The sequence below is a fragment of the Micromonospora sp. S-DT3-3-22 genome (assembly GCF_015354745.1).
GTDB classification, from domain to species: Bacteria; Actinomycetota; Actinomycetes; order Mycobacteriales; family Micromonosporaceae; genus Micromonospora; species Micromonospora wenchangensis.
This window is the reverse complement of the sequence record NZ_JACGMO010000031.1, coordinates 1-57,442: the sequence shown is the minus strand read 5'-3', so window position 1 is coordinate 57,442 and position 57,442 is coordinate 1. Positions and strand designations below refer to the sequence as shown.

General features: G+C 74.1%; 53 protein-coding genes (1 of these 53 cut by a window edge). 33 read left to right on the top strand and 20 right to left on the bottom strand.

All coding sequences use genetic code 11. From position 1 onward, the window contains the following. The 5 genes from H1A17_RS12085 to H1A17_RS12065 form a co-directional block, all read left to right on the top strand. Positions 1-638: the final stretch of a vitamin B12-dependent ribonucleotide reductase gene (locus tag H1A17_RS12085; RefSeq protein WP_145918493.1), read on the top strand. Its footprint begins 2,251 nt before the window's first position; the window shows 638 of its 2,889 coding nt (coding positions 2,252-2,889); its start codon lies beyond the left edge, outside the window; it ends in the stop codon at positions 636-638. Between the two features lie 144 nt (positions 639-782). Then, the gene (locus H1A17_RS12080) at positions 783-1,718 is read left to right on the top strand and encodes a DUF2332 domain-containing protein (RefSeq protein WP_194821896.1); all 936 of its coding nucleotides are present in this window, start codon (positions 783-785) and stop codon (positions 1,716-1,718) included. Between the two features lie 369 nt (positions 1,719-2,087). Beyond that, positions 2,088-3,221, top strand: a complete 1,134-nt coding sequence (locus H1A17_RS12075; RefSeq protein WP_228543372.1) for an alpha/beta fold hydrolase — start codon at positions 2,088-2,090, stop codon at positions 3,219-3,221. Positions 3,222-3,248: 27 nt separating this feature from the next. Next, positions 3,249-3,491, top strand: a complete 243-nt coding sequence (locus H1A17_RS12070; protein WP_194821895.1) for a DUF5522 domain-containing protein — start codon at positions 3,249-3,251, stop codon at positions 3,489-3,491. Between the two features lie 173 nt (positions 3,492-3,664). Further along, a complete protein-coding gene (locus H1A17_RS12065) occupies positions 3,665-4,216 on the top strand; it encodes a hypothetical protein (protein WP_194821894.1) in 552 nt (183 codons plus the stop codon). A gap of 72 nt (positions 4,217-4,288) precedes the next feature. On the opposite strand, the gene H1A17_RS12060 is transcribed toward H1A17_RS12065, so the two are convergent. Next, positions 4,289-4,975, bottom strand: coding sequence for a metal-dependent transcriptional regulator (locus H1A17_RS12060; protein ID WP_145918498.1), 687 nt, complete (start codon positions 4,973-4,975; stop codon positions 4,289-4,291). 97 nt (positions 4,976-5,072) lie between these two features. Here H1A17_RS12060 and H1A17_RS12055 point away from each other — a divergent pair, with 97 nt between their 5' ends. The 3 genes from H1A17_RS12055 to H1A17_RS12045 are packed head-to-tail and all read left to right on the top strand — an operon-like array spanning position 5,073 to position 9,726. After that, positions 5,073-5,930, top strand: coding sequence for a sulfurtransferase (locus tag H1A17_RS12055; RefSeq protein ID WP_194821893.1), 858 nt, complete (start codon positions 5,073-5,075; stop codon positions 5,928-5,930). 48 nt (positions 5,931-5,978) lie between these two features. Continuing rightward, entirely contained in the window at positions 5,979-7,160 is a 1,182-nt protein-coding gene (locus tag H1A17_RS12050; protein WP_145918500.1) for an acetoin utilization protein AcuC, read from the top strand. A gap of 22 nt (positions 7,161-7,182) precedes the next feature. Then, positions 7,183-9,726 carry a bifunctional GNAT family N-acetyltransferase/acetate--CoA ligase family protein gene (locus H1A17_RS12045; protein ID WP_194821892.1) on the top strand — a complete coding sequence of 848 codons (2,544 nt, stop codon included), beginning with the start codon at positions 7,183-7,185 and terminating at the stop codon, positions 9,724-9,726. An 88-nt stretch (positions 9,727-9,814) separates the two neighbouring features. Here the strand turns inward: H1A17_RS12045 and sigB are convergent, their stop codons facing one another. After that, positions 9,815-10,831, bottom strand: coding sequence for an RNA polymerase sigma factor SigB (sigB, locus tag H1A17_RS12040; protein ID WP_370517017.1), 1,017 nt, complete (start codon positions 10,829-10,831; stop codon positions 9,815-9,817). Between the two features lie 220 nt (positions 10,832-11,051). Here sigB and H1A17_RS12035 point away from each other — a divergent pair, with 220 nt between their 5' ends. Then, positions 11,052-11,840, top strand: coding sequence for a sporulation protein (locus H1A17_RS12035; RefSeq protein WP_145922638.1), 789 nt, complete (start codon positions 11,052-11,054; stop codon positions 11,838-11,840). 226 nt (positions 11,841-12,066) lie between these two features. Here H1A17_RS12035 and dtd read toward each other — a convergent pair whose 3' ends face one another. Both dtd and H1A17_RS12025 read right to left on the bottom strand, forming a co-directional pair. Next, positions 12,067-12,489, bottom strand: coding sequence for a D-aminoacyl-tRNA deacylase (gene dtd / locus H1A17_RS12030; RefSeq protein ID WP_145918502.1), 423 nt, complete (start codon positions 12,487-12,489; stop codon positions 12,067-12,069). Then, positions 12,489-13,973, bottom strand: coding sequence for a methyltransferase (locus tag H1A17_RS12025; RefSeq protein WP_194821891.1), 1,485 nt, complete (start codon positions 13,971-13,973; stop codon positions 12,489-12,491). Before H1A17_RS12025 ends, dtd begins: the two co-directional genes overlap by 1 nt. Before the next feature lie 190 nt (positions 13,974-14,163). Here H1A17_RS12025 and H1A17_RS12020 point away from each other — a divergent pair, with 190 nt between their 5' ends. From H1A17_RS12020 to H1A17_RS12010, 3 genes are all read left to right on the top strand, one after another. Beyond that, a complete protein-coding gene (locus H1A17_RS12020) occupies positions 14,164-15,387 on the top strand; it encodes a S8 family peptidase (protein ID WP_145918503.1) in 1,224 nt (407 codons plus the stop codon). Positions 15,388-15,516: 129 nt separating this feature from the next. Then, entirely contained in the window at positions 15,517-16,092 is a 576-nt protein-coding gene (locus H1A17_RS12015; RefSeq protein ID WP_194821890.1) for an HhH-GPD-type base excision DNA repair protein, read from the top strand. A gap of 56 nt (positions 16,093-16,148) precedes the next feature. Continuing rightward, entirely contained in the window at positions 16,149-17,348 is a 1,200-nt protein-coding gene (locus tag H1A17_RS12010; RefSeq protein ID WP_145918505.1) for a low temperature requirement protein A, read from the top strand. Between the two features lie 10 nt (positions 17,349-17,358). Here H1A17_RS12010 and H1A17_RS12005 read toward each other — a convergent pair whose 3' ends face one another. Together H1A17_RS12005 and H1A17_RS12000 are read right to left on the bottom strand one after the other, a co-directional pair. Beyond that, a complete protein-coding gene (locus H1A17_RS12005) occupies positions 17,359-17,670 on the bottom strand; it encodes a hypothetical protein (RefSeq protein ID WP_145918506.1) in 312 nt (103 codons plus the stop codon). A 13-nt stretch (positions 17,671-17,683) separates the two neighbouring features. Continuing rightward, positions 17,684-17,971: a hypothetical protein gene (locus H1A17_RS12000; RefSeq protein WP_309236760.1), complete on the bottom strand. Its 288-nt coding sequence runs from the start codon at positions 17,969-17,971 to the stop codon at positions 17,684-17,686. Positions 17,972-18,074: 103 nt separating this feature from the next. Here H1A17_RS12000 and H1A17_RS11995 point away from each other — a divergent pair, with 103 nt between their 5' ends. Further along, on the top strand, positions 18,075-18,434 hold the full coding sequence (locus H1A17_RS11995) for a DUF3099 domain-containing protein (RefSeq protein WP_194821888.1): 360 nt from the start codon (positions 18,075-18,077) through the stop codon (positions 18,432-18,434). A 33-nt stretch (positions 18,435-18,467) separates the two neighbouring features. Here H1A17_RS11995 and H1A17_RS11990 read toward each other — a convergent pair whose 3' ends face one another. Next, the gene (locus H1A17_RS11990) at positions 18,468-19,376 is read right to left on the bottom strand and encodes a carbohydrate kinase family protein (RefSeq protein ID WP_145918508.1); all 909 of its coding nucleotides are present in this window, start codon (positions 19,374-19,376) and stop codon (positions 18,468-18,470) included. After that, entirely contained in the window at positions 19,373-20,299 is a 927-nt protein-coding gene (locus H1A17_RS11985; protein ID WP_194821887.1) for a pseudouridine-5'-phosphate glycosidase, read from the bottom strand. Before H1A17_RS11985 ends, H1A17_RS11990 begins: the two co-directional genes overlap by 4 nt. A gap of 84 nt (positions 20,300-20,383) precedes the next feature. Between H1A17_RS11985 and H1A17_RS11980 the strand changes: the two genes are divergently transcribed. The 3 genes from H1A17_RS11980 to H1A17_RS11970 all read left to right on the top strand — a co-directional run bounded on the left by H1A17_RS11980 (position 20,384) and on the right by H1A17_RS11970 (position 23,198). Further along, positions 20,384-20,608, top strand: coding sequence for a DUF3039 domain-containing protein (locus H1A17_RS11980; RefSeq protein ID WP_194821886.1), 225 nt, complete (start codon positions 20,384-20,386; stop codon positions 20,606-20,608). A 41-nt stretch (positions 20,609-20,649) separates the two neighbouring features. Continuing rightward, the gene (locus H1A17_RS11975) at positions 20,650-21,300 is read left to right on the top strand and encodes a trimeric intracellular cation channel family protein (RefSeq protein WP_088646451.1); all 651 of its coding nucleotides are present in this window, start codon (positions 20,650-20,652) and stop codon (positions 21,298-21,300) included. A 164-nt stretch (positions 21,301-21,464) separates the two neighbouring features. Beyond that, positions 21,465-23,198, top strand: coding sequence for a DEAD/DEAH box helicase (locus H1A17_RS11970; protein WP_194821885.1), 1,734 nt, complete (start codon positions 21,465-21,467; stop codon positions 23,196-23,198). Positions 23,199-23,439: 241 nt separating this feature from the next. Here the strand turns inward: H1A17_RS11970 and H1A17_RS11965 are convergent, their stop codons facing one another. Beyond that, complete coding sequence (locus H1A17_RS11965) at positions 23,440-23,673, bottom strand: hypothetical protein (RefSeq protein WP_088646450.1); 234 nt, start codon at positions 23,671-23,673, stop codon at positions 23,440-23,442. Between the two features lie 248 nt (positions 23,674-23,921). After that, complete coding sequence (locus H1A17_RS11960) at positions 23,922-25,529, bottom strand: RNA polymerase sigma factor (RefSeq protein ID WP_145918511.1); 1,608 nt, start codon at positions 25,527-25,529, stop codon at positions 23,922-23,924. Between the two features lie 448 nt (positions 25,530-25,977). Here H1A17_RS11960 and H1A17_RS11955 point away from each other — a divergent pair, with 448 nt between their 5' ends. Then, a complete protein-coding gene (locus tag H1A17_RS11955) occupies positions 25,978-26,790 on the top strand; it encodes an inositol monophosphatase family protein (protein WP_145918512.1) in 813 nt (270 codons plus the stop codon). A 106-nt stretch (positions 26,791-26,896) separates the two neighbouring features. Here H1A17_RS11955 and H1A17_RS11950 read toward each other — a convergent pair whose 3' ends face one another. Beyond that, positions 26,897-27,412 carry a LytR C-terminal domain-containing protein gene (locus tag H1A17_RS11950; RefSeq protein WP_194821898.1) on the bottom strand — a complete coding sequence of 172 codons (516 nt, stop codon included), beginning with the start codon at positions 27,410-27,412 and terminating at the stop codon, positions 26,897-26,899. A 433-nt stretch (positions 27,413-27,845) separates the two neighbouring features. Here H1A17_RS11950 and H1A17_RS11945 point away from each other — a divergent pair, with 433 nt between their 5' ends. Together H1A17_RS11945 and H1A17_RS11940 are read left to right on the top strand one after the other, a co-directional pair. Continuing rightward, the gene (locus tag H1A17_RS11945; protein ID WP_067315205.1) at positions 27,846-28,142 is read left to right on the top strand and encodes a DUF4193 domain-containing protein; all 297 of its coding nucleotides are present in this window, start codon (positions 27,846-27,848) and stop codon (positions 28,140-28,142) included. A 134-nt stretch (positions 28,143-28,276) separates the two neighbouring features. After that, positions 28,277-29,134: a hypothetical protein gene (locus H1A17_RS11940; protein ID WP_228543369.1), complete on the top strand. Its 858-nt coding sequence runs from the start codon at positions 28,277-28,279 to the stop codon at positions 29,132-29,134. Positions 29,135-29,199: 65 nt separating this feature from the next. Here H1A17_RS11940 and H1A17_RS11935 read toward each other — a convergent pair whose 3' ends face one another. After that, positions 29,200-29,700: a DUF3093 domain-containing protein gene (locus H1A17_RS11935; protein WP_145918513.1), complete on the bottom strand. Its 501-nt coding sequence runs from the start codon at positions 29,698-29,700 to the stop codon at positions 29,200-29,202. Between the two features lie 84 nt (positions 29,701-29,784). Between H1A17_RS11935 and dut the strand changes: the two genes are divergently transcribed. The 4 genes from dut (at position 29,785) to H1A17_RS11915 (ending at position 32,321) form a co-directional block, all read left to right on the top strand. After that, on the top strand, positions 29,785-30,315 hold the full coding sequence (dut, locus tag H1A17_RS11930) for a dUTP diphosphatase (protein ID WP_240762694.1): 531 nt from the start codon (positions 29,785-29,787) through the stop codon (positions 30,313-30,315). Between the two features lie 25 nt (positions 30,316-30,340). Continuing rightward, on the top strand, positions 30,341-30,994 hold the full coding sequence (locus tag H1A17_RS11925) for a DUF3710 domain-containing protein (protein ID WP_145918514.1): 654 nt from the start codon (positions 30,341-30,343) through the stop codon (positions 30,992-30,994). Positions 30,995-31,260: 266 nt separating this feature from the next. Beyond that, positions 31,261-31,641, top strand: a complete 381-nt coding sequence (locus H1A17_RS11920) for an OB-fold nucleic acid binding domain-containing protein (protein ID WP_088646422.1) — start codon at positions 31,261-31,263, stop codon at positions 31,639-31,641. Beyond that, a complete protein-coding gene (locus H1A17_RS11915) occupies positions 31,638-32,321 on the top strand; it encodes a DUF3159 domain-containing protein (protein ID WP_145918515.1) in 684 nt (227 codons plus the stop codon). Before H1A17_RS11920 ends, H1A17_RS11915 begins: the two co-directional genes overlap by 4 nt. Positions 32,322-32,424: 103 nt before the next feature. Here the strand turns inward: H1A17_RS11915 and H1A17_RS11910 are convergent, their stop codons facing one another. Then, complete coding sequence (locus H1A17_RS11910; protein WP_145918516.1) at positions 32,425-33,114, bottom strand: TrkA family potassium uptake protein; 690 nt, start codon at positions 33,112-33,114, stop codon at positions 32,425-32,427. Between the two features lie 3 nt (positions 33,115-33,117). Continuing rightward, positions 33,118-33,783: a TrkA family potassium uptake protein gene (locus H1A17_RS11905; RefSeq protein WP_088646419.1), complete on the bottom strand. Its 666-nt coding sequence runs from the start codon at positions 33,781-33,783 to the stop codon at positions 33,118-33,120. A gap of 161 nt (positions 33,784-33,944) precedes the next feature. Between H1A17_RS11905 and H1A17_RS11900 the strand changes: the two genes are divergently transcribed. The 4 genes from H1A17_RS11900 to dxs all read left to right on the top strand — a co-directional run bounded on the left by H1A17_RS11900 (position 33,945) and on the right by dxs (position 40,702). Beyond that, positions 33,945-36,014: an APC family permease gene (locus H1A17_RS11900; RefSeq protein ID WP_145918517.1), complete on the top strand. Its 2,070-nt coding sequence runs from the start codon at positions 33,945-33,947 to the stop codon at positions 36,012-36,014. 80 nt (positions 36,015-36,094) lie between these two features. After that, a complete protein-coding gene (locus H1A17_RS11895; RefSeq protein ID WP_375372810.1) occupies positions 36,095-37,423 on the top strand; it encodes a class I SAM-dependent RNA methyltransferase in 1,329 nt (442 codons plus the stop codon). A 13-nt stretch (positions 37,424-37,436) separates the two neighbouring features. Next, positions 37,437-38,627 carry an anhydro-N-acetylmuramic acid kinase gene (locus tag H1A17_RS11890; RefSeq protein ID WP_194821884.1) on the top strand — a complete coding sequence of 397 codons (1,191 nt, stop codon included), beginning with the start codon at positions 37,437-37,439 and terminating at the stop codon, positions 38,625-38,627. 119 nt (positions 38,628-38,746) lie between these two features. Next, positions 38,747-40,702, top strand: a complete 1,956-nt coding sequence (gene dxs, locus H1A17_RS11885; protein WP_145918519.1) for a 1-deoxy-D-xylulose-5-phosphate synthase — start codon at positions 38,747-38,749, stop codon at positions 40,700-40,702. Between the two features lie 205 nt (positions 40,703-40,907). Here dxs and H1A17_RS11880 read toward each other — a convergent pair whose 3' ends face one another. After that, positions 40,908-42,104 carry a hypothetical protein gene (locus tag H1A17_RS11880; protein ID WP_145918520.1) on the bottom strand — a complete coding sequence of 399 codons (1,197 nt, stop codon included), beginning with the start codon at positions 42,102-42,104 and terminating at the stop codon, positions 40,908-40,910. 392 nt (positions 42,105-42,496) lie between these two features. On the opposite strand from H1A17_RS11880, the gene H1A17_RS11875 reads away from it, so the two are divergent. Beyond that, the gene (locus H1A17_RS11875) at positions 42,497-44,311 is read left to right on the top strand and encodes a hypothetical protein (RefSeq protein ID WP_370517068.1); all 1,815 of its coding nucleotides are present in this window, start codon (positions 42,497-42,499) and stop codon (positions 44,309-44,311) included. Between the two features lie 63 nt (positions 44,312-44,374). On the opposite strand, the gene H1A17_RS11870 is transcribed toward H1A17_RS11875, so the two are convergent. Continuing rightward, on the bottom strand, positions 44,375-46,222 hold the full coding sequence (locus H1A17_RS11870; RefSeq protein WP_370517069.1) for a hypothetical protein: 1,848 nt from the start codon (positions 46,220-46,222) through the stop codon (positions 44,375-44,377). A 136-nt stretch (positions 46,223-46,358) separates the two neighbouring features. On the opposite strand from H1A17_RS11870, the gene H1A17_RS11865 reads away from it, so the two are divergent. From H1A17_RS11865 to H1A17_RS11845, 5 genes are all read left to right on the top strand, one after another. Further along, the gene (locus H1A17_RS11865; protein WP_168222399.1) at positions 46,359-47,648 is read left to right on the top strand and encodes a PQQ-binding-like beta-propeller repeat protein; all 1,290 of its coding nucleotides are present in this window, start codon (positions 46,359-46,361) and stop codon (positions 47,646-47,648) included. Further along, positions 47,645-48,919, top strand: coding sequence for a PQQ-binding-like beta-propeller repeat protein (locus H1A17_RS11860; RefSeq protein ID WP_194821883.1), 1,275 nt, complete (start codon positions 47,645-47,647; stop codon positions 48,917-48,919). The genes H1A17_RS11865 and H1A17_RS11860 overlap by 4 nt, the downstream gene beginning before the upstream one ends. 79 nt (positions 48,920-48,998) lie before the next feature. After that, positions 48,999-49,661 carry a response regulator transcription factor gene (locus tag H1A17_RS11855; protein ID WP_145918525.1) on the top strand — a complete coding sequence of 221 codons (663 nt, stop codon included), beginning with the start codon at positions 48,999-49,001 and terminating at the stop codon, positions 49,659-49,661. A 55-nt stretch (positions 49,662-49,716) separates the two neighbouring features. Beyond that, positions 49,717-50,868, top strand: a complete 1,152-nt coding sequence (locus tag H1A17_RS11850; RefSeq protein ID WP_194821882.1) for a cell wall metabolism sensor histidine kinase WalK — start codon at positions 49,717-49,719, stop codon at positions 50,866-50,868. Between the two features lie 165 nt (positions 50,869-51,033). Continuing rightward, positions 51,034-51,420, top strand: coding sequence for a VOC family protein (locus H1A17_RS11845; RefSeq protein ID WP_194821881.1), 387 nt, complete (start codon positions 51,034-51,036; stop codon positions 51,418-51,420). 105 nt (positions 51,421-51,525) lie between these two features. On the opposite strand, the gene H1A17_RS11840 is transcribed toward H1A17_RS11845, so the two are convergent. From H1A17_RS11840 to H1A17_RS11825, 4 genes are all read right to left on the bottom strand, one after another. Next, on the bottom strand, positions 51,526-52,257 hold the full coding sequence (locus H1A17_RS11840) for a hypothetical protein (protein WP_194821880.1): 732 nt from the start codon (positions 52,255-52,257) through the stop codon (positions 51,526-51,528). A gap of 224 nt (positions 52,258-52,481) precedes the next feature. Beyond that, positions 52,482-53,747 carry a hypothetical protein gene (locus H1A17_RS11835; protein ID WP_194821879.1) on the bottom strand — a complete coding sequence of 422 codons (1,266 nt, stop codon included), beginning with the start codon at positions 53,745-53,747 and terminating at the stop codon, positions 52,482-52,484. Between the two features lie 168 nt (positions 53,748-53,915). After that, positions 53,916-55,982, bottom strand: coding sequence for a 3-hydroxyacyl-CoA dehydrogenase NAD-binding domain-containing protein (locus H1A17_RS11830; RefSeq protein ID WP_145918527.1), 2,067 nt, complete (start codon positions 55,980-55,982; stop codon positions 53,916-53,918). Beyond that, positions 55,979-57,175 carry a thiolase family protein gene (locus tag H1A17_RS11825; RefSeq protein WP_194821878.1) on the bottom strand — a complete coding sequence of 399 codons (1,197 nt, stop codon included), beginning with the start codon at positions 57,173-57,175 and terminating at the stop codon, positions 55,979-55,981. Before H1A17_RS11825 ends, H1A17_RS11830 begins: the two co-directional genes overlap by 4 nt. Positions 57,176-57,442 lie beyond the last annotated feature (267 nt).

Sequence of the window (57,442 nt, the reverse complement as noted above, 5' to 3'; positions counted from 1 at the left end):
TCGGCGGCGCGGAGGGCTACCTCACCGCCTCGTCCTACCCGGACGACGGCCTCGGCGAGGTCTTCCTCAAGATGTCCAAGCAGGGCTCCACCCTGGCCGGGGTGATGGACGCCTTCTCGGTGGCGATCTCCATCGGCCTCCAGTACGGCGTCCCGCTGGAGACGTACGTCAGCAAGTTCACCAACATGCGCTTCGAGCCGGCGGGCATGACCGACGACCCGGACGTGCGGATGGCCGCCTCGGTGATGGACTACATCTTCCGTCGCCTGGCGCTGGACTTCCTGCCCTACGAGCGCCGCGCCGAGCTGGGCATCTTCACCGCCAAGGAGCGGGCCGCGCAGTTGCGGGCCGAGGCCGAGGCGGAGGCCAGCGGCGCGGACCTGACGGCGATGGCGTCCTCCGCCCCGGTCGAGGCGACCGAGCCGAAGACCGGCCCGGTGGCCCAGCCGGCCCAGGAGTTGGCCGAGGTGGCCGCCGCCAAGCCGGCGCCCGCCGTGGGTTCCTCCACCGAGCTGCTGGAGGCCGTGATCGGCAAGGCCGCCGACGCGCCGCTCTGCTTCACCTGCGGTACGAAGATGCGTCCGGCCGGTAGCTGCTACGTCTGCGAGGGCTGCGGCTCCACCAGCGGTTGCAGCTGACGTACGCGTCGAACGGGCGGGCCGGCACTCGGGTGCCGGCCCGCCCGTTGCTCGACTCCAGTGGGCCGATACGGCGGTATCGATCCGACGTGGATACCGCCATATCGGCCCACTGATGAGCGGGGCGGCGGGGATGATCGGGGCATGACCACCGCCGACCGGTACGTCGAGTTCGCCACCCGGGAGGCGCACGGCGTCTCCCCGGCCTACGAACGGCTGGCCCACGCGGTGGCCCGCGACGACGAACTGCTCGCCCTGCTGGACGACCTGCCGCCGGCCAGGCGGCAGCCGCAACTGCTGCTCGGCGTGGTCCGCTGGCTCGGTGGCCCGGTCGACGACCCGGTCGCCTTCCGCGCCCACACCCTGGCGCACTGGCCCGCCGTCCGGGCCGCGATGCTCACCCGGACGGTGCAGACCAACGAGGCCGGACGCTGCGCGGCGCTGCTGCCGGTGCTGGCCGCCCTGCCGCAGCCGCTGGCGCTGCTGGAGGTCGGCGCGTCCGCCGGCCTCTGCCTCTATCCCGACCGGTACGCCTACCGCTACGGCGACCACCTGCTCGGCGCGGACGAGCCGGTCCTCGACTGCACGCTGACCGGGACCGAGCCGCCGACCACCCGCCCCGAGGTGGCGTGGCGGGCCGGCCTGGACCTGAACCCGCTCGACGTCACCGCCCCGGCCGACGTGGCCTGGCTCGACGCGCTGATCTGGCCGGAGCACACCCACCGCCGGACCCGGCTACGGGCGGCAGCGGCGGTGGCCGCCGCCGACCCGCCGGAACTGGTCCGTGGCGACCTGGTGGACGACCTGCCGGCGCTGGCCGCGCGGGCACCGGCCGGCGCGACGCTGGTGGTCCTGCACACCTCCGTGCTCTACCAGGTGCCGCCGGCACGCCGGGCGGCCTTCGTCGCGCTGGTCCGCGCCCTGCCCGGCCACTGGGTGTCCGCCGAGGCGGCCGACGTGCTGGCGCACCCCGGGCTGCCGGCACCGCCGGACGGGGCGTTGTACAACGTGCTCGCCCTCGACGGGACGCCGCTGGCCTGGATCCGTTCGCACGGCCAGGAGGCACACTGGTTCGGCTGAACCTGGGGTGACCGGGCAGCCGGGCAACCAGACGACCGGGCGACGGGGTGGGCGGGCGGTCGAGCGCCGGTGACCGGCCCGATCCGGCGGGGACGTGACCCGGGCCATGACGCTCCGTGAGCGTTACGGGACAGCGGTTGACATCGATCATCACTAGGCTGGGGTGCCGACGACTCCGGTGAGGTGTCATGGCGAAGCCGTCGCTGCCCCGTCCCGCCCTGTTCAGCCGCGCCCGGTCGGTCCGGAGGATCGTCGCCGTCGTCGCTCCGCTCGGCTGGGGTCTGCTGGTCGGCTGGTGGACCCCGCGTGGTCCCGGCACCACCGCCGAGGCCGTGACGTCGATCCTGGTCAGTCTCGCGGTCGGCGGGCTTGCCGTTGCTGGTCGGCGCGGCGTACGGCGCGGGCCTGGCGCGACGGGCCGCCCCGACGGCGGGCCGCCGTCCGGTGTGGACCTGGCTGGGGCGGGCCGGGGTGGGCCTGCTCACCGCGTTGGTCGCCCTGGTGACGGTCGCAGTGGCGCTGCCGGCCGCAACCGCCGCCGTGCCGGGTGGGATCGCCGAGCTGACCACGGTGCGTGGCGGCGGCGACCGGGAGTTGGGGGTGCTGCTGCGGGGAGCCGACCGGCAGGCCCCGGTGCTGCTCTTCCTGCCCGGTGGGCCGGGCAGTTCCGAGGTGGGGGCGGTCCGGCGGCACCTCGCCGGGCTGGAACGGCAGTTCGTGGTGGCTACCGTGGACCGGCGGGGCGCGGCACGGTCGTGGGCGGCATTCCCGCCCTCCTCGTCGTTGACCCTCGACAGCGAGGTCGCCGATCTGCTCGCCGTCGCCGACCGGCTGCGGCAGCGCTTCGGCCGGCCGGACGTCTACCTGGTGGCGCACTCCGGGGGGACGCTGGTCGCCGCCGTCGCCGTGCAGCGCCGCCCGGAGCTGTTCCGGGCGTACGTCGGGGTCGGCCAGGCGGTCGACCTGCGGGCCGCCGACCGCAGCCAGTACGCCGACACCCTCGCCTGGGCGCGCCGGAGCGGACGGGCCGATCTGGTGCGGCAGCTGACCGACCTGGGACCGCCGCCGTATCCGGACATGTACCACTACGAGCCGTTGCTGGCCAACGAGGCAGCCGCCTTCGACTTCGACCGCACCGGCAACCACGAGGGCCGGGGCGGGACGGGGGAGAACCTGGGCGTCGCCGAGTACACCCTGCTGGAGAAGGTGCACGTGCTCGGCGGCAGCCTGGACGGCTGGGACGTGCTCTACCCGAAGGTCCAGCAGGTCGACCTGCGTGCCCGGGTGCGGCAGCTCGCGGTGCCGGTCTATCTGGTCGACGGCGCGCACGAGGTGCCGGGCCGTCTTGCCCTGACCGGCCAGTGGTACGCCCAGCTCCAGGCCCCGCACAAGGAGCACGTGGTGCTGGACGCCGCCGGCCACCGGTCGCTCTACCAGCGGCCCGGTCCCTTCGTCGACCTGCTGACCCGGGTCCGCGCCGAGACCGCCGGCCCGGGAGGGTGAGCCCGCCGGGTCCGTAGACTCGTCGTGGTGAGTGGGGAGCGACGTCCGTTGGCGGACCGGCCGTTGACCGAGCCGCACCCGTCCCGGCTGCCGTCGGAGCGCCCCGACTGGGCGCTGATCCTCGCCGCGCACGCCGCCGCGCTCGCCGCCGGGGAGGCCGGCTATCCCGACCCGGACACCGGCCTGTTCGTCCTCACCGCCGGTTTCCTGGCCCGGCGCGGCATCTGCTGCGGGCGCGGCTGCCGGCACTGCCCGTACGTCGACGACTGATTCGGCTGCCCCGGCCGCCCGGCGACCTGGATCGGGGCGGACCGGCGGGGGATCGGTGACCGAGCTGACCCGGTCCGAACAGGAGGGGCGGGTCTTCCGTCCGGCAACGCCAACCCGTACGGTTTCCGACGGACACCGGCGGGTTTCCCGTCGACGATCGCGGAGGTGTGCCCGTGCACGGGCGGATCTGGCTGGCCGGCGTGGGCGTGCTGCTGACCACGGGCTGTGGTGCGTCGGAGGTCGAGCCGGTGCGGCTGCCCGCCGGGGAACCGGTCACCGTGGAGGTGGGTGCCGCCTCGTCCGGCGGCGCGTGCCGGCTGCTCGACTTCGCGGTGATCGAGGAACACACCGAGGTCCGCTTCGACGTGGCCGCCGCCAGCGAGCGCGGCGACACCCGGACCTGCGTGGTGCGGGCCACCGACGCGACCTGGCCGGAGTTGACCCTGACGGTCACCGACACCTCGATCGACGTGCCCACCTTCACCGCCGACGTGCTGCCCGCCGGGGCGAAGAAGGTGTCGAAGCTGGGCCAGGCCGCCTACCGCCGGACGGGCGCGAAGACCAGCGGGCGCGGCCCGACGGCCGAGGTGGGCTGGCTCGCCACCGAGGACCGGTTGGCCACGCTCCGCTGGACCTGCCGGCCGGGCGACGACCGGGCGACCGCCGGCGAGGTGGCCGACCACCTCGTCGACCTGGCCAGGACGCTCGACACCCGGTCGCTGTGACGCCCGGTCGCTGTGACGCCCGGTCGCTGTGACAGCCGGTCGTGGTGACAGCCGGGCCGCCGCCGGAGGCGGTCAGTGGGCGGCGACGAAGACCCGGGAGGCGACCTCGCGGGGCAGCCGGACCCGTTCGCCGGAGCGGTCGATGAACACCCCGTCGCGTTCCTGAGCGACGGTGACCGTGGCACCCGGGTCCACCCCGGCGGCGTGTAGTTGCCGCAGCACGTCGGCGTCGGTCTGGACGCTCTCGCAGATCCGCCGGACCACCACCTGCCCGGTCAGCCCGGGGAAGGCGAGGTTGCGTTCACCCTCGACCGGCTCGCTGGCCCCGGCCTGCGGTGAACCCAGCTCCTCAAGCCCCGGGATCGGGTTGCCGTACGGCGAGCGGGTGGGGCGGTTGAGCAGGTCGTACACCCGCTTCTCGACCGCGTCGCTCATCACGTGCTCCCACCGGCAGGCCTCCTCGTGGGCCTCCTCGTAGGGCATCCCGATCACGTTGACCAGCAGCAGCTCGGCGAGCCGGTGCTTGCGCATCACCGACACGGCGCTGCCCCGGCCCAGCTCGGTGAGCGCCAGGTGCCGGTCGCCCTCGACGGTGAGCAGTCCGTCGCGTTCCATCCGGGCCACGGTCTGGCTGACGGTCGGTCCGCTCTGCCGTAACCGCTCGGCGATCCGGGCACGCAGCGGCGGCACCCCCTCCTCTTCGAGTTCGAGGATGGTGCGCAGGTACATCTCGGTCGTGTCGACCAGGTCATGCTTCACGTCAGCGGCCTCCCGGTGGTCGATGCTACCCCGGCGCGCGAAGATCGACCTGCGCCGAAACGCGAGGTCGGTGCCCCGATGGTGTTGACTGGACCGCATGTCCGGTACCGATGACCCCCTGATCGAGCCGGACCGGCTCGCCGCCGAGCTGGCCCGGCCCGACGCACCGACCCTGCTGGACGTCCGCTGGCGGCTGGCCGGCCCGCCGGGCCGCGCGGACTACGTGGCCGGGCACCTGCCCGGCGCGGTCTTCGTCGACCTGGACACCGACCTGTGCGGTCCGCCCGGCGCGGCGGGCCGGCACCCGCTGCCCGACCCGGCCGCCCTCCAGGCCGCGCTGCGGGCCGCCGGCGTGCGCACCGGTCACCCCGTGGTGGTGTACGACGACGGCGACGGCCTGGCCGCCGCCCGTGCCTGGTGGACGCTGCGCTGGGCCGGGCACCGGCCGGTGCGGGTGCTGGCCGGTGGCTGGGCGGCCTGGTGTTCCGCCGGGCTGCCGCACACCGTCGAGGTGCCCACCGTCACGCCCGGTGACGTGACCGTCCGGCCGGGCGCGCTGCCGGTGCTGGACGCCGACGCGGCGGCGGCCCTCGCGGCGGCCGACGACGGGGTGCTGATCGACGTGCGGGCCGCGCCCCGCTACCGGGGTGAGACCGAGCCGATCGACCCGGTCGCCGGGCACGTGCCGGGCGCGGTGAACCTGCCCGCCCCCGGGTACGTCACCGAGGGGCACTACCCGGCCGCCGACGTGCTGCGGGACCGGTTCGCCGCGGTGGGGGTGCACGCCGACGGGCCGGTGGGGGCGTACTGCGGGTCGGGGGTGACCGCCGCGCAGGCGGTGCTGGCGTTGCACCTGGCGGGCCGGCCGGACGCCGCGCTCTACGTCGGATCGTGGAGCGGATGGGTCGCCGACGGGTCCCGGCCGGTGGCGACCGGCCCGACACCCGGCGGCTGACCTGCACGTGTGGTGGGCGGGCGGTGACCGTCGTGCGACGATGACCCCATGTCGGACGACACGCTGGTGGTGTGGGACGAGTCCCTGCTCGACTACGACATGGGGGAGCACCCCTTGGACCCGGTCCGGGTCGAGCTGACCGTGGCGCTGGCCCGGGAGCTGGGCGTCCTGGACCGGCCCGGGGTGCGGCTGGTCGAACCCGAGCCGGCCGACGACGCGACGCTGACCCGGGTGCACCGGCCCGACTACCTGGACGCGGTCCGGGCCGCCCCCCGCGATCCGCTCTTCGCCGGGTACGGACTGGGCACCTCGGACAATCCGGTCTTCGACGGGATGCACGAGTCCAGCGCGCTGATCGCGGGGGCGAGTGTGGCCGCCGCCGAGGCGGTCTGGCGGGGCGAGGCCCGCCGTGCGGTCAACGTGGCCGGTGGGCTGCACCACGCGATGCCCGACCGGGCCGCCGGGTTCTGCGTCTACAACGACCCGGCGGTGGCCATCGCCCGCCTGCTCGACCTGGGTGCCGAGCGGGTCGCGTACGTCGACGTGGACGTGCACCACGGCGACGGCGTGCAGGAGGTCTTCTACCGGGACCCCCGGGTGCTCACGGTGAGCCTGCACGAGACCCCGCTCGCGCTCTTCCCCGGCACCGGGTTCCCCGACGAGACCGGCGGGCCGGGGGCGCAGGGCAGCGCGGTCAACCTGCCGCTGCCGCCGGGCACCGACGACGCCGGCTGGCAACGCGCCTTCCACGCGGTCGTGCCCTCGGTGCTGCGGGCGTTCCGGCCGCAGATCCTGCTCACCCAGTGCGGCGCCGACGGGCACCGGCTCGACCCGCTGGCCGACCTGCACCTGTCGGTGGACGGGCAGCGCGCCACCTACCTGGCGTTGCGGGCGCTCGCCGACGAGTTGTGCGACGGCCGCTGGGTGGCCACCGGCGGCGGCGGGTACGCCCTGGTGGAGGTGGTGCCCCGGGCCTGGACCCACCTGCTGGCGGTGGCCACCGGCGACCCGCTCGACCCGGCCACCCTCACCCCGCCCGGCTGGCGCACGCTGGCCGCCCACCGGCGGCCCGGCCGGGACGTACCGCTGCGGATGACCGACGACGTCGACCCGGAACACCGGCCGTGGCAGCCGACCGGGGAGCCGAACTCGGTGGACCGGGCCGTGGCGGCCACCCGCAAGGCGGTGTTCCCGCTGCTCGGGCTGGACCCGTACGACCCGCGCGACTGAGCCGGGACCTGGGGAGGGACCGGTGACCACTGTCGACCAACCGGTGGACGTGCTGCTCAGCGACGGCAGCACCGTCGGGCTGCGACCGATCCGGCCGCAGGACGCCCCGGAGATCGTCGCCATGCACGGGCGGTTCTCGGAACGCACCCGCTACCTGCGTTACTTCTCGCCGTACCCGCGCATTCCGGAACGGGACCTGCACCGGTTCGTCACCGTCGACCACCGGGACCGGGAGGCGTTCGTGGTGCTGGCCGGCGACCGGATCGTCGCCGTCGGCCGGTACGAGCGGCTGGGGCCGGCGGCCCCCGAGGCCGAGGTGGCGTTCGTGGTGGAGGACGCCTACCAGGGCCGGGGGATTGGTTCGGTGCTGCTGGAGCACCTGGCCGACGCGGCCCGCCGGGCCGGCATCGGGCACTTCGTCGCCGAGGTGCTGCCCACCAACGGGGCGATGCTGCGGGTCTTCGCCGACTTCGGCTACCAGGTGCAACGCCAGTTCGCCGACGGGGTGGTGCACCTGACCTTCCCGATCGCGCCGACCGAGGCGACCCTGGCGGTGCAGCGGGGCCGGGAACACCGCACCGAGGCCCGGTCCATCGCCCGGCTGCTCGCCCCGCGCGGGGTGGCCGTCTACGGGGCCAGCGCCACCGGTCAGGGCGTCGGCGCGGCGCTGCTCGGGCACCTGCGTGACGGCGGGTACCCGGGGGCGATCGTGCCGGTGCACCCGGGGGCGCGCACGGTGGCGGGGCTGCCCGCGTACCCGTCGGCGGCCGACGCGGGGGTGGCCGTCGACCTGGCGGTCGTCGCGGTGCCCCCCGACGCGGCGGCCGGGGTGGTGGCCGACGCCGCCGCGGCCGGCGCGCACGGCCTGGTGGTCATCTCCGCCGGCTTCGCCGAGGCCGGTCCGGCCGGCGCGGCGGCCCAGCGGTCCCTGGTCCGGGCGGCACACGCCGCCGGCATGCGGGTCGTCGGCCCGAACTGTCTGGGGGTGGCGAACACCGACGAGCGGGTACGCCTCAACGCCACCCTGGCCCCGGTGCTGCCGGCCCCCGGCCGGGTGGGTTTCTTCAGCCAGTCCGGCGCGTTCGGGGTGGCGCTGCTGGCGCAGGCGCAGCGTCGCGGGCTGGGCCTGTCGAGTTTCGTGTCGGCCGGCAACCGGGCCGACGTGTCCGGCAACGACCTGCTCCAGTACTGGCAGGACGATCCGGGCACCGACGTGATCCTGCTCTACCTGGAGACCTTCGGCAATCCGCGCAAGTTCGCCCGGCTGGCCCGCCGGATCGGCCGGGACAAGCCGGTGGTGGCGCTGGCCTCGCTGGCCCGCCCGGCCGGCCCGGCGCTGGACGAGGCCGCCGTCAGCGCGCTGTTCGCCCAGTCCGGGGTGATCCGGGTGGACACCGTCGCCGAGCTGCTCGACGTCGGGGTGTTGCTGGCGCACCAGCCGCTGCCCGCCGGGGACCGGGTCGCGGTGGTGGGCAACTCGTCGGCGCTGACCGGGCTGGCCGCCGCCGCCTGCGGCGGGCAGGGCCTCACCGTGGCCGACGGCTACCCCCGCGACGTCGGCCCGCACGCCGGTGTCGCCGAGTTCACCGCCGCGTTGGCCGGGGCCGCCGCCGACGACCGGGTGGACGCGCTGGTCGCGGTCTTCGCACCGCCGCTGCCGGGGCAGCTCACCGTCGAGGAGGCGGACTTCACCGCCGCCCTGCCGGCGACACTGGCCGGTGGCAAGCCGACCGTGGTGACGTTCCTCGCCGGGCGGGTGCCGGCGGGGCTGCCCGCGTACCCGAGCGTGGAGGAGGCGGTGCGGGCGCTGGGCCGGGTCGGCCGGTACGCCGGGTGGCTGCGGCGGGACCCGGGCACGGTGCCGGAGCTGTCCGGGGTGGACCGGGCCGCCGGGCGGGCCGCGTTGCGTGGTGACGCCGCCGACCCGGTGGCGCTGCTTGCCGCGTACGGCGTCGAGGTGGTCGGGTCGGTGCCCGCCGGCAGCGTCGACGAGGCGCTCGCCGCCGCCGACCGCTGCGGGTGGCCGGTGGCGTTGAAGGCCGCCGCCCCCGGCCTGCGGCACCGCCTCGACCTGGGCGCCGTCCGCCTCGACCTGGCCGACCCGGTCGCCCTGCGCCGGGCGTACGCGGACCTGGCGGCCGGTTTCGGCGCGCAGGTGCTGGTCCAGCCGATGGTGCCGCCCGGGGTGGCCTGCGTGGTGGAGCTGCGGGAGGACCCGGCGTTCGGGCCGGTGGTCGGCTTCGGGCTGGGGGGCGTCGCCACCGAACTGCTCGGTGACCGGGCCTGGCGGGCGGTGCCGTTGACCGACCGGGACGCGGCCGAACTGGTCGACGAGCCCCGGGCGTCGCCGCTGCTGCGGGGGCACCGCGGTGCCGCCCCGGTGGACCGGGCGGCCCTGGCCGACCTGCTGCTGCGGGTGGGGCGGCTCGCCGACGAGCAGCCCCGGGTGCGGTCGCTCACCCTCAACCCGGTGCTGGCCCGCCCGGACGGCGTGTCGGTGCTGCACGCGGCGGTGGGGGTCGGCACGGCCGGGGCCCGCCCCGACACCGGCCCGCGCCGGCTCTGACCTGCCGCCCCAGGCCCGGCGGTGACGGGTCCGGACGGCGGTCAGGCCCCCGGCGAACCGCCGGGGGCCTGACCGCGAACCGTTCCGCTCAGCAGGCGTACGCCTCCAGCCGCTGCGCCCGCTCCGGGTCGCGCAGCTTGAGCAGGGTGACCTTCTCGATCTGCCGGATGCGCTCCCGGGACAGGCCGAACTCCTTGCCCACCTCGTCGAGGGTGCGCTGCCGGCCGTCGTCGAGGCCGAACCGGAGCCGGATCACCGCCTGCTCCCGCTGGGAGAGGGTGGCGAGCACGATGCGTACCTCGTTGCGCAGTTCGCCGTTGGCGGCGGCGTCACCCGGCTCGGTGCGCGGGTCCACCGAGGCGACGAAGTCACCGAGGGCGCTCTCGCCGTCCTCGCCGACGGCCTGGTCGAGGCTGACCGGCTCCCGGTCGTACGAGATCAGCTCGATGACCTGGAACTCGGGGATCTCCATCGCCCGCGCCACCTCGGACACGATCGGCTCGCGGCCCAGCGTGACCGACAGCTCCCGGCGGACCCGGACCATCCGGTTGACCTGCTCGACCATGTGCACCGGGATGCGGATCGTGCGGGCCTGGTCGGCCATCGCCCGGGTGATCGCCTGCCGGATCCACCAGGTGGCGTACGTGGAGAACTTGTAACCCTTCGCGTAGTCGAACTTCTCGACCGCGCGGATCAGGCCGAGGTTGCCCTCCTGGATCAGGTCGAGGAAGGCCATCCCCCGCCCGGTGTACCGCTTGGCGATGCTGACCACCAGTCGCAGGTTCGCCTCCAGCAGGTGGTCCTTGGCGGCGCGACCCTCCCGGGCGATCAGCGCGAGGTCGGCGTGCAGATCGCCGGAGACGGGGATGCACGTCGACAGCTTCTCCTCGGCGAACAGCCCGGCCTCGATCCGCTTGGCCAGCTCCACCTCCTGGGCCGCGGTGAGCAGCTTGGTCCGGCCGATGCCGTTGAGGTAGGCCCGGACCAGGTCGGTGGAGACCCCGCGCTCGTCGGTGGCGTCGAGGTCGGTGAGGGCTTCGGTGCCGTGCTCGGCGTCGATGGTGGTGGCCGGGCGCGTCTTGTTATCGATCATCTGCAGGGCCATCTCTGTGTCTCCCCGTGTCCGCTTTCGTGTCGCGTACCGGCGCCATCGGCCCCGGTGACGAACAGCTTTCCAACCGGGACGTGAAACGGGGGTGAGGCGATCGGGGAACCGACAGCAATCCGGTCGGATGCGGGGTGTGCCGTGCCGGTCTTGCCGGGTCCGGCTACCGTGCCAGCGGTCGACCATCCTGGTCGGCCCTGAACAGGCAATGGAGGACGTGGTGGTCTTCAAGCGGCTCATGCAGTCGATGGGGGTGGGCGGTCCGTCGGTGGAGACCGTGCTCGCCAACCCGAACTGCCGTCCGGGCGGGGTGCTGGAGGGTCGGGTGCACGTGGCCGGCGGCGACCACGCCACCGACATCGAGTACGTGGCGCTCGGTCTGGTCACCCGGGTCGAGGTGGAGGGCGCGGACTCCGAGTACGAGACGACCCAGGAGTTCGCCCGCCAGCAGGTCACCGGCCCGTTCCGGCTGGAGGCGGGCCAGCGGTACGACATCCCGTTCCGGTTCGCCGTGCCGTGGGAGACCCCGCTGACCGACCTGTACGGCCACCGGCTGCACGGGATGACGATGGGGCTGCGTACCGAGCTGGAGGTGGCCCGCGCGGTCGACAAGGGTGACCTGGACGCGGTGTCGGTGCATCCGCTGCCGGCCCAGGAGCGGCTGCTGGAGGCGCTGCTGCGGCTGGGCTTCCGGTTCGCCCGCGCCGACGTCGAGCGCGGCCACATCTACGGCGTACGGCAGAGCCTGCCGTTCTACCAGGAGATCGAGTTCTACCCCGCGCCGCAGTACGCCGGGGCGATCAACCAGCTGGAGGTCACCTTCGTCACCGACCCGCACCAGGTGCAGGTGGTGCTGGAGCTGGACAAGCGCGGCGGCCTGTTCACCGAGGGCCGGGACACCTTCGGCCGGTTCACCGTCGACCACGCCAACGCCGACCGCACCGACTGGGCCGCCCAACTCGACGGCTGGCTCCGCCAGTCCCTCCAACGCCGGGGCCTCTTCTCCTGACCCGACCCGGCTGCTCCTGACCTGACCCGGCCCCGCCCACCTGCCCCCCGCTCTGCCTGCTTCGCCCCGCTCGCCCTGCCCCGCCCCGCCTCGCCCCGGTGATCAAGAGGTTTGCGTCAACTGATCAAGAGGTTTGTGTCAACTTCGATCTTCAGGATGACGTGAACCTCTTGATCACCGGCACTGACGCGGGGGCGAGCGGGGCGTGGGCGTGGGGAGGGGGTGGTCAGAGGTCCAGGAGGAGGGTGCGGGGGCCGGTGTTGATGCTCTCGACGAGCATGTGGGCGCGGAAACGGCCCGTCTCGACCGTCGCGCCCCGGGCGCGTAGCGCCTCGACCACGGCGGTGACCAGTGGTTCGGCCACCTCGGCGGGGGCGGCGGCGGTCCAGCTCGGCCGGCGGCCCCTGCGGGTGTCGCCGTAGAGGGTGAACTGGCTGACCAGCAGGATCGGGGCACCGGTGTCGGCGGCGCTGCGCTCGTCGTCGAGGATGCGCAGCTCGTGCACCTTGCGGGCCATCGTCGCGGCCAGCTCGGGGGTGTCGGTGTGGGTGACCCCGAGCAGCACCAGCAGGCCGTCGGTGACCGCGCCGACCACCTCCCCGTCGACGGTCACACTGGCCCGGCCGACGGTCTGCACCACCGCCCGCATCAGTCGGTCACCGGCTCGACGATGCCCCGCTCGACCAGGTGCGCCACGATCGGTCCGGCCGCCTCGGCCAGCTCGTCGGTGGTGACGTCGTGCGCGGCGGCGAGCAGGGCGAGCTGGTCACGCAGCGGCAGCCGTCCGTCGCAGCCGCCGACCAGGGCCAGCACCAGCGGGTCGATCTCCTCGCTCCAGCGCAGCCCGTGCGGCATCGTCAGGACCTGCCGGTCCACCGCCCAGCCCTCGTCGCCGATCGTCGCCTCCTGCCGCAGTTGCAGCCCCGGGGCGGCCCGGAAACGCGCGGCGAGCAGCCCGTCGACGCCCCCGTCCCGGATGAGGTCCTGCCGGTCGAACCAGGCGGCGACCTGGTCGCCCAGGGGGGCCTCGACCCGCTGGCGCAGATCCTCCACCCGGACGACGGGATCGTCGTGCCCGCCCCGGCGCAGCGAGACGATGCCGAACCCGACCGCCTCGATCTTGTGCGCGTCGAACCAGTCCAGCCAGGCCGCCGCCCGGTGCGGGTCGGTCGCCTCGCCGACGTCGGCCAGCCACAGGTTGACGTACGCCATCGGGTCGGCGACCTCGCGTTGGATCACCCAGGCGTCCAGGCCGGTGCCGGCGAACCAGCCGGTCACCCGCTCGGCCCAGTCCTCCCCGGCGACGTGCACCCAGTTGGCCAGGTACTGCATGGTACCGCCCTCGGTGAGCAGACCCGGGGCGGCGGCGGCCAGTTCCGCGCCGATCGCGTCGCCGACCCGGCCGGAGTCCCGGTAGACGTGGGTGGTGGTGCCCGGCCCGACCACGAACGGCGGGTTGCTGACCACCAGGTCGAACCGGCGTCCGGCCACCGGGGCGACCAGGTCGCCGCGCAGCAGTTCCCAGTCCTGCCCGTTGAGGGCGGCGGTGGTGGCGGCGAACCGCAGTGCCCGTTGCGACACGTCGGTGGCGGTGACCTGCCGGGCCCGGGTGGCCAGGTGCAGGGCCTGCACACCGGAGCCGGTGCCGAGGTCCAGCGCGGTGTCCACCGGGCGGCGGACGGTCGCCCCGATCAGGGTCTGGGTGGCCCCGCCGATGCCGAGCACGTGTTCGCTGGGCAGTGGCCGACCCGGGCGGGCGCTGGCCGGCACGTCGGCGAGCACCCACCAGGTGTCCCCGTACGGCTCCAGGTCGATCCCGGCGCGCAGGCCGTCACCGTACGGTTCGACGAGGCCGGCGGCGACGGCCTCGGCGAGGTCGAGCGGGGCGAGCGCGGCGGCGACCGCCGATTCGGGTTCGGTCTGGTCGCAGACGAACACCCGGATCAGGGTGGCCAGCGGGTCGCGCTCCTCGGTGGCGCGCAGCGCGGCCCGGAAGTCGTTGCGGGCCACCCCGCCGGTGGCCTGCGGCCCGAGCCGGCCGGCGATGCCGTTGGCGGTGAAGTCGGCGTCGGTGAGCGCGGTGCGCAGCGCGTCGACGCCGGCGGGGGAGAGCAGCATGTCGTAACGGTCCACCTCGTCATCCTGCCTGGCCGGGGGCCGCCGGTGGCGGGCACCCGTTGACTTCCATAACGCCAGCTCAATCCCCCGGCCGTTATCTCTGTTACGTGCGTCGATGTCTCGTTAACATTCCCTCCAACATCCGTCGATGGGACGTTCGGACGGCCCCCGTCTGTCCGGACGTACCCGGTAGGGAGTTCAGACGATGTCCGACGTGTCCGTCCCCCGGCGTCGCGCGATCCGCGCGGTCGCCGTCGCGGCCGCCGCTGCCGCCCTCTCCGTCGCCGCGGGCGCCCCCGCCCTCGCCGCCCCCACCGGCCAGATCCGCTACGCCTCCGCCCCGGACGCGATCAGCGGCAGCTACCTGGTCGTGCTGAAGGGCGACGCCGTCGGCGCCGCCAACAGCCGCGCCGCCCGGACCGCCGTACCGGACCGGGCCGCCAGCCTCACCAAGCGGTACGGCGGCAACGTCGCCGACGTCTACAGCGCCGCGCTCACCGGATTCAGCGCGAAGATGAGCGCCAGCCAGGCCCGCCGGCTCGCCGCCGACCCGTCGGTGGCCTACGTCGAGCAGGACCGGGTGATGACCGTCCAGGCGACCCAGACCAACCCGCCCTCCTGGGGCCTGGACCGCATCGACCAGCGCAACCGCCCGCTGAACTCCAGCTACACCTACCCGAACACGGCCACCAACGTGCGGGCGTACATCATCGACACCGGCATCCGGACCACCCACACCGACTTCGGCGGCCGGGCCACCTGGGGCACCAACACGGTCGACTCCAACAACACCGACTGCAACGGCCACGGCACGCACGTCGCCGGCACCGTCGGCGGCACGAAGTACGGCGTCGCCAAGGGTGTCCGGCTGATCGCGGTGAAGGTGCTCAACTGCGCCGGCAGCGGCAGCACCACCGGCGTGATCAGCGGCGTCAACTGGGTGACCGCCAACGCGGTCAAGCCGGCGGTGGCCAACATGAGCCTCGGCGGCGGGGCCAGCACCACTCTCGACAACGCGGTGGCCAGCTCGATCAGCTCGGGCATCACGTACGCGCTGGCCGCCGGCAACTCCAACGCCAACGCCTGCAACTCGTCGCCTTCGCGGGTCGCCTCGGCGATCACCGTCGGTGCCACCACCAGCACCGACGCGCGGGCCTCCTACTCCAACTACGGCACCTGCGTCGACCTGTTCGCCCCCGGGTCGAGCATCACCTCGTCCTGGAACACCAACGACAGCGCCACCAACTCGATCAGCGGGACGTCGATGGCGTCCCCGCACGTCGCCGGTGCCGCCGCCCTGGTCCTGTCGGCCAACCCGTCCTACACCCCGGCCCAGGTCGCCAGCTACCTGACCAGCAACGCCACCCCCAACGTGGTGACCAGCCCCGGCTCGGGCTCGCCGAACCGGCTGCTCTTCGTCGTGAACTGACGCCTCACGACACCGACGGCCCGGTGGACACCCGTGTCCACCGGGCCGCGCCGCGTCCGGACGGTCCCGGTGCGGCGGGCCGGACCGGATGTCGGCCGGCCGGGCGGCCGGGGCGGGCAGGATGGGGGCATGACGCTCTCGTTGCCCATCGACGGCGAGGCCAACCGGCTGCTGGGGCGCAGCCCACTGGCCCTGCTGACCGGGATGCTCCTTGATCAACAAGTGCCGATGGAGAAGGCGTTCTCGTCGCCGTACGTGCTCGCCCAGCGGCTCGGGCACGACCCGGACGCCCGGGAACTGGCCGGCTACGACCCGGCGGAGCTGGTCGCGGTCTTCGCCCGGCCGCCCGCGCTGCACCGGTTCCCGAAGGCGATGGCCGGCCGGGTGCAGGAGCTGTGCCGGGTGCTGGTCGAGCGGTACGCCGGTGACGCCGGCCGGCTCTGGGCGGACGTCGACGACGGGCGGGAACTGCTGCGCCGCATCGCCGACCTGCCCGGCTTCGGCACCCAGAAGGCGCAGATCTTCGTCGCCCTGCTCGGCAAGCGGTACGACGTGCGCCCCGACGGCTGGCGGGAGGCCGCCGGCGGGTACGGCGACCCGGACACCTACCGGTCGGTCGCCGACGTCACCGACGCGGAGTCGCTGCGCCGGGTACGCGAGTACAAGCAGCAGGCCAAGGCGGCGGCCAGGGCCGAGCGGGGCTGACGCAACCGGAACCGGGTCGGCTCGTTGAGATCCGCGACAGCGGCGACGGGTGGACGATGGCGGACGAGCGGGGGGCGGCGCTGCTGCGCGGCGGGGTCAGCTCGCCCCGGGCCACCTTCCTGGAACTCTTCTTCGACCTGGTCTTCGTCTTCGCCCTGACCCGGGTCTCCCAGCGGGTGATCGACGATCTGAACACCCCCCAGCGGGATCTGCCCGTCGAGATCGCCCAGACCCTGGTGATCTTCCTGGCCTTCTGGGCGGTCTGGACCTTCACCGCCTGGGTCACCAGCCGGTACGAGCCGGAACGGCCGGAGATCCAGCTCGTGGTGGTCTACGCGATGCTGGGCTGCATGGTGATGGCGGTGGCCACGCCACGCGCCTTCGACACCCGCGCGTTGGCCTTCGCCCTCGCGTTCGTCGCGGTGCAGGTGGGCCGGCCGCTCTTCCTCACCCTGGCGCTGCACGGCCATCCCCGCCGGCTGGTCACGGTGCGGGTCGCGTCCTGGGCGGTGTTCAGCGCCGTGCCCTGGGTGCTCGGGGCGGTGCTGCCCGGGACATGGCGGCTGGCCTGCTGGTCGGCGGCCGTCGTCGTCGACTACGCCGGGCTGATGTTCGGCTGGCCGGTGCCCCGCCTCGGGGCGACCCGCACGTCCACCTGGGCGGTGCTGGGGGAGCACCTGGCCGAGCGGCACCAGCAGTTCTTCCTGATCGCCCTCGGTGAGAACATCCTCGTCATCGGGTTGACGTTCAGCGGGCACAGCTTCTCGGGCGCCAGCTCCGGGGCGTTCCTGCTCTCCTTCGTGACCACCGTGCTGCTCTGGCGGATCTACTTCCACCGGGCGGGTCACCTGCTCACCGAGGCGATCCGGGTGGCCCGTGCCCCCGGCCGGCTGGGGGAGTCGATGAGCTGGACCCATCTGGTGATCGTCGCCGGGGTGCTGACCACGGCGGTCGGCTACGAACTGGCGATCGTGCACCCGTACGAGCGGACCAAGCTGTCCTGGGCGGTCTTCCTGATGGGTGGTCCGGCGGTCTTCCTGCTCGCCCGCGCCCGGTTCGAGCACGAGGTCTTCGGGCGGGTGTCCCGGGCCCGGATCGTCGGGATGCTCGCCCTGGCCGTGCTGACGCCGCTGGCGACCCTGACGGTCAGCGTGGTGGCGCTCGCCGCGGCCGCCGCCGTGCTGGCGGCGATCACGGTCGCGGACTACCGCCGGGCGTACGGGCAACCACCGGAGCGGCCCCACCCGGCCCTGTGAGCCGGGCCGGTCAGGCGGCGGTGGGGCGGGACAGCGCGGCGAGCGCCCGGCGCACGTCGGCGAGCGAGACGGTGGCCGAGTCGTCCAGGTCGGCCAGGCCGGCCTCGATCCACTGTCGCATCAGGGTGGTGACGCCGATGCCCCGCGCCTCGGCCGCCGCCCGGACCCGCTCGTAGGTGTCCATCGGCAGGCGTACCGAACGGCTGACCATCGGCACGTCGGTGTCGGGGGCGGGCAGTTCCACCGGCTGGCTGTCGTCGATCAGCTCGGCGAACGTGTCGTCGCCGCCGTGGAATCGTTTGATGGCCTCGTTACGGTTCATCGCCGTCGCCTCCTCATCGGCGCGTTCTCCGCACGGTCTCGTCGTAGCGCTTGGCCTCGACGTCGCTCAGGTCGCGGGCGGAGAGGACGTTCCAGTCGTGGTCGGTGCCGTCGGCCTCGGCGAGCAGGACGGCCAGCCGCCGGCCGCGACCGTTCGCCGCGTAGACGACAGTCAGGTCCTCGCCGAGGTGCCGGATCACCCGGCGGGTGCTGTGCAGCGCCTCCCAGACTTCCCCGGGGGTGACGTCGTAGACCCGCAGGTTGGCCAACGCCTCCTCGGTGAAGCTGAACCGGCTGCCCACCGGCGGAGCGTACCACGTACGTAACACGATCCCGGTATGCGTCGATTTTCGCTGATCAAGGTGATGCGGTGACAGGATGGTGGGTAATCCCCTCAGGAGGTCCATGGTGAAGCGTCAGGCGTACCAGCCGATTCTGATCACCGACGCCTCGCGCAGCCAGGACGACCAGCTCACCAGCAGACAGAAGCGGTACGTGCTGATGATGGGCATCCGGGTGGCCTGCGTGATCGCCGGAGCGGTCCTGGTCGGCACGAAGGCCCCGCTGCTCTGGCTCTGGCTGCCCCTGGTGGCGCTGGGCATGATCCTCATCCCCTGGCTGGCGGTGCTGCTCGCCAACGACCGGCCGCCCAAGGAGGAACACCGGCTGGCCACCAGGTTCCAGCCCCGGCACCGCGACGAGACCCCGCCGATGAGCCTCACCGCCGAGGAACGCCCGCACCGGATCATCGACGCTGAACCCTGACGGGGCCGGCCGGTGCGGGCGTAGCCGGCACCGCTACCCGCCGGTCGCCTCCGGGCGGGCACCCACCATCGAGACCGCCAGGGCGCCCAGGTCGGCGGCCCGGGTCAGCGCGGCACGCGGGGTCGCACCGGTCGTCCACGCGGTGAGCAGGCCGGCCGCGAAGGCGTCCCCGGCCCCGGTGACGTCCACCACGGCGACCCGCAACGACGGCGTCACCCCCACGGTGGCCCGCCGGTCCACCCAGATCGCGCCCGCCCCGCCGCGCTTGACCACCACCCGTCGGGCCGCCGCCGACAACGCCCGCGCCTGGGCCGCCGGGTCCAGCCCGCCGGCCAGCACCCCCGCCTCGTCCGCGTTGACCAGCAGCAGGTCGACGTCGCGTACCCAGGACAGGAAGGCCGCCGCGCCGATGCGCCGCAGCGGCGCGGCGGAGGCGGCGTCGACGCTGGTGGTCAGCCCCCGCTCGCGGGCGACGGCCAACGCGCGCAGCCCGGCCGGTCGCGACCCGGCATCCAGCAGGCAGTACGCGGACAGGTGCAGGTGGGTGGCGTCGGGCGTCGCCGCCAGGGCCCGGTCCACGTGGTCGGCGGTCAGCCGCAGGTTCGCCCCCCGCTCGGTGACCATGGTCCGCTCGTCGGCGGTGGCCAGCACGATCACCGTCCCCGTGGTGGCCTGCGGGTGCACCTCGATTGCGCAGTCCACCCCCGCCCGTTCCAGCTCGGCCACCCGGTCCCGGCCGGCGCTGTCGTCGCCGACCGCGCCGACCAGCGTCACCGGCGCGTGCTGGGCGGCGATCCAGGCGGCGGTGTTGGCCGCCTGCCCGCCGCCGGTGACCCGGATCGTCGCCGGGGTGTCCGAGCCGGTGGCCAACGCGCCGGCCAGCACGGCGACCACGTCGGTGATCAGGTCGCCGACCACCACGATCCGACCGGGAGCGGTCATGCGGCGGGGCGCGGGGCGGCCGCGACCGCGATCCGGGCGGCCAGATCGGCGTTGCGCAGGATGATCCGGACGTTGACCGCCAGGCTGGCGCCCTCGGTGGCCGAGTGGAAGTGGGCCAGCAGGAACGGGGTGACCGCCTTGCCGGTGACGCCGTCGCGGCCCAACCGGGCCAGGCCCTCGGCGAGGGTACGGTCGTGCAGCGCCGGGTCGAGCTGCTCGTCGACCGGGAGCGGGTTGGCCACGATCAGGCCGCCGCCGTGCACCCCGTGCTGCTCCCGGGCGGCGAGCACCGCGGCGACCTGCTCCGGGGAGTCCACCGACCAGTCCAGGTCGAACCCGGAGTCGGTCAGGTAGAAGCCGGGGAACCGCCGGGTGCGGTAGCCGACCACCCCGACACCGAGGGTCTCCAGCCGCTCCAGGGTCGCCCCGACGTCCAGGATCGACTTGACCCCGGCACAGACCACCGTGATCGGGGTACGGGCCAGGGTGACCAGGTCGGCCGACTCGTCGAAGGTCTGCGCCGCCTCCCGGTGCACCCCGCCCAGCCCGCCGGTGGCGAAGACACTGATCCCCACGGCGGCGGCCACCGCGCTGGTGGCGGCCACGGTGGTGGCCCCGTCGGCCCCGGTGGCGGCGGCCACGGCGAGGTCCCGGACGGAGAGCTTCGCCACCCCGTCCACGGTGGCGAGCCGGGTCAGCTCGGTGTCGTCGAGGCCGACGACGAGTTCGCCGCCGACCATCCCGATGGTGGCGGGGACGGCTCCGGCGTCGCGTACCGTCTGCTCGATCTGGCGGGCGACCCGCAGATTGTCCGGTCGGGGCAGACCGTGCGAGACGATGGTGCTCTCCAGGGCGACGACGGGACGGCCGTCACGCAGGGCTTCGACGACCTCGGTGCCGGGCCGGATGTGAAAGGTGGTCACGTCAGTTACCGTAACTGGCCGCCGTCGGGGTGGGCTGCGGTGGACCGGACCCGGCCGACCTGCCAAACTTGTGCAGTTGGAGGTGTGACTGTGAGTACCGAGGTTCTTGAGCGTCCGGAGTTGAAGGACGCCGACACGGGTCCCGAGATGTTCCATTACGTACGCAAAGAGAAGATCGCCGAGAGTGCCGTGATGGGCACCCTCGTGGTGGCGCTCTGCGGCGAGACGTTCCCGGTGACCAAGGCCGCCAAGCCCGGCTCGCCGGTCTGCCCGAAGTGCAAGGAGATCTACGACTCGTACCGCGAGTGATCCGGGCGGTCCGCCGGACCGCCCCCGTAACCTTCGGCGGTGTGACCACCTCCACCGCCCTGCTCCTGGCCGACCTGACCGGGGTGGCCGTCTTCGCCGCCTCCGGCGCCTCGGCGGCGGTGGCGAAACGGCTCGACCTGTTCGGTGTCGTCTTCGTCGGGTTCGTCGCCGCGCTGGGCGGTGGGATCTTCCGCGACCTGGTCATCGACGAGGTCCCGCCGCTCGCCTTCGCCGACTGGCGCTACGCCGCCACCGCCGCGGTCACCGCCACCGCCGTGTTCTGGCTGCACCCGCAGCTCGCCCGGCTGCGGACCACCGTGCTGGTGCTCGACGCCGCCGGGCTGGGCCTGTTCACCGTCACCGGCACGCTCAAGGCGCTCGACGCCCGGGTGCCGGCGGTCGGCGCGGTGGTCATCGGCATGCTCACCGCGATCGGCGGCGGGCTGGGCCGGGACCTGCTCACCGCCGAGATCCCGGTGGTGCTGCGCCGGGAGATCTACGCCGTCGCCGCGCTCGCCGGATCGATCATGGTGGTGCTGCTGTCGGCGCTGGGGTACGCCGGAGCGGGCGGGCTGACCGCGGCGGCGCTGCTGGTCTTCGTACTGCGCCTGGTGGCGCTGCGGCGACGCTGGTCGGCACCCGTGGCGACGATGCGTCCGCCGGAGACCGGCCTCGGCCGCCCACCCGGCTGACCGGCGGCGGGACCGGTCGGCGTGGTGTCGGCTGGGGTTGCCGGGCCCGGCTGGTTATGCTGGGCCGGCCTTCGCGGCATGCTCTGCGCGGAGGCGTTTTCATGGGCGGCGGTACCGTGGCCCTCGGCCCGGATCCGCCTCGTGCGGTCGGAGAGGAGCCTCGGGTGGCACCCCGGTTGCCGGCGTTGGAGACGTTCCCGCCCCTGCGTGCCTGGCAGCGCAAGGCGATGGTGGAGTACCTGCGCCGTCGTACCGAAGACTTCACCGCGGTCGCCACTCCCGGTGCCGGCAAGACCACCTTCGCCCTGCGGATCGCCGCCGAGCTGCTGGTCGACGGCACCGTCGAGGCGGTCACCGTGGTCGCCCCGACCGAGCACCTGAAGACCCAGTGGGCGCAGGCCGCCGCCCGGGTCGGCATCCAGCTCGACTCCGCGTTCCGCAACGCCGACCTGCACTCCGCCGCCGACTTCCACGGCGCGGTCGTCACCTACGCCCAGGTGGGGATGGCCCCGCAGGTGCACCGGCGGCGCACCATGACCCGCCGCACGCTGGTCATCCTCGACGAGATCCACCACGCCGGGGACTCCCGCTCCTGGGGTGACGGGGTCAAGAACGCCTTCGAACCCGCCGTACGCCGGCTGATGCTCACCGGTACGCCGTTCCGCTCCGACGACAACCCGATCCCGTTCGTCACCTACGAGCGCGGCGGCGACGGGCTGCTGCGCTCCCGCGCCGACTCGGTCTACGGCTACTCCGACGCGCTGCGCGACGGCGTCGTGCGCCCGGTGCTGTTCCTGGCGTACTCGGGGGAGACCCGCTGGCGTACCAACGCCGGGGACGAGCTGGCGGCGCGGCTCGGCGAGCCGATGACCCAGGACCTGATCGCCCAGGCCTGGCGGACCGCGCTCGACCCGGCCGGGGACTGGATGCCGCAGGTGCTGCGGGCGGCCGACGCCCGGCTGACCGTGCTGCGCAACGCGGGGATGGCCGACGCCGGTGGCCTGATCATCGCCAGCGACCAGCAGAACGCCCGCTCGTACGCCAAGCTGATCGAACAGGTGACCGGGGAGAAGGCCACCGTGGTCCTCTCCGACGACCAGGGCGCGTCCGCGCGGATCGCGACGTTCGCGGCATCCGGGCAGCGGTGGCTGGTGGCGGTCCGGATGGTCTCCGAGGGCGTCGACATCCCCCGGCTGGCGGTCGGGGTGTACGCCACCAGCGCCAGCACCCCGCTGTACTTCGCGCAGGCCATCGGCCGGTTCGTCCGGGCCCGCCGCCCCGGCGAGACCGCCTCGGTGTTCGTGCCGAGCGTGCCGCATCTGCTCGGGCTGGCCAGCGAGATGGAGGCCGAGCGGGACCACGTGCTCGGCAAGCCCAAGGACCGCGAGGGTTTCGACGACGACCTGCTGGAGCGGGCCCAACGCGACGAGCAGGCCAGCGGCGAGCTGGAGAAGCGGTTCACCGCGCTGTCCGCGACGGCCGAACTGGACCAGGTGATCTTCGACGGGGCCTCCTTCGGCACCGCCGCCCAGGCCGGCACGCCGGAGGAGGAGGAATACCTCGGGCTGCCCGGTCTGCTCACCGCCGACCAGGTGTCGCTGCTGTTGACCAAGCGGCAGGCCGACCAGCTCGCCGCGCAGCGGCGTCGGACGGCCGTCCAGGCCGCTGAGCCGGCCGCTGCGGCCCCGGCCGCGCCCGCCGTACCTCTGAGTGCCGCCCAGCGCCGGGTGGCGCTACGGCGTCAACTGAACGCTCTGGTGGCCGCCCGGCACCACCGCACCGGACTGCCCCACGGCAAGATCCACGCCGAGCTGCGCCGACTCTGCGGCGGCCCGCCCAGCGCCCAGGCGACCATCGAACAACTCGAAGAACGCATAGCCACCGTCCAGACCCTCTAACTCCCCCCGCCCCGCCCCGCCCCGCTCCGGCCTCCGCACCCCGCCTCCGCGCCCCGCCTCGGTGATCAAGAGGTTTCGGTCATCTGGCGGTGGTCCGGTGACCTGAACCTCTTGATCACCGGGGGCGGCGGGGTCGGGGTGAGGCGGCGGGCGGTGGTGGGGAGTGGGGTGGGAGCGAATAGCCGGGCGGAGGCACCCACAGGGTGCCTCCGCCCGGCGATGTCGTCGTTGGGGTTTCGGGTCAGTTCGCCATCAGATCGGCGCCTCGCCAGCTGAACTCCGGGTCCGTCGCGAACTTCACCGTGATCTTCACGAGATCCTCGGCGTACTTGTTCGCGTGGTGCCCACAGAACACCAACTCGCTCCCACCCGCCAGAGTGATACGGAGCTTGCCGGCAGCATTGCAGCGGTCGCACCGTTCATCGGCGGCTGGGGGAGCCACCGTTTCGGGCGGCGGCGTGAGGGTCGGGGTCATCGCCTTCCTCCTCTGGTCGTCACCGATGAACACTCTCTTCGGTCGTTGCTCACTCATCGTGCAACACCCTTACCGGGCCCCGCCTTCCCAGTGTGCCCGCGGGGGACCGAGGTCACACCTGGCGGGAAGGACAGTGTGCCGTGCACCCAGGGTGCCACGTCAACGATCACAAACACGTATTGGACCGGTCACCTTCGCATGTTCTACGCCTGGTGATCAAACCGACACGACGGGTTGACGTGACCGGCTCAGTCCAGGTAGTCCCGGAGCACCTGGGAGCGCGACGGGTGCCGGAGCTTGGACATCGTCTTGGACTCGATCTGCCGGATCCGCTCCCGGGTCACCCCGTAGACCTGGCCGATCTCGTCGAGGGTGCGTGGCTGGCCGTCGGTCAGGCCGAAGCGCAGCCGGACCACCCCCGCCTCCCGCTCGGAGAGCGTCTGCAGGACCTGCTGGAGCTGGTCCTGCAACAGGGAGAACGAGACGGCGTCGACCGCGACCACGGCCTCCGAGTCCTCGATGAAGTCACCGAGCTGGCTGTCACCCTCGTCACCGATGGTCTGGTCGAGCGAGATGGGCTCCCGGGCGTACTGCTGGATCTCCAGCACCTTCTCGGGTGTGATGTCCATCTCCTTGGCCAGCTCCTCCGGGGTGGGCTCACGGCCCAGGTCCTGGAGCAGCTCGCGCTGGATGCGGCCGAGCTTGTTGATCACCTCGACCATGTGCACCGGGATGCGGATGGTGCGGGCCTGGTCGGCCATCGCCCGGGTGATCGCCTGCCGGATCCACCAGGTGGCGTACGTGGAGAACTTGTAGCCCTTGGTGTAGTCGAACTTCTCGACCGCGCGGATCAGGCCGAGGTTGCCCTCCTGGATCAGGTCGAGGAAGGCCATCCCGCGCCCGGTGTACCGCTTGGCCAGCGAAACGACCAGCCGGAGGTTCGCCTCCAGCAGGTGGTTCTTGGCGCGCTCGCCGTCCCGGGAGATCCACAGCAGGTCGCGCTGCATGTCGCGGGTCAGCTTCTCCTCGCCGTCGTCGGCGGCGCGCAGCCGCTCGGCGGCGTAGAGCCCGGCCTCGATCCGCTTGGCCAGCTCGACCTCCTGCTCGGCGTTGAGCAGCGGAACCTTGCCGATCTGCTTGAGGTACGCCCGGACGGAGTCGGCGGAGGCGGTGAGCTCGGCGTCCCGCCGGGCCTGCTTGAGCGCCTCGGACTCCTCGTCGTCCCACTCGAAGTCGTTGTCGGTGGCGGAGGCGGCGGCGTCGGTCTCGGCGGCCCGGGCCAGCTCGGCCGGCTCCTCCACCACCACGTCCTCGATCTCCGCGGCCAACTGCTCGGGATCGATCTCGCCCTCGGCGCCCTCGCCCTTGGCCTTCGCGGCGGCCTTGCCGGCCCCGGCGGCGGCCACCGTCGCCTTGGTGGCACGGGTGGACTTCGTCGCCTTGGCGGCCGGCGTGGCGGCCTTCGCGGCCACCCCCGCGGTGGTGGCCGCCTTGCGTGGGGTCGCCTTGCGCGGAGCGGGCGCGGTGGCCTCCTCGGCGGCGGGCGCCTGCTTCGGAGCCGGCGCGGCGGCCTTCTTGGTGGTCTTGGCGGTGGTGGCCCGCGAGGCCGGTGTGGCCGACCGGGCGGCGGCCACCCGGCGGGGGCGGGTGCTGGCGGAGCCGTCGACCACCACGGTCACGCCCGCCTCGGAGAGCGCCCGCAGGATCTTCTTGGCCTGGGCCGGGGTCACCTCGGCGGACTCGACGGTGCGCGCGAGCTGGGCCGACGTCAACTGGCCACCGGCGCTCTGGGCGTGGGCGATCAGGGTGTCGGTGAGCGAGCGAACGTCGGCGCCGGGCTGGCGGGGTTCTGTCACGAATGACCTTCCGGAGGCGAAGAGCGAGCACGGCCGGAGTCGTCCGGCACAGCGTGGCATGCCGTGCCGTCGACGTCGTTGAGTGGCCCCCGTGTCCCGGGCCGGCTGTGCGGCGGTGGTCCGTGGCGCGTGGGCAGGGTGAATTGTAACCCCGGTTGGCGCGATCATCCTGCGGCGCACGGCAACCGGCCGTCTGTACCACCGGTTCGGCACGGATGTCGACTTTGTGGCCATCCTATCGACCCGTCCCGGCGGTCGGTCGGTCGACGCCGGAAACCGCCCGTCGCACCGGGTGCGTCCGGCCGCAACGGTGCCTGCCTATGCTGTCCGGACGAGATCGACGACGCGCGACGGGCACGCGCCGCGCGGGACGGCGGGGGTGGCGCGCCGACGGCTCCCGACCGGTACGCCCGGTGCGCGTACGGCGCCGCGAAGGGGGCAGGGTTCGATGACCGGTTCGACGCCTACCGCACAGGAACTGCTCGGGATCGCCGTCGGGGTGGCCCGGGACGCGGCCGGCACGGCGGCCCGGATGCGGGCCGAGGGCGTCTCGGTCGCGGCGACCAAGAGCACCGCCACCGACGTGGTCACCGCCGCCGACCGGGCGGTGGAGCGGCAGGTCCTGGCCGCCCTGCGCGCGGTCCGGCCGGCCGACGTGGTGCTCGGCGAGGAGTACGGCGGGGCCGAGGCCGGCGCGGACGGCGTGCGCTGGATCGTCGACCCGATCGACGGCACGGTGAACTACCTGTACGGGCTGCCGTACTGCGCGGTCTCGCTCGCCGCCGAGGTGGACGGCCGGGTGGTCGCCGGGGTGGTGCGCAACGTCTCGACCGGCGAGGAGTGGACCGCCACCGCCGGCGGTGGCGCCTGGCGCGACGGCCGGCGGCTGCGCTGCTCGACCGAGACCGAGCTGGGACAGGCGCTGGTCGCCACCGGGTTCGGCTACGACGCCGGCCGCCGCCGGCACCAGGCCCGGGTGGTCGCCGAGCTGATCGGGGACGTGCGGGACATCCGGCGGATGGGGGCGGCGGCGCTGGACCTCTGCCTGGCCGCCGAGGGGCGGGTGGACGCCTACTACGAGAAGGGGCTGGCCGCCTGGGACCTGGCCGCGGGCGGGCTGGTCGCCACGGAGGCCGGGCTGCGGGTGACCGGGCTGGACGGTCGTCCGGCCGGCCCCGACCTGGTCATCGCGGCCCCACCGGCGCTCTTCACGCCGCTGCACACCCGGCTGGCCGCGCTGGACGCCTCCGGCGGCCCCTGAGCACCCCCCGACCGCCGCGGGCCGGCTGCCGGCTCACGGTCCGGCGGACGGCCGGGCCGGGGACCGGCGGCGGGGCCGACCGGTCGCCGGTGACCGGCGGGGCCGGTTACTTGTCCTCCACCGGCATCGGGCAGGAGCCCTCCGGGGCGACCGGCGCGCCCAGGTCGCCGAGGGACTGGTTGACCTCGGTGGTGGTGGCCAGCTGCTGGAAGCTGTCGCCCAGCACCACGTCGACTGTGTCGTCCTGGCGCTTGGGGTCGTAGTCGCGTTCGGCGTTGTTGAGGAAGAACGCGCGCAGCAGGTGCGCCGAGCCGACCCCCTTGGGGCCGAACCGCAGCAGCGCGACGCCGTCGAAGTGCGCGGCGTTGCCCTCCTTCTTGACCTGGAACTTCCGGTTCCGGAAGTCGTCGCCCACGCTGCTGGCCAGGCCCGGTTCGTTGGTCCCGTTCAGGATGTTGATCTTGACATCCTTGTAGGTGCGCAGGGACAGGTCGGCCAGCGGCCAGCCCTCGGGGCACCCCCTGGCGTTGGCCCCGCTGCCCTGGGTGTCGCGGACCACGGCGACGATGACGATGACCAGGGCGACGACCGCCAGCAGGCCGACGACAACGAGTGCTCGCACTCGCGCAAAGCTCATCTGGGTGCTCCCCGGACAGTGGGTGGTGGCGGCGAACGTCGGCGGCGGGCAGCGCCGTCGGCCGTCGAGTACGCCGCTGAGGTTAACGGTTGTCCGGCGGACGCGTGGAAACAGTCCGACATGCCGGCGCGCCAACCGGGAACGGGGTACTACTACCCCTATCTTCGTGTCGCCTGAGTCACATTGGGAACATCTTGGGCCGCTGGGGCGTACATGTCTGCCGCGAGGGCGGTATACATGCCTCGCCCGGTAGGGGGTAAGGTACCGCGCTCGTCGGGTCCTGCCCCCGGCGACCTTGATCCAGAGGCCGTCGGGTCGGGCGACCGACACACATTGGTGGCCGGCCAGTGGGAACCGAAACAGCGTCGCCCGGCGTTACAACCGGAAGCGACAACATCGATATGGGAGAGTGAAACCGATGGCCACCGACTACGACGCCCCGCGTCGCGACGAGGTCGACCTCGGCGAGGACAGCCTGGAAGAGCTCAAGGCCCGGCGGGTCGACTCACAGTCGGGCGCCGTGGACGTCGACGAGGCCGAGGTGGCCGAGAGCTTCGAGCTGCCCGGCGCCGACCTGGCCGACGAGGAGCTGACCGTGAAGGTCCTCCCGATGCAGCAGGACGAGTTCCGGTGCGGACGCTGCTTCCTGGTGCACCACCGCAGCCAGTTGGCGGTCGAGCGCAACGGCGACCTGATCTGCCGCGAGTGCGTCTGAGCACCCACCACACCAGCGGCGGCCTCCTCGCGGGGCCGCCGCTGCCCGAGCCGCCGTGCGGGTACGGCGGGTTGCTGCTTGACTCGTGGTAAGCGCGTCCACCAGACCGGTGGACACCACGGGAGGGCAGACGGATGAACGAGCACGGCGGGTCCGATCCGGACGGTCCGAAGTCCGACGCCGGCCCGCCCGTCGTCGTTCCCGGGGACGGGACCACCGGCGTCGATCCGGCCGTCCCGCCCGGTGACGAGCTGGGTGCCACGGTGGCGGCGCTGACCGCCGACGACATCGCGCCCGCCCGCCGCCGGCAACTGCTCGCCCGGCTGGTCGGGCAGGCCCGTGGCCGGGGGCTCGCCGACCTGTTCAAGCCGCGGGCGGCGCTGCGCTGGATGACCGACACGGTCGCCGACGTCGCGCCGCACATCCCGGTCCGGGACCTGGCGACGCTGCGCCGGCACTTCCCCGGCCTGGACGACGAGGCGCTCGCCGACCGGCTGGTGCGCAACGCCACCCGGGCCACCGCCGGGGTGGGCGCGGCCGGTGGCGGCGTCGCCGCGGTGGAGTGGACCGTCGCCCCGACCCTGCTGTCCGCGCCGGTGCTGCTCGCCGCCGAGACGGTGGCCGTGGTGTCGATCGAACTCAAGCTGATCGGCGAGCTGCACGAGATCTACGGCGCACCGCTGCCCGCCGGCGGCACCCCCCGGACGATCGCCCTGGTCCAGTCCTGGGCCAGCCAGCGGGGAATCAACCCGATGATGCCGGGCGTCGGGGTCGGCGCGGTGCTCGGCACCGCCGCCCGCAAGGAACTGCGGGACACCCTGCTCAAGCGCTTCGGCCGTAACCTGACCACGCTGGGCCCGTTCCTCACCGGGGCGGCCGTGGCCAGCTATCTCAACCGCCGGGCCACCCGCTCCCTGGCCGAGCAGCTCCGCCGCGACCTGCGCCGGCAGCGCCGGGAACTGCCCGGCGGCGGACCACCCGCCCTGCCCTGACCCCGAACGGGTCCTGCCCTGATTCCGGCCCGGTCGGGCGGGTCGGGCGGTGCGACAGGCCGTGCTCAGGCCGCGTCGCGGGCGGCCAGCAGGGCGGCGGCCAGCTCGGTCGGCCGGCGGGAACTCACCACCCAGAACGGGGTGGGGTCGTCCGGATCGTCGAGCACCACCTGCACCGCGCCGCCGATCCAGGGCCGCTGCACCACGAAGGCCAGCGGGTCCGCGCCCACCCCGAGCACCTCGCGCCGGCCGGCGGCGTCGAGCGGGACGGCGTCGGCGACGTACCGGACGGGCAGGTGGGCGTCGTCGACCCACAGCTCACCGTCGGCGACCGCCACCCGGACCCGGCCCAGCCACCACAACCCCGCCAGGGTGGCCGGCAGCAGCAGTACGAAGGGCAGCCAGGCGCGTACCCCGCCGGCGCCCATCCACAGCTCGACGGCGGCCAGCCCGGCCAGGGCCACCCCGGCCGCCCAGCACCACCACGGCAGGCCCAGCCGCTCGGAGTACGCCGGGACGGCCGCGACGCGCGGCGTCGGCGACGACGGGGAAGGCGACAGGCTCACACCTCGAGGGTACGGAACACGACGGGCGGTCGACCCGGCAGGATGGCAGGGCACCCCGTGAACGCCGACGGAAGAGGCAGACCCGTGACCCACGTCGTACCCGTGCCCGTCCGGCAACTCGATCCGGAGCTGCCGCTGCCCGCGTACGCCCACCCGGGCGACGCCGGCGCCGACCTGGTGGCCGCCGCGGACGTCGAGCTGCCCCCCGGCGGCCGGGCCCTGGTCCCCACCGGCCTGGCGCTGGCCCTGCCGGAGGGCTACGTCGGCCTGGTCCACCCACGCTCCGGGTTGGCCGCCAGGCTCGGCGTGACGGTGCTCAACGCGCCCGGTACGGTCGACGCCGGCTACCGGGGTGAGATCCTGGTCAACCTGATCAACCACGATCGGGACGCACCGGCGAAGATCTCCCGTGGCGATCGCATCGCGCAACTCGTTGTCCAGCGGGTGGAGCGGGCCGATTTCCAGCCGGTGGCGGTGCTGCCCGGGTCCCGACGGGGGACCGGCGGACACGGGTCGACAGGTGGCCACGCCGGGCTCGTGCCCCCGCCCGGTGGCCCGACCCGGGCGGCGGACACCGACCGGGTCGGCGAACGGACGGAAGAGGTGGCAGGGTGAGTGCGAACAGCGGAGGGTGGGCGCAGTGATCTTCTCCCGAAAGCGGGCCGACAACGGGCGGCACGCCCGTGACGAGCGGGCCGACGGCCCCGACGCGTACGAGACGGCGGGCCCGGCCCGTGGCCCGTACGACGTCGCCGAGGCGCCGGACGACGTGCAGCGGCTCGACCTGGGCAGCCTGCACATCCCGGCGGTACCCGGGGTCGAGGTGCGGGTGCAGGCCGACCCGCAGGGCGTCATCCAGCAGGTGGTGCTCGTCAACGGGGACAACGCCCTCCAACTCGGTGTCTTCGCCGCGCCCCGGTCCGAGGGCATCTGGGACGAGGTGCGCGACGAGATCCGGCAGTCGCTGATCGCCGACGGCGCCACCGCCCAGGAGGCCCGGGGCGAGTACGGCGTCGAGCTGCACGCCCGGGTGCGTACCCCGGACGGCCCGACCGACCTGCGCTTCGTCGGCATCGACGGCCCGCGCTGGATGGTCCGGGGCGTCTACCAGGGTGCCGCCGCCACCGACCCGGCCGCGGCCGGCCCGCTCGCCACCTGCCTGGACGGCCTGGTGGTCGACCGGGGGCAGGAGGCGAAGCCGGTGCGCGAGCCGCTGCCGCTGCGGCTGCCCCGGGAGATGGCCGACCAGGCCGAGGGCGGCGACGCCGCGACGCCCGCCCCGCGCGAGGTTTGACCGACCCGTCCGGGCCGGACCCCGCCGCCTGAACCGGCCGGGTCCGGCCCGGACCGCTGTCCGCCCCCGCTGCCGCCCGGCGGAGGCCGGTGGCGCGTCCCGGCCGCGAGCCGCCGGTGGCGTTCCGGTGGGGGTGCCGACCGGGTGCGGACGCACCGGACCGCCGCCACGAGGTCGGATCGGCGTACGCTGGCGGCACGGTCCCACCCGGGGCCGGGGTGACGCCGGTGCCGACCGGTCAGCGTGGAGAGGGTGACGCGGAGGTCATGTCGACCGACGAGAGCCGGATGTCGCTACGGGGCATCCTGCGCCGGTTCACCGCCAGCGAGGCCGAGATCGAGGCGCAGGAGCTGCGCCGGGAGAGCGCCGAATCCGGTGGCGTGCTGGCCCGGCAGTGCATGCGGGGGCAGGTGGTCTCGGTCGCCGGGCGGCTCCGCACGGTGGTCTACACGCCCCGGACCAACCTGCCCACCCTGGAGGCGGACCTCTACGACGGCAGCGACGTGGTCACCCTGGTCTGGCTGGGCCGACGGCACATCGCCGGCATCGAGCCGGGCCGGCACCTCACCGCCCGGGGCCGGGTGGCCGTCCGGGACGACCGCAAGGTCATCTACAACCCGTACTACGAGCTGGAGTCGCCGAAGTGACGACGGGACAGCCCCCGGCCACCGAGCCGCAGACCAGCCCGCCGGACGACGAGCGGCTGCCCAGCCTCGCCGAGCAGATGGCCGACCAGCTCGGCGGCTGGCGCGGGCTGGTCGAGTCCAGCATCCCCGTGGTGGTCTTCGTGCTGGCCAACGTGGTCGGCGAGCTGCGACCGGCGGTGATCGCCTCGGTCGGGGTGGCGGTGCTGATCGCGATCGTCCGGCTGGTCCAGCGCCGCCCGGTCCGGCACGCCGTCAACGGGCTCTTCGGCATCGCGATCGGCGCGGCCATCGCCTGGCGTACCGGGGACGAGCGGGACTTCTACCTCCCGGGCATCCTCTACGGCATCGGCTACGGCATCGCCCTGCTGCTCTCCGCGGTGATCCGGCAGCCCCTGGTCGGGTGGATCTGGTCGGTGCTGGTGGCCAAGGGCCGTTCGGAGTGGCGCGACGACCCCCGGCTGGTGCGGACCTTCACCCAGCTCACCGTGCTCTGGGGGGTGGTGTGGCTGGCCAAGGTCGGGGTGCAGGCCGGGCTCTACCTGGCCCACCAGGACACCGCGCTGGGGGTGGCCCGGCTCGCCCTGGGCTACCCGCCCTACGCGCTGCTGCTGCTGATCACGGTCTGGGTGGTGCGCCGGGTGACCCGCGAGTCCGCCCCGCAGCCGCTGCCCGGCGGCTGACCGCCAGGTCGCATCCAGGCGGGCCCGCCAGCCCCCGGCAACCCGGGCCGGTGCGGTCCACCGCCAGCGCCCGGCCCCCGCCGGGCGGGACGACCCCGCCCGGTCAGCCCGTGCCGCGGGTCCGTTCCACGCTGTCCGGGCCGAGGATCACCCCGCGCACCTCGTCCTCCACCTGGGCGGTGCACACGAAGATCAGCTCGTCGCCGGCCTCGATCGGGTCGTCGGGGCTGGGCACCAGCACCCGCTTGCCGCGCAGGATCGCCACCAGCGCGGCGTCCCGGGGGATCGGCACGGCGTGGATCGGCTGGCCGACGTACGGCGCGGTCGGCGGCAGGGTGATCTCCACCAGGTTCGCCTCGCCCTGCCGGAACGTCATCAACCGGACCAGGTCGCCGACGGTGACCGCCTCCTCGACCAGCGCGGCCATCACCCGGGGCTTGCTGACCGCCACGTCGACGCCCCACTGCTCGGTGAACAGCCACTCGTTCTCGGCCCGGTTGACCCGGGCCACCACCCGGGGCACCGCGAACTCGGTCTTGGCCAGCAGGGACACCACCAGGTTGACCTTGTCGTCGCCGGTGGCGGCGACCACCACGTCGCAGCCCGCGACGTTCGCCTCCTCCAGGCTGGCCAGCTCGCAGGCGTCGGCCAGCACCCAGTCGGCGGTGGGCACCCGGTCCGGGCGCAGCATCCGGGGCTGCCGCTCGATCAGCATCACCTGGTGGCCGTTGTCGATCAGTTCCTGGGCGATCGACCGGCCCACGTTGCCGGCGCCCGCGATGGCGATCCGCATGGCTCAGTGCCCTCCTTCGGGCGGCGTGGCGGCCACCGCGGTGACCTGGGCGGCGATGTCGTCGGTGACCAGCAGGTAGAGCTGGTCACCCTCCTGCACGACGCTGGACGCGGTGGGCAGCATGCCGATGCCGAAGCGGGTCAGGTACGCCACCCGGGTCCCGGCCGCCTCCTCCAACTGGCGCAGCGGCCGGCCGATCCAGTCCTTGTGCACCGGCACCTCGATGATCGACACGGTGCTGGTCGGGTCCCGGAAGATCTCCACGTTGCCCTCGGGGACCAGGTGGCGCAGCATCCGGTCGGCCGTCCAGCGGACGGTGGCGACGGTGGGGATGCCGAGCCGCTCGTAGACCTGCGCCCGGCGCTGGTCGTAGATCCGGGCCGCGACCCGGGACACACCGAACGTCTCGCGGGCCAACCGGGCCGAGATGATGTTGGAGTTGTCGCCGCTGGAGACGGCGGCGAAGGCGTCCGCCCGTTCGATGCCCGCCTGGCGCAGCACCTCGCCGTCGAAGCCGGCGCCGGTGACGGTGATCCCGGCGAAGTCGGGGCCGAGGCGGCGGAACGCGTCCGCGTCCTGGTCGATCACGGCCACCGAGTGCCCCCGGGACTCCAGGCTCTGGGCCAGCGTCGAGCCGACCCGCCCACAGCCCATGATCACGACGTGCACGGTGTCCCTCCCAAGGTGCGCCCGCCTCCCGGCGACTGTCGTCTGCGAGCCTGCCACGTCCACCCCGACCACGGGGGACCGAACGGTACCGCGCCGGGGCCCGGGAAGGGGATCAGGCACCCCCCGGCGACCACCATCCGGTGGTCGTACCCTTAGCGCTTGTGGCCAGTCCCACCTCGCTGCTGAAGCGACTCCTCGTCGGTCGACCGTTCCGGTCCGACCGGCTCCAGCACACCCTCCTCCCCAAGCGCATCGCTCTGCCGGTCTTCGCCTCCGACGCGCTGTCCAGCGTCGCGTACGCCCCGGACGAGATCCTGCTGACCCTCTCCATCGCCGGGGCGTCGGCGTTCCTGTTCTCCCCCTGGATCGCCCTCGCGGTGGTCGTGGTCATGCTGACGGTGGTGGCCAGCTACCGGCAGAACGTGCACGCCTACCCCTCCGGCGGCGGCGACTACGAGGTGGCCACGGTCAACCTCGGTCCCCGGGCGGGGCTGGGGGTGGCCAGCGCGCTGCTTGTCGACTACGTGCTGACCGTCGCCGTGTCGGTCTCCTCCGGGGTGGCCAACCTCGGGTCGGTGGTGCCCTTCGTGGCCACCCACAAGGTGCTGATCGCGGTGAGCGCGGTGGTGCTGCTGACCGCGATGAACCTGCGCGGGCTGCGCGAGTCCGGCACCGCGTTCGCCATCCCCACGTACGGCTTCGTGATCGTCATCGGCGGCATGATCATCACCGGGCTGGTCCGGTACTTCGTCCTCGGTGACGACCTGCGCGCCCCCAGCGCCGGGCTGGAGATCCAGGCCGAGCACAGCGTCACCGGCTTCGCGCTGGTGTTCCTGCTGCTGCGCACCTTCTCCTCCGGCTGCGCCGCGCTGACCGGGGTCGAGGCGATCTCCAACGGGGTGCCGGCGTTCAAGGCTCCGAAGAGCCGCAACGCGGCCACCACCCTGCTGCTGCTCGGCACGATCTCGGTGGCCATGCTGGTCGGCATCATCTGGCTGGCCCGGCTGACCGGCCTCCAGTTCGTCGAGGACCCGAACACCCAGATCCTCTCCGGCCCCGACGGGTACGTGCAGAAGACCGTCACCACCCAGCTCGGCGAGACCGTCTTCGGCGGCGGGTCGGTGCTGCTCTACGTGGTCGCCGGGATGACCGCGCTGATCCTCTTCCTGGCCGCGAACACCGCGTTCAACGGCTTCCCGGTGCTCGGTTCGATCCTCGCCCAGGACCGCTACCTGCCCCGGCAACTGCACACCCGGGGCGACCGGCTGGCGTTCTCCAACGGCATCGTCTTCCTCGCCGTCTTCGCGATCGTGCTGATCGTCGGCTTCCAGGCCGAGGTGACCCGGCTGATCCAGCTCTACATCGTCGGCGTTTTCGTCTCGTTCACGCTCTCCCAGGCCGGCATGATCCGGCACTGGAACCGGCACCTGCGCCACGAACGGGACCCGGAGGCCCGCCGCCGGATCTTCCGCTCCCGGGCGATCAACGCGTTCGGCATGGCGATGACCGGCACCGTCCTGGTCATCGTGCTGATCACCAAGTTCCTGCTCGGCGCGTGGATCGCCATCGCCGCGATGGCGGTGATCTACGTGCTGATGCTGGCCATCCGCCGGCACTACGACCGGATCGCCGCCGAGCTGGAACCGACCGAGGTACGCGGCGTGCTGCCCGCCCGTAACCACGCCATCGTGCTGGTCAGCAAGCTGCACCAGCCGACCCTGCGGGCCATCGCCTACGCCCGCGCCACCCGGCCGGACACGCTGACCGCCGTCACCGTCAACGTGGACGAGAAGGACACCCGGCAGCTCCAGCAGGAGTGGGAGCGGCGGGAACTGCCGGTGCCGCTGACCGTGGTGGACTCGCCGTACCGGGAGATCACCCGGCCGATCCTGAACTTCGTGGCCAACACCCGCCGGGAGTCGCCCCGCGACGTGGTCACCGTCTTCATCCCCGAGTACGTCGTGGGCCACTGGTGGGAGAACCTGCTGCACAACCAGAGCGCGCTGCGGCTCAAGGGCCGGCTGCTCTTCGAGCCGGGCGTGATGGTGACCAGTGTGCCCTGGCAGTTGGCCTCCACCGCGACCAAGAACCTCGACCGGCTGGACGAGACGCTGAGCCGTACCCCCGCGCGGGGGCCCCGGGTCGCGCCGCGCAGCACCCTGCCGCCGCCCGTACCGCCGGTGACCGCCCCGCCCGGCGAGCCCGGCCCGTCGACCGGAGACCGCCCGTGACCGCGTACCCCGGCCCCGCCCGTTCCGCGACCACCGCCCGTTCCGGCCCGGCCGCCAGCGGCCCCGCCCGGCCGGACCGGTTGGTCGGGGAGGACCAGCGGTCCGGGTCGGATCGGCGGCCCGGGTTGGAGGAGGCCGAGCGGGTCGAGCTGACCGTCGACGCGGTCGCCCCCGGCGGGCACTGCGTGGCCCGGGTCGACGGCCAGGTGGTCTTCGTCCGGCACGCGCTGCCCGGGGAACGGGTGGTCGCCGAGGTGACCGAGCTGCACCGGGGCTTCGCCCGCGCCGACGCCGTCGAGATCGTCGAGGCGTCGCCGGACCGGGTCGCCCCGCCCTGCCCGTACGCCCGGCCGGGCGGTTGCGGCGGCTGCGACCTGCAACACGTTGCCCCGGCCGCCCAGCTCGACTGGAAGACGGCCGTGGTCCGCGAGCAGCTCAGCCGGCTCGGCGGGCTCACCGACGCCGAGATCGACGCGCTGCGGGTCAGCGTCGCGCCGCTGCCCGGCGGCCCGCTGGGCTGGCGGTCCCGGGTCCGCTACGCGGTCGACGCCACCGGCCGGGCCGGGCTGCTCAAGCACCGCTCGCACGAGGTGGTGCCGATCGACCGCTGCCTGATCGCCCACCCGGCGATCCAGGCGCTGCCGGTGCTCGGGCAGAGCTGGCCGGCGGCCGACGCGGTGGCGACGGTCGCCTCCACCGGTGGCGACGTCGTGGTCACCGCCCTCGCCGACGGGACGCCCACCCCGGTCGACCTCCCCGGCGGGCCGGCGACGACCGACCTTCCCGGGTCGCCGGTCGTCGACCGCGACGGGCCGACGGCCGGGAACGGCCCGGTGACGGTACGCGAGGTCGCCGCCGGGCGGGACTGGACGCTGCCGGCCGGCGGGTTCTGGCAGGTGCACCCGGCCGCCGCCGACACTTTGGTCGACGCGGTCCTCGACCTGCTCGACCCGCGGCCCGGCGAGTCCGTCTGGGACCTGTACGGCGGGGCCGGCCTGTTCGCCGCCGCGCTCGCCGCCCGGGTCGGCCCGGACGCCCGGGTCACCGTCGTCGAGTCCGCCGCCGAGGGGGTCGCCGCCGCCCGGCGTAACCTCGCCGACCTGTCCCGGGTCGAGGTGGTCGCCGCCCGGGTGGAGACCGCCCTGGCCCGCCGCCGGATCACCGGCCCGGTCGACCTGGTGGTGCTCGACCCGCCCCGCACCGGTGCGGGCGCGGCGGTGGTGCGGGACGTGATCGCCGCCACCCCCCGGGCGGTCGCGTACGTGGCCTGCGACCCGGCCGCCTTCGCCCGGGACGTCCGCACCTTCGGCCGGGCCGGCTGGCGGCTCGCCGCCCTGCGCGGCCTCGACCTGTTCCCGATGACCCAGCACGTCGAACTCGTCGGCCTGTTCCTGCCCCCGCCCCGCTGACTAGCCTGGCCCGATGAAGATCGTCGGGCTGATGTCGGGCACCTCGTACGACGGGGTGGACGTGGTCGCCGCCGAGTTCAGCACCGCCGGGGACACCCTGCGGATGCGTCCGCTCGGGCACCGGGAGTGCGGCTACGACGCGGAGCTGCGGGAGCGGATCGGGGCGGTGCTGCCGCCACGGCCGACCACGGTCGAGGCGGTCTGCCGGCTCGACAACGCCCTCGGCGCGGTGTTCGCCGACGCCGCCGCGCTCGGCGTCGAGCTGGCCGGCGGGTCGGCCGACCTGGTCGTCTCACCCGGGCAGACCGTCTTCCACTGGGTCGACGGCGGCACCGTGCACGGCACCCTCCAGCTCGGTGCGCCGGCCCGGGTCGCCGCCCGGGTGGGCGTACCCGTGCTGGCGGACCTGCGGTCGGCGGACGTCGCCGCCGGTGGGCAGGGCGCGCCGCTGGTGCCCGCCTTCGACGCCCTGCTGCTCGCCCCGGTCGCCGCCGGTGACCCGGGCGGGCGGCCCGACGGCGGGGTGCGGGCGGCGCTCAACCTCGGCGGCATCGCCAACCTCACCGTGGTCGCGCCGGACACCCCCGTGCTCGGGTACGACGTGGGCCCGGCCAACGCCCTGCTCGACGCGGCGGCCCGCCGGTTCCTCGACCGGCCGTGCGACGTCGACGGGGCGCGGGCGGCGGCCGGCCGGGTGCACCCCGGGCTGCTGGCGCTGCTGCTCGCCGAGCCCTACTACGCGGCGGCGCCGCCCAAGTCCACCGGCAAGGAGCTGTTCCACGCCGGCTACCTCGACGACCGGCTGGCGGCGCTCGGGGAACCGGTCGCCCGCGACGACGTGTTCGCCACGTTGACCGAGCTGACCGCCCGGACGGTGGCCGACGCCTGTGCCCGGCACCGGGTGACCGAGCTGGTGGCGGCCGGTGGCGGGGTCCGTAACCCGGCCCTGTGGGGTCGGCTGTCCGCCCTCGGCGGCGGCCGGTGGACGCTGCGCACCACCGACGAGCTGGGGGTGCCCGCCCAGGCCCGGGAGGCGTACGCGTTCGCCCTGCTCGGGTGGTTGTCCTGGCACGGGCTGCCGGGCGCGCTGCCCTCGGTGACCGGCGCCCGGCGGGCCGCCGTGCTGGGTTCCTGGACGCCGTCCGGGCCGCCGCACGGGGTGGCCGCGCCGCCCCCGCCCCGCCGGCTGGTCGTGCTCCGCTGATCCGGGCCGCCGGGCCATCACCCACGACCGGCGGCCGTCGTACCGCCGATCCGGGCCCCCACCTGCGGTGATCCACGGCCGGGCTGCGGAGTGTGCGGCGGCCGATAGACTCTCTCGTCATGAGTGTTGACGAGGACACGGCCAACCACGGTCGGCTACTGGGCACCGTCCGTGGTCCGCAGGACGTGAAGCGGATGACCGGCGAACAGCTGGACATCCTCGCCGCCGAGATCCGTGACTTCCTGATCGCCAAGGTGTCCCGCACCGGTGGGCACGTCGGCCCCAACCTGGGCGTGGTGGAGCTGACCCTGGCCATGCACCGGGTCTTCGACTCGCCGCGCGACCGGCTCCTGTTCGACACCGGCCACCAGTCGTACGTACACAAGATCCTCACCGGCCGGCAGGACGGCTTCGACAAGCTCCGCCAGCGCGGTGGCCTCTCCGGCTACCCCAGCCAGGCCGAGAGCGAGCACGACCTGATCGAGAACTCGCACGCCTCCACCGCCCTGTCCTACGCCGACGGCCTGGCCAAGGCGTACGCCCTGCGCGGCGAGCAGCGCAGCGTGGTCGCCGTGGTCGGCGACGGGGCGCTCACCGGCGGCATGTGCTGGGAGGCGCTGAACAACATCGCCACCGCCGGCAACCGGCTGGTGATCGTGGTCAACGACAACGGCCGCTCCTACTCGCCCACCATCGGCGGCCTGGCCGACCACCTGTCGTCGCTGCGGCTCAACCCCGGCTACGAGAAGGTCCTCGACACGGTCAAGGACGCCCTCGGCAACACCCCGTTCGTCGGCAAGCCGATGTACGAGGTGCTGCACGCGGTCAAGAAGGGCATCAAGGACGCGGTCGCCCCGCAGGCCATGTTCGAGGACCTGGGCATCAAGTACGTCGGCCCGGTCGACGGGCACGACGTCGCCGCCGTCGAGTCGGCGTTGCGCGCGGCCAAGAACTTCGGCGGCCCGGTGATCGTGCACGCGGTGACCCGCAAGGGCTACGGCTACCGCCCGGCCGAGGAGGACGAGGCGGACTGCCTGCACGGTCCGGGCGCGTTCGACGTCGAGACCGGCAAGCTGCTCGCCGCCCCGTCGGTGAAGTGGACCCAGGTCTTCGCCGACGAGCTGGTCGCCATCGCCGACGAGCGGCCCGACGTGGTGGGCATCACCGCCGCGATGGCCGAGCCGACCGGCATCGCCACCCTGGCCCGCAAGCACCCCGACCGGGTGTACGACGTGGGCATCGCCGAGCAGCACGCGGCCACCTCCGCGGCCGGCCTGGCGATGGGCGGCCTGCACCCGGTGGTGGCGGTCTACGCGACCTTCCTCAACCGCGCCTTCGACCAGGTCCTATTGGACGTGGCGATGCACCGGCTGCCGGTGACCTTCGTGCTGGACCGGGCCGGCATCACCGGGCCGGACGGGCCGAGCCACTACGGCATCTGGGACATGTCGGTCTTCGGGGTGGTGCCGGGGCTGCGGATCGCCGCGCCCCGCGACTCCGCCAGCCTCCGCGAGGAACTGCGCGAGGCGATCGCCGTCGACGACGGTCCCACCATCGTCCGGTTCCCCACCGGCACCGTCGCCGCCGACCTGCCGGCCATCCGCCGGGTCGGCCCGGTCGACGTGCTGGCTGAGTCGGCCCGTACCGACGTGCTGCTGGTGGCGGTGGGCTCGTTCGGGCTGCTCGGGATGGAGGTGGCGTCCCGGCTGGCCGAGCAGGGCTACGGCGTCACCGTGGTCGACCCGCGCTGGGTGCGTCCGGTGCCGGCCGAGCTGGTCGAGCTGGCCGCCGGGCACCGTCTCGTGGTCACCGTCGAGGACGGCGTCCGCATCGGCGGTGTCGGTGACGCGCTGGGCCAGGCGATGCGCGACGCCGATGTCCGGGTGCCGCTGCGCGACCTGGGCGTACCGGCCGACTGGCACCCGCACGGCACCCGGGCGCAGATCCTGGCCGACCTGCGGCTGACCGCGCAGGACGTGGCCCGTGACGTCACCGGCTGGATCTCCGGCCTGGACGGCGACGCCCCCTCGGTGGAGACGGTCCGCCTTCCGGCCCCCGACACCACCCCCAACTGATCCACCCCGACCCTGCGGGGCGGTCCCGGCACTGCCGGGACCGCCCCGCGCCGTCTCTCCCCAGCCCCGCCCCGCCCCGCGCCGCCTCCTGCCGCCGACCCCGGTGATCAAGAGGTTTACGTCACGGTGGCCGGCACCGGTGACGCAAACCTCTTGATCACCGGGCGATCCGGGGTCAGGGAGGGCGGTGGCGGGGGGAGCGGGGTCAGCGGCCGCCGGCGGAGCGGTAGTAGGTCTTCTCGGCGGTGGCCAGGCTGAAGGTCTGCCGGGAGGCGGGCATCGGGACGACCACCAGGCCCGGACGTTCCACCAGGCGGGGGGTGCCGGGCGGCACCGACAGGGAGGCGTCCCGGTTGCCCCGCCAGGTCAGCACCACCAGCGGCTGCCCCGGCACCGGCAGCACGTACGTCTGCAACGGGTTGGACCGGTCGGCGGGGGAGACCACCGGGGTGCCGTCGCCGGCCGGGCGGTAGACCACCGCGGTCATCGTCCCCGCGTCGGTCTCCCAGGTGAGCTGCTCCAGGTCGCCCGGGTCGTTCCCGCCGCCCAGCGTCATCTCGCCGATGGCCCGCACGGCCACCTTCTCCATCGGCCACGACTCGGGCACCGACCGGGGCGCGTCCCGGTCGCCGATGCGGCGCGGGATGCTCCCGAACGGCCCCTGCTCGTCGGCCAGCACGCAGGTGTCCAACCCGTCGAGGGCCCGCCGGCCGGAACCGGTGTCGTCGCGGACCAGGGGATACCTCGGGTCGACGGTGGCGACGCCCAGGTCGAGCAGGCGGTCGGCGGCCCGCCCCCGGGGCAGCGACTCGGTGGCCCGCAGGGTGGCCGTCACCGGCACCGCCCGGCAGTCGGGCACCTTCACCGCGCCGGTCAGCCCGTCGGTCAGCATCAGCGCCCGGCCGTCCGGGCCGAGCAGCCGCTCCACCCGGCCGGAGGCCAGGTAGCGCCGGCCGTCCGGCAGGTGCAGCGGGAGGACGTCGGCGTAGACCAGGTAGCCCGGGTCGGTGTACTCGCTGGCGCGGGTCACCTCGTACCGGCCGTCGCGCCCGGTGAGCTGGAGCAGCCAGGAGGCGCTCTCCCCGGGCACGTCGGCGGCGACCAGGGCCAGCGGGGCCCCGTCGACCGCACCCGACCAGAGGATGCCCGACGACGGCAGGTGGACCCGGTCGTCGATCGGCGAACGCCAGGCGCGGACCGCCTCGGTCACCGCCGCCGTCGCCGTGGCGTCCCCGGCGAGCGAACCGCGCGGCGGCCACACCGCCCTGGTGCCGTCCAGGCTGTCGTAGCCGACCCGCAGCTCACGGGCCTGACGGTCGGCGACCGGGCCGCAGGCCGGAACGGTCAGCAACAGACCGAGCAGCACGGCGACCGTCGTGCCGCGACGGCGAACCGAAGCCATCCCTACGCCCCCGATCGCGTCGCCGTCGTTGTCGGAAGCCCACATGGTACGCAACGCCCGGTGACGCCCCGCAGCCGTGTCCCGATGACCACAAGGGACACCAGAGTGAATTTCGGGCTTTTTCCCGGCTCCGGTAGACTCCGCCGACTGTGACGTCTGCCGAGCCCCGTGGCGCCTCCGCACCGGCCCCCGACGACTCCGAGGGCTCTGCCCGCGGCACGACGGCCACCGCGACCGCGCCCCCACCCGTGACCCGTCCCACCCCTGCCGACCTGCGCATCGCCGACGCACCGGCACCCGTGGACCGGACGGTCGAGGCGTCGCCGGTCGACGCGCCACCGGTGACGGACCCGCCCGTCGGGACGGCAGGGAAGCCGGGCGCTCCGGCGGCGGTGGTCGTACCGGAGCGGGCAGCTGCGGACACGGACGGTGACGGCGCGACGCCGGCCGCGTGGTGGCGGCGCTGGCGCTGGACCGCCCGCCGTAAGGACCTGGTGGTGTACGGCATCTTTCTGCTCGTCGCGCTCTGGGTGACCAGCCGGATCTGGGTCGACCCGGCCGGCCGGGTGGCGTCGCTCTACAGCAGCGACCCGGCCCAGGTGCAGTTCTTCCTCGCCCACTCGGTGCGGGTGGTGCTGCACGGGGAGTTCCCGTTCTACACCGACCAGTTCAACTTCCCCGACGGCGTCAACCTGATGGCCAACACGGCGGTGCTGGCGCTGGGCATCCCGATGGTGCCGGTCACCCTGCTGTTCGGGCCGGCGGTGTCCTTCGTGGTGCTGGTCACCCTCGGCCTCGCCGGCACCGCCGCCGCCTGGTACCACGTGCTGTCCCGGCACCTCGTGCGGCGGCGGCTCGCCGCGGCGGTCGGCGGCTGGTTCTGCGGCTTCTCCCCGGCGATGCTCTCGCACGCCAACTGGCACCCCAACATCATCAGCCAGTTCCTGCTGCCGTTCATCGTGTGGCGGGTGATGGTGCTGACCCGGTCCACCCGGCCGGTGCGCGACGGGCTGCTGCTCGCCGTGCTGGTCACCGGGCAGGCGTTCATCAACGAGGAGATCCTGCTCTTCACCGCCCTGGCCTGCGGCATCTTCCTGATCGCCATGGTGGCCCAGCGGCCGGCGCTCTGGTCGGCGGCGTGGCGGCCCCTGGCCACGGGGCTGGCCGCCTGCGCGGTGCTGGCCGGGGCGCTGCTGGCGTACCCGCTCTACATCCAGTTCGCCGGGCCGATGGCGTACCACGGGCTCAGCGACGCGGTGCAGGACTACGGCAACGACATCGCCGCCTTCTTCGCCCCCGGCTCGCCCACCTTCGGCGGCAACGAACGGGCCAACGTCAACCTGGCCCCGAACTACTCCGAGGAGAACGCCTTCTTCGGCTGGAGCCTGTCGCTGATCGCCGTCGGCATCGTGCTCTGGCTGCGCCGCGAACGCCTCGTCCGGGCGCTCGCCGTCACCGGCGCGTTTTTCGCGCTGCTCTCCCTCGGCGAGCGGATCTCCTGGTGGGGGCGGGACCTGGTCACCGGGCCGTGGGAGCTGCTGGTGCGGCTGCCGCTGCTGGACGCGGTGGTGCCCACCCGGTTCGCCCTGATCACCTCCGTGGTGATCGGCATGCTGCTGGCGCTGGCCGTGCAGCGGGCCTGGACGCTGCGCGGCGCGCAGTGGCGGCACGCCAAGACCGTCACGGTGGCCGCCCTGGTGCTGGCCCTGCTGCCGATCGTGCCGATGCCGCTGAAGGTGACCTCACGCCCGCCGGTGCCGGACTTCATCACCGCCGACCGCTGGCGCGAGTACGTCGGCCCCGGGCAGACCCTGGTGCCGGTGCCCGTGCCCAGCATGGGCAACACCCACGGGATGCGCTGGGCGGCGGCCACCAACCTGGACTTCAAGATCCCCGGCGGCTACTTCCTCGCCCCGCGCAACGGCAACACCGGCGACCCGGGCCGGTTCGGCGGGCGGCCCAGCGGCATCGGGCAGCTCCTCGACGAGGTCGCCACCACCGGCCGGACCACCAAACTGGACGACCGGCAGCGCCGCCGCAGCCTGGACGAGCTGCGGCACTGGAACGCCGCCGTGCTGGTGCTGCCGCTGCGCCAGCACAACGCGGAGCCGCTGCGCCGGACCGTCGAGCAGCTGGTCGGCCCCGCCCGCCGGGAACTCGACGTGTGGGTGTGGGACGTCCGGCCGCTGTCGGCCCGCACCGCCTGACCCGTTTCGGCGCGGACCCGGCCGGACCGGCCGGGTCGTGCCGCGCACCGGGCCCCGGGCGGGTCAGTCGACCAGGGGGCGGACGTCCCAGAGCCAGACGTCGTCGACCCGCTGCGCCGGGCCGAGCAGGCCGGTCATCAGGTCCCGCAGCACCGCCTCGCGCGGATGGGCCCCCAGCACCACCACCGACGCCCGCCAGAACCGCAGGTCCTCCACCGCCTGCCGGCGGTTCTCCCCGGTCAGCGCGGGCACCGTGCCGGCGTCGATGGTGGCGTAGATCAGGGTGCTGGTCGGCCGGTTCGGCGCGCCGAAGACGCCCTCGCCCAGCTCGTTGGGGCCGATGAAGTAGCCCCCCGGCACCGGGAACTCGTGCCCGGTCAGCGCGCTCCAGCGCAGCGTGGACAGGCCGTGCACGTTGCTCGGGATGGGCACCGGGACCAGGGTGCGGCCGTCCGGTACGTACGGCCGCCAGCCGCCGGCGGTGATGAAGTGCGGCGGCAGGTCGATGTGCTGCGCGGGCAGCGGGCGGGGGAACAGCGGCAGCACCGCCAGCGCGATCGCCGCGTACCCGACCGGCCGGACCCACCGGCGACGGGCCGGCGCGGTCGACGTGGCGGTGTCGTCGGCGGCGGCGCGCGGCGTCGGCACCCGGGACCGGCCGTGGCCGCCCACCGCGTCCCAGGCCAGCGCGAGCAGGACGCCGACCGCACCGGTCACCACCAGGGTCAGCCGGGTCGGCATCATCATCTCGACCAGCGGCAGGTCGTCCGGGATGTACGCCCACGGGCCGTCCACGGTGGTCTCCACCCCGTTGAACCGCACCTTGGGGCCGATCGCCGCGACGGTGAAGACCACCACCAGCACCCCGGCGATCCGGGCGGCCAGCGACCGCCGCCAGAGCAGCACCAGGGCGGCCAGCGCGACCAGCACCAGCGGCCAGCCGAACCAGGTGTTCTGCTCGGTCAGGCCGATGGTCTTCTCCACCGCCTCGTCCCCGGCCACGGTGTCCCGGGCGAAGGTGACGAAGGCCATCAGGTCCTCGCCCCAGTTGTGGAACACCCCGCCCTGCAGGCCCCGGTAGGACTGCGGCCCGTTGAACTGGTACCAGATCGGGTACGCGGTGAGCAGCAGCGCCAGCCCGCCGCCGACCCCGAGCGCGGCCAGGAAACCGCCGGCCCGTGTGCGAGCCTCGCGGGGCCGCTGCACCACGTACGCCACCACCGCCACCAGGCAGGCCAGCGCGGTCAGCAGCAGCATCTCCTCGTTGATGAAGACCTGGTACGCCACCAGCAGGCCCAGCACCAGCCCGTCGCGCCGCCACCGGCCGGGCCGACCCAGCAGCAGCACCCGGGCCACGATCACCGGCAGCAGGAAGTTGGAGACGAAGTTGGGCTGCCCGTTGGCGTGGTGCACGATGCCCGGGGCGAAACCGAGGAACGCGCCGCCGACGAACGCGCCGGCCCGCGAGCGCACCAGGTGCCGGGAGAGCATCCAGTACGAGGTGGCCGCCGTCGCGGCGAGCGCCCCGCCCAGATAGAGCGCGTACGTCACCTGCGGGCCGAACAGCAGGGTGACCGGGGCCAGCGGGATGGTCATGCCCAGCAGCGAGGTGTTCGCCATCATGTTCACCCCGTCCGGGGCGTTCTGCCGGGCGCTGAACAGCGGGTTCTCCAGGTGCCGCACCGAGTACGCGCCATGGGTGAACAGCCACTCGAACCAGCTGTGGTCGGTCGGCAGGTGGGACGACACCCGGTGCTGCACGTCCACCCAGTAGTTCAGGCACACGAGAACGCCGATCAGCGCATAGGCTCCGATGGCGAGCACGTCGGCCCGGCCCGGCCGTCGGCGGGGCCGCCCCTGCGGGTCGGTCGCGTCGGGCTCGACCGCGTCGGGCGCGGACGTCGGGTTCAACGAGGGATCTACCACCGGCACGGCCACGACGGGCCATCGTACAGGCGACGACCGGCCGCTCCGGTGACCCGGTGCGCGGCGCTCCGCGTCCACCGGCGGGCGGTCGGCGGGGCGTGGCGGTGGAAAGAGGGTGCGCGTGACGGTCATCGATCTGGGTGAACTCCGCGACGACCCGCTGCCGCCGCCGCCGTCCCGTCCCGCGCCCCGGGCCGTCGGCCGGCCGCTGCGGCTGGCGGTGGTGCTGGCGCTCACCCTGCTGGCGTCGACCGCCGCCGCGCCGGTGGCGGAGCGGGTGGCGGCCGTGGTGCCGGCTCCGCTCGGCACGGTGGCGCTGCTCGCCGACGGGGAGGTCTTCCTGCTCGAACCCAGCGGCACCGCCGCCGCCCCCGGCTGGCTGAGCGCCTGGACCGTCCCCACCTCCGCCGGGGCACGGCCGGTCCGCCGGTGGCAGGTGCCGGTGCCGGTGGTCAGCGGGTCCGCGCAGTTGCGCCGGCACGCCGGCCTGCTGCTGCTCACCGGCTCCTCCGGCCGCCCGGACGGGGCGTACCGGACGTTCGCCCACGACCGGGACACCGGCCGGGTGCGGTGGCAGCGGACCGGGTCGGGCCAGCCGGCCGGCCCCGACCTGATCTTCGAGGACGGCGCGGACGGCCCGCCGACGGTCCACTCGGTCGACCCCGGCACGGGCAGGGACCGCTGGTCGGCGGCGATGCCGTCGCGGGTCACCCTGTACCGCCACCGGGCCGACGGGGTGGACCGGATCGTGACGGTGCGCCCGGACGGCCCGGCCGAGGTCTGGGACGCCCGGCGCGGGGTACGGCTGCACACCGCTCCGCTCGACCGGGCGGGCCCGCCGTCCGGCACCTCGTACCAGGTCGCCGGTGACCTGCTGCTCGCCGCCGAGCCGAACGGCGACCGGCTGACCGGGTACGACGTCGACGGGCTGACACTCCGGTGGGACGTGCCGTGGCGGATGCCGTCGTTCTTCATCGCGTGCGGGTCGTTGATCTGCGCGCAGGGCGAGGCCGGCGGGGTGCGGGCGCTGGACCCGGCGACCGGCCGGACGGTGTGGCGCGACAACCGGTGGGAGCTGTCCGGGGTCGAACGTGGCGGCCGGCTGCTGGCGAGCAGCCTGGGCCGGGGCGTCTGGCATCCGCTGGCGGTGCTCGACGTCGCCTCCGGGCGGATCGCCGCCGAACTGGACGTCTGGAACGTCGCCGCGTCGCAGAGCCCGCACGGTCCGGTGTTCGCGTTACGCCCGGCCGGCGAGGGCCGGATGCTGGTCGCCGAACTGGACGTGGCCGCCGCGCGGGCCCGGGTGCGCGACGTGCTGCCGGCCGTCTCCGGCGACTGCCAGGCCGACGCGCAGCTGCTGCTGTGCCGGCTGGTGGACGGCGCGTTCGGGGTCTGGCGGGTGCCCCGGTGACGGTGATCGACCTGGGTGAGGTCGGTCACCACGACGAGCCGACGCCCCCGCCGGCACGCCGGCCCCGGGCGCGGCGGTCGGCCGGCCACCCGGCGGTCGTCGCCCTGACCGCCCTGCTCCTGCTGCTCACCCTGGCCGGCGCGGCACCCGGGCCGACCCGGTTGACCCCGGTGCCCGTGCCGGACGTGCCGGAGCCCAGCCACCTGATCGTCGGGGGCCTGCTGGTGCTCGCCTACCCGTCGGCGCTGTCACCGGCCGGCATCCGGCAGCTCACCGCGATCGACCTGGCCGACGGGCGGGTCCGCTGGGAGGCGTCGCTGTCGCCCCGGCACCAACTGGTGGTGCTGGAGGGGGTCGGCGACGACGTGGTGGTCACCACCGATCCCGGCGGCGAACCGGTCTCCATGGTGCTCGACCACGTCGACGGGCGGAGCCGGTGGCGGCAGCCCGGGGTGGCGGTGCCGACCGCCGACGGCGGGTTGCTGCTGGAGGACGTGCACATCGACCGGGTGGCGGTGCGCGGGGTCGACCCGGCGACCGGCGCGACCCGCTGGACGGTCACCGCCGGGGCGGCCACCGTCGGCTACCGGACGGGGGAGCGCGGCGTCGCGGAACTCGTCGTGGTGACCAGCGCCGGCCGGGCCGAGGCGTACGACGTCGACACCGGCGTACGCCGGCTCGCGTTCCCGGTGCCGCCTGCCCGCAGCGACCATCACCACGTGGCCCAACCGGTCGGTGACCTGCTGCTGGTCGACGGGGAACCGGGTCGGCTGGCCGGCTACGACCTGGCGTCCGGTCGGCGACGGTGGGACACGCCGGTGCCGGCGTCGGCCGCCTGGTCCGTCTATTCCTGCGGCGACGCCGTCTGTCTGCGGGAGTCGTCCGCGACCGACGTGCTCGATCCGGTGACCGGCCGGGTGCGTTGGACCTCCGACCGGTGGGCCCCGGTCGAGACGGTCGCCGGCCGGATGGTCGGGGTCAACGCCGACGGGCCGCCGCGGCTGGCCCTGCTCGACGCGGCGACCGGGCGGCCCGTGGCCGAGCCGGGCCGGTGGGAGTTGGTCCACCAGTGGCCGCCCACCGTCCGGCTGCTGGCCGTCCGGCCGGCCACCGGCGATCGGCAGGTGCTGGCCGAGCTGGACCCGACCGACGGCACGCTGCGGGTCCGCGACGTGCTGCCCGGCCGGTGGGAGGCCTGCTGGTGGAGCCAGGGAGTGCTGGTCTGCTGGCGGCAACGGAACACCCTCGGGGTGTGGCGGATGCCCGACTGACGGTGCGGGGCGGTCCACCCGTGACCAGCCGTTTGGTCGGCGGCGCTAGGTTGTCGGACAGGTCGGCGAGGAGGTCGGGATGCGGGTGCTGGTGGTCGAGGACGAACGGAACCTCGCCGACGCGATCGTGCGGGGGCTGCGCAAGCGGGGCATGGCGGTCGACGTGGCGTACGACGGGGACGCCGGCCACGAGGCCGCCTTCGTCACCCGGTACGACGTGGTGGTCCTCGACCGTGACCTGCCCGGCATGCACGGCGACCAGATCTGCGCCGAGCTGGCCGCCTCCGGCACCCTCACCCGGGTGCTGATGCTGACCGCCAGCGACACCGTCGCCGACCGGGTGGAGGGGTTGGGCCTCGGCGCGGACGACTACCTGCCCAAGCCGTTCGCCTTCGACGAGTTGGTGGCCCGGGTGCAGGCGTTGGGCCGGCGGGCCACCCCGGCCGCCCCGCCGGTGCTCCAGGTGGGCGACGTGGTGCTCGACCCGGCCCGCCGGGTGGTCACCCGGGCGGGTGCCCCGGTCGACCTGACGAACAAGGAGTTCGGGGTGCTCAGCGAGCTGGTCAAGGCGCGCGGCGCGGTGGTCTCCAGCGAGGAGCTGCTGGAACGGGTCTGGGACGCCAACACCGACCCGTTCACCACCATCGTCCGGGTGACCGTGCGGACCCTGCGCAAGAAGCTCGGCGATCCACCGTTGATCGAGACGGTGGTCGGCGCGGGCTACCGGACGGTCGGTTCATGAGCGCGGGGAGTGGGCCGGTGCGGCGGGGCGGCTGTCCGGGGCCCGGGGTGCGGTCGTGAGCCGGCGGCTGCGGCCCACCCTGCGGTTACGGTTGACCCTGCTCAACGGGGTGCTGCTGGTCGGGGCCGGGGCGATCCTGGTGACGCTGGCCTGGTTGCTGGTGCGCGACGCGCTGCGGCCCACCGACGAGCTGCGGCCGGGCACCACCGTGCTGCTGGCCGACGGGCGTTCACTGGACGCGGCGGTGTGGCAGCGGCAGCTGGTCGACGCCGCCTCCGACGAGCTGCTGGTCAAGGGCCTGCTGGCGCTGCTGGCGATCAGCGTGGTCGGGGTGGCCGGGGCGTACTGGGTGGCCGGGCGGACGCTGCGCCCGCTGCACCAGGTCACCGCGACCGCGCGCCGGCTCGGCGAGACCACGCTCGACCAGCGGATCGGCTGGTCCGGGCCGGACGACGAGGTGGCCGAGCTGGCCCGGACCTTCGACGCGATGCTGGACCGGATCACCGGCGCCTTCGAGGCGCAGAAACGCTTCGTCGCCAACGCCTCGCACGAGCTACGGACCCCGCTGGCGGTGATGCGTACCGAGATCGACGTGACGCTCAGCGACGACGAGGCGGACGCCGCCGAGTACCGCCGGATGGCCACCGTGGTCCGGGACGCCTCGGAACGCGCCAACGGCCTGGTGGACGCGCTGCTGGTGTTGGCCCGCAGTGAGGCCCAGACGGGTCGACGGCTGGCCCGGCGTACGGAGTGTGACCTGGCGACCGGCACCGCCAACGCGTTGTCCGCGATGTCCCGCGAGGTGGAGCGGATCGGGTTGCGGGTGCAGTCCTCGCTGCGACCGGCCCCGGTGACCGGTGACCCGGGCCTGCTGGACCGGCTCGCCGGGAACCTGATCGAGAACGCGGTGCGCTACAACCACCTGCACGGCCGGCTCTGGGTGCGTACCGGCACCGACGGGCGGTCGTCCTGGCTGGTGGTGCGCAACACCGGGTTCGAGGTGGACCAGGCCGACGTGCCGGGGCTGTTCGAGCCGTTCCGCCGGGGCGGGCGGGAACGTACCGGGGCGCGGGGTTCCGGGCTGGGCCTGTCGATCGTCCGGGCGGTTTGCGACGCGCACGGCGGGACGGTCCAGGTCACCGCACAGAAGGGCGGGGGCCTGGAGGTGACCGTCACGCTGCCCTCGGCCGACCAGGCCCCGGGCTGAACCGGCTTGCCGGCCGGCCGGACGCCTGCGATGATCGCCCCGTCGGCCCGGACCGAGGAGAGGGGGTGCGGTAGATGTCCATCATGACCTGTCCCGCGCCCCGCCCTGCCCACCGCTGACACCGCACGTCACGGGGCGCGTTCCACTGCTGCGAAAGGCAGACCCGTGAGCGCACGGATCCACAACATCGGTATCGACTGTCACGACACCTACGCCCTGGCCGGCTTCTGGGCGCAGGTCTTCGAGTGCCCCCGCCAGCCCGACGACCACCCCGGTGACTCGGAGGCGATGCTGCTGCCGCCGGGCGGGCCGGAGGTGCTCTTCCTGGCCGTGCCGGAGGGCAAGTCGGTGAAGAACCGCCTGCACCTCGACCTGGAGCCGGTCGACCGGACCCGGGACGAGGAGGTCGCCCGGCTGCTGGCCGTCGGTGCCGTCCAGGTCGACGACCAGCGTCGGCCCGACGGCACGGGTTGGGTGGTGCTGGCCGACCCGGAGGGCAACGAGTTCTGCGTGCTGCGCAGCGCCGCCGAGCGGGCAGCCACGACCGGCTGACCGTCGGGCCGGCTGACCGGCGTAGCTGCCGGCGGGCCGGCCTGGACGCCGACGGGCCCCGTCCACCGTGGGGTGGACGGGGCCCGTCGGGGCGACCGGGTGGGGTCAGCCCTTCTTCTCGATCTGCCCGCGCATGGTGACGAACTCGGACTTCAGCTCGGCGGCCGACTTGTAGTACTGGACGATGAGGCCCACGCTGCCCCGGTCGGCCCAGATGCAGACGCCCAGCGGGACGCCCTCGCTCTTGCCGTCGCCGCACTTGGCGTCGCCACCGAGCGGGCCGGCGTCGACGGCCGCCATGTTGGTGACGTTGAGCTGGCTGGAGATGCCGGTGACGGCGTCGTCGAGTTCCTTCTTGGGGTCGACCATCACACCGGACGCGGCGGCGATCATCAGCAGGTCCCGCTTGGCCGGGTCGCCGTAGAAGGCACCTGCGGTGCTCGTCTCGTTCTGCACCGACTTCTTCATCTCGGTGACCAGGCTGTCGGCGACCGCCTTCAGGCCCGGCTCGGTGACCTGCGGGCGGCCGGCCAGGGTGGCGGGGGCGGAGACGGTCGTGTTGGCGGCGTCCACCGCCTCCTTGACGTCGTCCTTGAGGGCGAACGCGGCGATCGCCGCGCCGCCGAGGCAGAGCACCAGCAGCACGGCCAGCACGATCAGCACGATCTTGCCGACGGACCGCTTCTTCGCCGGCGCGGGCGGGGCGGCGTACGGGGTCGCCCCGACGCCGTCCGGCTGCTGCGGGAAGCCGCCCTGCGGGGCCGGCGGCGGGTAGCTGCCCTGCGGCGCGTCGCCGTCCGGCTGGTGGGCGGGAGGGGTGGTCGGGGGCTGGGACATCAGATCGGCTCCAGAGATCGTTTGTTGAGGCCGGGTGATCTTAGCCAGCCCGACCGACATCCCTCGCCGCCGACCGGTCCGCCCGGGTCGACCCCGGGGCCACCGGCCCGCGCGGTCCCCGGAGCACGGCCCGCACCGGGTGCCGCCGCCGCGCGCCGGTGGGCGCGGACAGCGGCAGGGGCGGCCACGGGGTCCGGTGGACCCGGTGACCGCCCCCGGGCGGATCAGTCCCGCTTCTCGATCTGACCCCGGATGGCGACGAACTCGGACTTCGCCTTGGCCGCCGAGGAGAAGTACATGACGATCATGCCGACGCTGCCGTGGTCGGCCCAGACGCAGACGCCGAGCGCGATGCCGGATGCCTTGCCGTCGCCGCACTTCGCGACCCCGCCCAGCGGGCCCGGGTCGATGGTGGACATCTTGGTGACCGCGAGCGAGCTGCCCAGCCCCTTGACCGCGTCGTCCAGCTCCTGCTCGGGGAGGATGACCGGACCCGACGCGCCGGCCATCATCACCATGTTCTTGCTGGCCGCGCTGCCGTAGAACGCGCTCACCGCGCCCGTCTCGTTGCGGACCTCGGACTTCATGTCGCGGACCATCTGGTCGGCGATGCGGCGCAGCTCCGGGTCGGTGCTCTTGGACCGGCCGCCGAGGGTCGACGGGGTCACCAGCCGGATCGGGCCAGGGTCGTCGACGTCCTCGGAGGGGGTCGGGTCGGGGGTCGGGCTGTCGGACTCGACAGGCGTGGGGCTCGGGGTGGGCGAGGCCGCGACGGTGGGCGTCGGCGACGGGGTCGGCGTCTTCGGGTCGTCGTCGTCGCTCAGGGCGACCCAGGTGAGGCCGCCGCCGCCGAGGCAGAGCACCAGGAGCCCGACGAGCCCCAGCGACAGCAGCAGCGGCAGCTTCGACCGCTGGGGCGCGGGGGCGTGCGGCGGGGAGCTGAACGGCGCGCCGCCGAAGCCGGCGTACTGCTGCGCGGCGGGATCGGGGTAACCGCCCGACCCGGCGGCACCCGGGTAGCCCGGCTGCGGGCCGGGGTAACCGGGCTGCGGGGAGCCGGGATAGCCGGGCTGGGCCGCGCCCGGGTAGCCGGGCTGCGGGGCCGCCGGGTAGCCGGGCTGCGGTGCGCCCGGATAGCCGGACGGTGGGCTGCCGGGCGGCCCGGAGTGCGGTGCGCCCGGGTAACCGGACGGTGGGGTGCCGGGCGGCCCGGACTGCGGGGCGGCCGGGTAGCCGCCCTGCGCCGGGTCGGACTGCGGCCAGCCGCCGTACTGCGGGCCGGGGTACGGGTCGGCCGGCGGGCCCGACTGCGGATCGGCCGGCCACCCGCCGGGCTGCGATGCCGCCGGGTACGGCGTGGTGGGCCAGCCGCCACCCTGCGGCGGGGTGTGCGGGCCCTCGGGCGGCACCGGAGGGCCGTCGGAGTAGTGACCGGTGGGCGAGCCGTGCTCCGGCTGCCCGGACCAGGGATCGACCGGCGGTGAGGTCATCAGATCAGCTCCAGGCGAGGGTGAGAACGCGTGATGGTAGCCAGACGGTGCCCGGCCGCGCAGCCCCCCGAGTCTGACGAGGGTACGCAAACGACGATCGCGGTGGCCACGATATCCCGGGGGGGAGGACATCGGCGGCCACCGCGATCGCGGGGGAGCGGGGATGGTTCAGGCGCGCAGGCTGGCGACCCCACGCGGCAGGAAACGCCGCCCGGTGACCCGCTCGGAGGTGCCGGTCCGGTCGAGGTACGGCGTGATCCCGCCCAGGTGGAACGGCCAACCGGCACCGAGGATCATGCACAGGTCGATGTCCTGCGCCTCGGCGACGACACCCTCGTCGAGCATCAGCCGGATCTCCTGCGCCAGTGCGTCGAGGGCGTTCTGCCGGACCTGTTCGGCGGTGAGCGGCTGGTCGCCGACGACGAGCAGCTTGGCCACCTCGTCGTTGATCCGGTCCTCGACGACGATCGGCTGACCCGAGTCGGCGATCCGACGGAGGTTCTCGCTGACGCCGAACCGGTCCGGGTACGCCGCGTGCAGGGTGCCGCCCACGTGGTACGCCACGGCCGGCCCGACCAGCTGGAGCAGGGCGAGCGGACGCATCGGCAGCCCCAGCGGGTCCAGCGCGCTGTCCGCCACGTCCAGCGGGGTGCCCGCGTCGACGGCGGCGAACACGGTGCCCAGGAAGCGGGTGAGCAGCCGGTTGACCACGAACGCCGGGGCGTCGGAGACCAGCACCGAGGACTTCTTCAACTGCTTGCCCACAGCGAACGCGGTGGCCAGGGTGGCGTCGTCGGTCCGCTCGCCCCGGACGATCTCCAGCAGCGGCAGCACCGCCACCGGGTTGAAGAAGTGGAAGCCGACCAGCCGCTGCGGGTGCTCCAGCTCGGCGGCCATCGCGGTGATCGACAGCGAGGAGGTGTTGGTGGCGAGCACCGCCTCCGGCGCGACGATCTTCTCCAGTTCGGCCCAGACCTGCTTCTTGACGTCCAGGTCCTCGAAGACGGCCTCGATGACGAAGTCGGCGTCGGCGAAGACGGACTTGTCGACCGAGCCGGAGACCAGGCCGTACAGCTTGGCGGCGGTGCCCTTGTCCATCCGGCCCTTGCTGACGGCCTTCTCGATCTGGGTGTGCACGTAGCCGACGCCCTTGTCGACCCGGGACTGGTCCAGGTCGGTCAGCACGACCGGCACCTGGAGGCGGCGGGCGAACAGCAGCGCGAGCTGGCTGGCCATCAGGCCGGCACCGACGATGCCGACCTTGGTGACCGGCCGGGCCAGGCCCTTGTCCGGCGCGCCGGCCGGCCGCTTGGCCCGCCGCTGCACCAGGTCGAAGGCGTACAGGCCGCTGCGCAGTTCCTCGGAGAAGATCAGGTCGGCCAGCGCCTCGTCCTCGGCGGCGGTGCCGGTGGCGAAGTCGGCGTCCTTCGCCGTCTCCAGCAGGTCCAGCGCCTTGTACGCGGCCGGGACCGCGCCGTGCAGCCGCTGGTCCAGGGTCTGCCGGGCGAAGTAGAGCACGCCCGCCCACATGTCCCGGTCGACCTCGGGCCGGGTGACGGTGACCTCGCCCCGGACCACCCCGGCGGCCCACTCCAGCGACCGTTCCAGGAAGTCGGCCGGCTCCAGCAGCACGTCCGCGATGCCCATCTCGGCGGCCTGCTTCGGCTTGAGCATCTTGTTCTGCATCAGCGGGTTCTGCAGGATCACCTGGGTGGCGGCGGGGATGCCGATCAGGTTCGGCAGCAGTTGGGTGCCGCCCCAGCCGGGGACGAGGCCGAGCGACACCTCGGGCAGGGCCAGCGCCACCGCGCCACCGGACAGCGTCCGGTAGTGGCAGTGCAGGGCCAGTTCCAGGCCGCCGCCCATCGCCGCGCCGTTGACGAAGGCGAAGGTGGGCACGGCGCTGTCCCTGAGCCGGGCGAAGACCCGGTGGCCGAGCCGGCCGATCTCCAGCGCCTGCTCCCGGTCCGCCAGCGCGGGCAGGCTGGTGATGTCCGCGCCCACGCAGAAGACGTACGGCTTGCCGGTGACCGCGACGAACGCCGGCTCGGCGGCGAGCGCGGCGGTGATCGCCTCGTCCAGGCTGGCCAGGCCACCCGGGCCGAAGGTGTTCGGCTTGGTGTGGTCGAAGCCGTTGTCCAGGGTGATCAGGGCGGCGGGCCGGTCCAGCCCGGGTACGTCCACCTGCCGCAGCAGCGCCCGGGTGACGACCTCGTTCGGTGCGCTGAGGCTCATTTGTCTGCACCCTCCCAGTTCGGGTTCTCCCAGATGACCGTGCCGCCCATGCCGATGCCGATGCACATGGCGGTGAGGCCGTAGCGCACCTCGGGGTGCTCGGCGAACTGCCGGGCGAGCTGCGTCATCAGCCGTACGCCGGAGGAGGCGAGCGGGTGACCGATGGCGATCGCGCCGCCCCACGGGTTGACCCGGGGGTCGTCGTCGGCGATGCCGAAGTGGTCGAGGAAGGCGAGCACCTGCACGGCGAACGCCTCGTTCAGTTCGAACAGGCCGATGTCGTCGATGCTCAGGCCGGCGATGCGCAGCGCCTTCTCGGTCGACGGGATCGGGCCGACACCCATCACCTCGGGTTCGACGCCGACGTAGCCATACGACACCAGCCGCATGGCGACCGGCAGGCCCAGCTGACGGGCGGTGGCCTCGTCGGCGAGCAGGCTGGCGGTGGCGCCGTCGTTGAGGCCGGCCGCGTTGCCGGCGGTGACCTTGCCGTGCGGGCGGAACGGGGTCTTCAGGGTGGCCAGCTTTTCGAGCGAGGTCTCCCGGGGGGCCTCGTCGGTGGTGGCCAGGCCCCAGCCGCCGTCGGCGTCGCGGATCGCGACCGGCACCAGGTCGGCCTGGAGCTTGCCGTCGGCGTACGCCTTGGCGGTCTTGAGCTGCGAGGCGAGCGCGAACGCGTCGGTGCGCTCCTTGGTGACGTGCGGCACCCGGTCGTGCAGGTTCTCGGCGGTGGCCCCCATCACCAGGGCGGACGGGTCGACCAGCTTCTCCGCGATGATCCGCGGGTTGGGGTCGACGCCCTCGCCCATCGGGTGCCGGCCCATGTGCTCCACGCCGCCGGCGATGGCGATGTCGTACGCGCCCATCGCGATGCCACCGGCGACGGCGGTGACGGCGGTCATCGCCCCGGCGCACATCCGGTCGACGGAGAAGCCCGGGACGGTCTTGGGCAGGCCGGACAGCAGGGCGGCGGTGCGGCCGATGGTGAGGCCCTGGTCGCCGATCTGGGTGGTGGCGGCGACGGCGACCTCCTCGACCCGCTCCGGGGGCAGTTGCGGGTTGCGGCGCAGCAGCTCACGGATGCAGCGGATCACCAGATCGTCGGCGCGGGTGTTGGCGTACATGCCACCCGCCTTGCCGAACGGGGTGCGGACACCGTCGACGAAGACGACATCCCGAACTTCTCGGGGCACTTGGAGCCTCCTTATCGACCACGACCCGGCCGGCGCGCCGCGGGGGCGGCACGGGCCGGGTGAGGGTCGGCCGGCACTGGCGTTTCCCCGGGAATGCTACTCGCCAGTAACCACAGCCGTCACCACCCCCGGTGTGGCCCACCCCACACTCCGGCCGGGCTCGGTGCGGGCCCACCGGCCGACGGGCAGGCGTCGGCCGGGCACGGCGGGCTGCGCCGCAGCCGCCGACGCCGGACCGGCCGCGCGGCAGGGGCCGGACCGGGCGCG

Coding starts and splice junctions, on each gene's coding strand:
- H1A17_RS12080 (WP_194821896.1), top strand. CDS start 783: ATGACCACCGCCGACCGGTACGTCGAGTTCGCCACCCGGGAGGCGCAC.
- H1A17_RS12055 (WP_194821893.1), top strand. CDS start 5,073: ATGTCCGGTACCGATGACCCCCTGATCGAGCCGGACCGGCTCGCCGCC.
- H1A17_RS12050 (WP_145918500.1), top strand. CDS start 5,979: ATGTCGGACGACACGCTGGTGGTGTGGGACGAGTCCCTGCTCGACTAC.
- sigB (WP_370517017.1), bottom strand. CDS start 10,831: ATGGCCCTGCAGATGATCGATAACAAGACGCGCCCGGCCACCACCATC.
- dtd (WP_145918502.1), bottom strand. CDS start 12,489: ATGCGGGCGGTGGTGCAGACCGTCGGCCGGGCCAGTGTGACCGTCGAC.
- H1A17_RS12020 (WP_145918503.1), top strand. CDS start 14,164: ATGTCCGACGTGTCCGTCCCCCGGCGTCGCGCGATCCGCGCGGTCGCC.
- H1A17_RS12015 (WP_194821890.1), top strand. CDS start 15,517: ATGACGCTCTCGTTGCCCATCGACGGCGAGGCCAACCGGCTGCTGGGG.
- H1A17_RS12010 (WP_145918505.1), top strand. CDS start 16,149: ATGGCGGACGAGCGGGGGGCGGCGCTGCTGCGCGGCGGGGTCAGCTCG.
- H1A17_RS12005 (WP_145918506.1), bottom strand. CDS start 17,670: ATGAACCGTAACGAGGCCATCAAACGATTCCACGGCGGCGACGACACG.
- H1A17_RS11995 (WP_194821888.1), top strand. CDS start 18,075: ATGGTGAAGCGTCAGGCGTACCAGCCGATTCTGATCACCGACGCCTCG.
- H1A17_RS11990 (WP_145918508.1), bottom strand. CDS start 19,376: ATGACCGCTCCCGGTCGGATCGTGGTGGTCGGCGACCTGATCACCGAC.
- H1A17_RS11965 (WP_088646450.1), bottom strand. CDS start 23,673: ATGACCCCGACCCTCACGCCGCCGCCCGAAACGGTGGCTCCCCCAGCC.
- H1A17_RS11955 (WP_145918512.1), top strand. CDS start 25,978: ATGACCGGTTCGACGCCTACCGCACAGGAACTGCTCGGGATCGCCGTC.
- H1A17_RS11945 (WP_067315205.1), top strand. CDS start 27,846: ATGGCCACCGACTACGACGCCCCGCGTCGCGACGAGGTCGACCTCGGC.
- H1A17_RS11940 (WP_228543369.1), top strand. CDS start 28,277: ATGAACGAGCACGGCGGGTCCGATCCGGACGGTCCGAAGTCCGACGCC.
- H1A17_RS11920 (WP_088646422.1), top strand. CDS start 31,261: ATGTCGACCGACGAGAGCCGGATGTCGCTACGGGGCATCCTGCGCCGG.
- H1A17_RS11910 (WP_145918516.1), bottom strand. CDS start 33,114: ATGCGGATCGCCATCGCGGGCGCCGGCAACGTGGGCCGGTCGATCGCC.
- H1A17_RS11890 (WP_194821884.1), top strand. CDS start 37,437: ATGAAGATCGTCGGGCTGATGTCGGGCACCTCGTACGACGGGGTGGAC.
- dxs (WP_145918519.1), top strand. CDS start 38,747: ATGAGTGTTGACGAGGACACGGCCAACCACGGTCGGCTACTGGGCACC.
- H1A17_RS11880 (WP_145918520.1), bottom strand. CDS start 42,104: ATGGCTTCGGTTCGCCGTCGCGGCACGACGGTCGCCGTGCTGCTCGGT.
- H1A17_RS11855 (WP_145918525.1), top strand. CDS start 48,999: ATGCGGGTGCTGGTGGTCGAGGACGAACGGAACCTCGCCGACGCGATC.
- H1A17_RS11840 (WP_194821880.1), bottom strand. CDS start 52,257: ATGTCCCAGCCCCCGACCACCCCTCCCGCCCACCAGCCGGACGGCGAC.
- H1A17_RS11835 (WP_194821879.1), bottom strand. CDS start 53,747: ATGACCTCACCGCCGGTCGATCCCTGGTCCGGGCAGCCGGAGCACGGC.
- H1A17_RS11830 (WP_145918527.1), bottom strand. CDS start 55,982: ATGAGCCTCAGCGCACCGAACGAGGTCGTCACCCGGGCGCTGCTGCGG.